We start from the raw sequence: 56,426 nt of genomic DNA, 5'->3' as shown, positions 1-56,426 counted from the left end.
CCACGATCACTCTGCCACCCCGCTGCGACCGGGCGGCTGCCGAGGTGCTGCTGCCCGAACTGGTGGCGGCGCTGGGCACCGGCCCGCTGCAGATCGATGGCACGGCCTGCACCCATGTGGGCCAGGCGATGTTCCAGGTTCTGGTCAGCGCGCGGCGCAGCGGCGATGGCGCGGTGATCGAACCCTCGCCCGCCCTGCGCGAAGCCGCCCGCCAGATCGGGCTGGAAACCGAACTCTTTGACGGAGCGCACGCATGAACGCGGAAGAAATCCAGGCGATCTTCTTTGCCGAGTGCGAGGAATCGCTGGCCGCGGCCGAACAGGGCCTGGCCGCGTGCAAGGAAGGCACGCAGGACGCCGATACCGTCAATGCCGTGTTTCGCGGCGTCCACTCGATCAAGGGTGGCGCCGGCGCCTTTGGCTTCATCGCGTTGCAGGCCTATACCCACACGTTCGAGACGCTGCTGTCCGACGTGCGCGATGGCACCGTGGCGATCACCGAGCCGCTGATCGATCTGCTGCTGCGCGCGCTCGATACGCTGAGCGACCATGTCATGGCCGCGCGCGGCCAGGGCGACACGCCCGACGATGCCGCGCTCCAGGCTGAAATGACCGCCGCGATGGCCGCCAATGCCGGCGCCGCGCCGGCAGCGGCGCATGAACCGGCGCCCGCGCCAGAAGCGGCACCGGCCAGCAGCAGCAGCGACGACGCCGCGTTCGATGACATGGGCCTCGATTTCGATTCGATGCTCGACAGCATTGCCGGCGCCATGGCAGCCAGCGACAAGGCAGAGGGCGCGGCCGGTTGGATCGTCAAGATCCGCCCCCATGCCGGCGCCATGCGCAACGGCAGCGAGCCGATGCTGATGCTGCGCGAGGTGCTGGAGCTGGGCGGCGCCTGCGTCGATTGCGAGGTTGGCGCAGTGCCGCACCTCGACGTGCTCGATCCCGGCATGGGCTATCTGGGCTGGACGTTCCGCATGCCCGGCAGCGTTGACGAAGCGAGCGTGCGGGACATTTTCGATTTCGTGGGCGACGATTGCGAAATCGCCATCGGCAGCGAAGCCGTGATGCCGGCGGTGCGCCTGCCGGCAGCCCCCGCGCCTGCCGTGCCCGCCGCCGCCGCGCCGCCGCCGGTTTCGGTGCCGGCCCCCGCGCCAGCGCCACAGCCGGCCGCCGCGCAACCCGCGCCGCCCGCAGCCGCAGACCCTGCCGCCCCGCCAAGCGCGCCGCCGGCACCGGTTGCACCGCCGGCCGCGCCGGCAGCCGTGGCTGCAGCGGCCACGCCGCCAGCCCCGCCCGCGCCCGGCCAATCGATCCGTATCGAGCTGTCCAAGCTCGACAAGCTGATCGATGCCGTGGGCGAGCTGGTCATCGCCCAGGCGATGATGGCCCAGCGCCTGTCGAGCGAAGGCCTGGCCGCGAGCGAGGAAATCGCCGTGCTCGATGGCCTGACGCGCGATATCCAGGAAAGCGCCATGGCGATCCGTGCCCAGCCGATCGGCTCGGTGTTCAGCCGCGTGCCGCGCATCATGCGCGAACTGTCGGCCAGCACCGGCAAGCACGTGCGCCTGGAAGTTTCGGGCGAGAGCACCGAACTGGACAAGACCGTGATCGAGCGGCTGGGTGAACCGCTGACTCACCTGATCCGCAACGCGGTGGACCATGGCATCGAAAAGCCCGAGGAGCGGCTCGCCGCCGGCAAGAGCGCCGAAGGCACGCTGACCCTTTCGGCCGAGCACCGCTCGGGCCGCATCCTGATCCGCATTGGCGACGATGGGCGCGGCATCAACCGCGAACGCGTGCTGGCCAAGGCCATCGAAAAGGGCCTGGTTGCGCCCGATGCCCAGCTCTCGAAGGAAGAGATCGACCTGCTGATCTTTGCGCCGGGCTTTTCCACCGCGCAGACCGTGTCCAATATTTCCGGGCGCGGTGTGGGCATGGATGTGGTGCGCCAGAACGTGAAGGACCTGGGCGGGCGCATCACCATCGAATCCGAACAGGGCGTGGGCACCACGTTCACGCTTACCCTGCCGCTCACCCTCGCCATTTCCGACGGCATGGTGGTCAATGTCGGTGACCAGACGCTGGTCGTCCCGCTGGCCAACGTCGTCGAATCGCTGCGTCCGGCGGTGGAAGACGTCAAAGGCCTGGGCTCCAACCGCGCGATGATGAACGTGCGCGGCCGCTTTATCCCGGTGGTGCCGCTGCACGTGGCGGTGGGCGCCTATGGCGCGGTGGAAGCGCCGCAGGATGGTGTGCTGATCGTGGTGGAAACCGAAGGTGCCGGTCGCGCCGCGCTGCTGGTGGATTCGATCGTCGATCAGCGCCAGGTGGTGATCAAGAGCCTGGATACCCACTACCGCTCGGTAGAGGGCGTGGCCGGCGCCACCATCCTGGGCGATGGGCGCGTGGCGTTGATTGTCGATGTCGACGGCCTGGTCGCGCGCAGCATGGCCGAACATGGCCAGATGGACCTGTCGCACCCGCACGGGCTGGCGGAAGCCGCATGAGCGTTCACGCCGCCTTCGACGTCAGCCTGCCCGGCGTCAGCCCGGGGGTTTATGACGCCGCCGATTTCCAGGCGGTGAGCGAGATCGCCCATCGCGAGGCAGGGATCGTGCTGCCGCCGGGCAAGGCCATGCTGGTCTATTCGCGCCTGGCGCCGCTGGTGCGCGATTCGGGCTGCCAGACATTCGGCGCCTATGTTTTGCGCATTCGCGAGGATGCGGCCGAACGCACCAAGGCGATCTGCGCACTGACCACCAACCACACGTTCTTCTATCGCGAGGCGCACCATTTCGAGCATTTCGCCCAGGTCGTGCGGCCCCACCTGATCGAACAGCTCGATCGCGGCGGCAAAGTGCGCATCTGGTCGGCCGGCTGTTCCAGTGGCGAGGAAATCTGGTCGCTGGTGATGACGCTGCTTGGCCCGGATCGCAGCGAAGGGCTCAAGCTGGCGCGGCGCGACATCCGCATCCTGGCCAGCGACATTGCCACCCACGCGATCACCAAGGCCCAGGCCGCGCGCTATCGCCAGGAAGACCTCAAGCCCGTGCCCGAGGCGCTGCGCCGTGCCTGGACCGTGCCCGATGGCCAGGAAGCCACGATCGCGCCCGAGGCGCAGGCGCTGTTGCGCTTCCGCCACCTCAACCTCTTGGGCGATTGGCCGATGGCCGGCGCCTTTGACGTGATCTTTTGCCGCAACGTGATGATCTATTTCGACAATCCAACCAAGGAACGGCTCGTGGCGCGCTTTGCCGAAAAGCTCGTGCGCGGCGGCCACCTCTATATCGGCCACAGCGAGCGGGTCACCGGCCCGGCTCTGGAAGAACTGGCGAACATGGGACCAACGATCTATTCGAGGAGGGCGGCATGACGATCCGCGTGGTGATTGTCGAGGATTCGCCCACGATGCGGGCCATCCTCATGAACCGGCTGTCGAAAGAGCCGGATATCGAAGTGGTGGCCGCCGCCGCCAATGCCGCCGAAGGGCGCCAGATGATCCGCGAGCTGGACCCCGACGTGGTCACGCTCGACGTGGAAATGCCGGGCATGAATGGCCTGGATTTCCTGGAAAAGATCATGCAGCTGCGCCCGACGCCGGTGATCATCGTGTCGGGCGCCACCCAGCAGGGCAACGATACCACGGCCCGCGCGCTCGCGCTGGGGGCGGTCGATTGCTACGCCAAGAGCGAGATGGGTCAAGGCATGACGCTGGAAGACAGCGGCCGCCTGGCGAACATGATCCGCAGCGCGTCCAAAGTGCGCTTTGCCCCGCGCGGCGCGCCGGCCCCGGCCGTGCCGACCAGCCGCATCGCCAGCCAGGCGCGGCTGTCGATCGCCGATCGCCCGCGCCTCATCGCCATCGGCTCGTCCACCGGCGGGGTAGAAGCCCTGCAGATCCTGCTGTCGGATTTCCCGGCCGATTGCCCGCCCACACTGATCGTGCAGCACATCAACGAACGCTTTGCCCCGGCCGTGGCGCGCACGCTCGACCAGAATTGCCCGCCGCGCATCCAGTTGGCCGAGCCCGACATGCCGCTGCGCGAGGGCAACGTCTATCTGGCACCGGGCGATGATCGCCACCTGGGCATCGGCGGCACCACCAGCCTGCACGCCAAGCTGCGCCGCGGCGAGGCGGTGTCGGGCCACCTGCCTTCGGTTGACGTGCTGTTTTCGTCTGTCGCCGAAGTGGTCGGCGCCCAGGCCGTGGGCATCCTGTTGACGGGCATGGGCTCTGACGGGGCCAAGGGCCTGCTCGCCATGGCCCAGAAGGGCGCGCGCACGATTGCCCAGGACGAGGCGACCTGCACCGTTTTTGGCATGCCGCGCGCCGCCATCTCGCTGGGCGCGGCCAAGGTGGTGGCGCCGATCGGGCACATCGCCCGCCACGCCTTCAGCAAGGCGGCCTGAGCCATGTTTCACAAACCCATCCTACCCAACCCCAGCGGCCTGGAACGGATCACCGTGATGCAGGGCCAGGCCCTGGCCAGCGCCGACAAGAGCCTGGAATATTCGACCGTGCTGGGCAGTTGCGTGGCCACCTGCCTGTTCGATCCCGAAGCCCGCGTGGGCGGCATGAACCACTTCCTGCTGGCAGAGCCGCCCGCCGGCTATGACACTGCAGTGGACGAACACTACGGCCTCTATCTGATGGAACTGCTGGTCAACGAGATGCTGGCCAAGGGCGCGCGCAAGTCAAAGCTCAAGGCGCACCTTTATGGCGGGGCCAACGTCAACCGCAACATGATGAAGATCGGCTCGGTCAATGCCGAGTTCGCGCGCAAGTTCCTCGCCAACGAAGGCATCGCGCTGCTGCGCGAAGACCTTGGCGGGACCCAGGCGCGGCGCGTCGATTTCCGCCCGGCATCGGGCCAGGTCCGCCTCCGTACGGTGGAAGACCGGCTTGCGCCACCTGTGCAACCCACTGCGCGTCCGGCCAAATCGCTGGGCGATGTCGAACTGTTCTGAATGGAAAAGCGAGTCCAGGCATGACCACTACCACCCGGATCCTGACCGTAGACGACAGCCCGTCGATGCGGGCCCTGCTCAACCACGCACTCACCTCGCAAGGCTTCGATGTCTCGCAGGCCGAGGACGGCATCGCCGCGCTCGACTGGCTGGCCCTCAACGAAGTCGATGTGGTGATCACCGATATCAACATGCCAAGGCTGGATGGCTTTGGCCTGATCGAGCGCCTGCGCGAGGGCAGCCGCCACCGCGATCGCCCGATCCTGGTGCTAACCACCGAAAGCTCGGAAGAAAAGAAAGCCCGCGCCCGCGCCGCCGGGGCGACCGGCTGGATCGTCAAGCCGTTCGACCCGGCCAAGCTGGTCGCGGCCGTGCGCCGCGTGTCGCACTAGGCCATGGCCATCGCAGTCCTGAAGGGAGACAAGCAATGATCCGCGAACTGATCACCTTCGAAGTGGAAGGCCAGGTGTTTGGCCTGGATATCATGGCCATCCGCGAAATCCGCGCCTGGACGCCAACCACGCGGCTGCCGCGCGTGCCGCACTATGTGGCCGGCGTCGTCAACCTGCGCGGCACCGTGCTGCCGGTGGTGGACCTGGCCGCGCGGCTGGGCTGGCGCGCCACCGAGCCGACCCCGCGCCATGCCATCATCGTTACCCAGTTGGGCAGCCAGATCGGCGGCTGGATCGTCGATTCGGTCAGCGACATCGTGACCGTGCCCGATGAAGCGATGCAGCCCCCGCCGCCGGCCTCGGGCAGCGATACGGTGGTGCCGTTCCTCGATGGCCTGGCCGCGATCGAAGACAAGATGGTCATGGTGCTGAACCTGGCGGCGCTGGCCGACAGCGATTCGATGGCCGAAGCGGCCTGAACCACGACCACCTGACGCGACGCTGCGGAGAGCCTTTGCGATGCCTATCGACACGACCGACCTTTGGCCCGAGCCAGACCCCGCCCCCCGGGCGGCCGGCACCGTGGCCCGCGCCGAGGCCACGCAAACGGTCGAGAATGAAGGCTTCGTGCCTTTCGATGCCCCGCCCCCGCCCATGTCGGCTCCCGCTGCCAGCCCGGGCCACGCCGCGCCGGACGCGGCCAGCCTGCGCGACGCGACGCATCAGCGCATCGCCGTGGTGCTGGAAGAACTGGCGCTGGAAGTGGAAGACCTCGGCGGGCGCCTGTGCACCGACATGGACGTGGCCGCGCGGCACATGGACGTGCTCCAGGCGATCGACCTGATCGCACAGAAGCAGCGCTCGCTGGCCAGGCTGCTGGAGGCCGATTGCCCGATCACCGCGATCGAGCAGATCGGGCTGGACGTGCTGCGCGACCGCATGCGCATGTTTCATTAGCACGGCTGCGGAGCAAAAATTGCGCCCATGCATTACGGCGGTGCTGGACTTGGGCCATGGCCCTCGTCCATGGAGCATGGCATGTGGCAGCTTTATCAGTTTCCCCTTTGCCCGTTCAGCCGCAAGGTTCGGCTGCTCATGGCGGAAAAGGGCATCCCTTATGAATTGGTTCGCGAAAATCCCTGGGACTATCGCGAGGAATTCCAGAAGCTGAATCCCGCCGTGCGCACCCCGGTGCTGCGCGACGAAGGACGCGGCATCACCCTGGTCGATAGCCGGGCGATCTGCGAATATCTGGAAGAAACCAACGACAAGAACCCGATGATCAACGGCACGGCCACCAACCGCGCCGAGATCCGCCGGCTGGTGGCGCTGTTCGACGAGAACTTCTTTGCCGACGTGACCATGCCCCTGCTCGAAGAGCGGATGAAGAAGCGGCTGGTCTATCGCCAGTCACCCGATTCGCGCATGCTGCGCGAGGCGCTGCGCCTGGCGCACGATCATCTCTATTACATCGATCACCTGATCGACAATCGCCCTTGGCTGGCCGGATCGACCATGAGTCTGGCTGACCTGGCCGCCGCGGCGCAGCTTTCCGTGGCCGATTACCTCGGCGGGATCGACTGGAACGGCCACGAACAGGCGCGCGACTGGTATGCCGTGTTCAAGAGCCGGCCCAGCTTTCGCCCGCTGCTGTCCGAACGGATGGACGTGATCCAGCCGCCGGCCCACTATGCCGATGTGAACGCCTAGGGTCTGTGGAGGGCTTCGACAGGCTCAGCCCGAACGGGGAGAGGAAAAGCAGCTTTCCCCCAAAGCCCCGTTCGCCCTAAGCCTGTCGAAGGGCCTGGCCAAACCCGTCGATTAACCCAGGCTCTTGACGCCAAACCGCCCCGCCTTGCGATAGCGCAGCATCCAGCGATCGAGGAACAGGCCCAGCGGCCGCGCGCGCAGGCCAAGCTCGGCGAGGCCCGGCAGGGTGCCGCTCGCCACGCTACCGGCCTTGAGCAGCGCCAGTTGATCGCGCGACAGCGGGGTGCCCGGCAGGCTGGCAAACAGGCCGGCCATGGCATCACCCACCGGCACCAGCACGGGGTTGCGCCCCTGCGCCTTGGCGATGCGCTGGTTGATCTCCATCATCGTCAGCACTTCCGGCCCGGCCAGTTCGAACGTCTTGCCGGCCTGGGCGGGGAAATCGCCCAGGATCGTGGCGATGGCGCAGGCCGCATCATCGACGAAAATCGGCTGCAGGCGGCCTTCGGGGCCGAACACCGGCACCACCGGGAACTGGCTGATCACCTTGCCAAACAGGTTGAGGAACGCGTCATCCGCCCCGAACATCACCGAGGGGCGCACCACCACTGCGCCGGGGAACGCCGCCGCCACGGCCGCTTCGCCTTCGGCCTTGGTGCGGGCATAGGCGACAGGCGAGCCGGCATCGGCGCCGATGGCCGAGACATGCACGAACGCCTGCGCGCCGGCATCCTTGGCCAGCGCCGCCACGCGGCCCGCGCCGCGGCCCTGCACGGCATCGAGATCACCCTTGAACGCGCCGACCAGGTTGACCACCGCATCGGCGCCCAGGAACGCGGCCGCCAGCGAGCGTTCGTTCTGCACGTTCACGCGCAGGAACTGCACCTGGCCCAGATTGCCCAGCGCCTTGATCGCATAGCCGCGTTCGACATGCCGGCTGCACACGCGCAGACGCGCGCCACGCTCCAGCAATTCCTGCGCAAGATGGCTGCCGAAAAAGCCGCTGCCACCCACCAGCACCACCAGCTTGTCTTCCAGATCGCGCACGTTGCCCATAGCCTTGCCTGTTCCACCTTGGTCGGTTTGCGAGAAGAAGCGGCGCGCCGGCCGCTCCACACCATGTTTCATCGCGCCTTGGCACAGCCAGGGCCAGCCGTTCAATGCCCCGGATCAACCACAGTGCCCGGCCAAGCGGAAAATTGCCGGCTGTGGAAAAAAAGATGCCATGAAAATGACAAAACCCGTGTTGACACCCCCCGGCCTCACCCGTATTGGCCCCTCCACCGACGGCGAGTGCCCAACAGCACGCACCGAAGAGAAAGTGCCCAGGTGGCGGAATTGGTAGACGCACCGTCTTCAGGTGGCGGCGCTCGAAAGGGCGTGGAGGTTCGAGTCCTCTCCTGGGCACCATCTCTCATTCCACGGACGTCCGTAGATGTCCGTGAAGTGGCTGAAATCAGCCAAATTTTGTGTTATGATCGTCCATTCAAATACGGGCGAATTCGGCACCAACCGGGAACAATGCGGGTATATCCGAGGGTATCGATATTCGTCCCTGGCTAGGACGATACCCTCATGGGAACCTTGTTTGTCACCACCATCGCCAGCGCCAAACCGCACGAGCGCGACTATAAGCTGTCGGACGGCGGTGGTCTCTATCTTCTGGTCCGTCCCACCGGCGCGAAGCTGTGGCGTTTCAATTATCGCTATCTTGAAAAGCATCGCACGCTTGCGTTTGGAGCCTGGCCCGAGGTCAGCCTCGCAGATGCGCGCGGGCGCCGCGACGACGCACGGCGCTTGCTTGCTGCAGGCACCGATCCTTCGCACCAACAGAAAGTTGATGCTGCCCGCGCTCGCGTCGCCGAGAACGACACTTTCAAGCTCGTTGCCGAGGAGTGGGTAGCCAAGAACATGCGCGAGGGCATGGCCGAGATAACGCTGAGCAAACTGCGTTGGCTCCTCGACAAGGCTTATCCCCGCATCGGAAATCGCCCAGTTGCCAAGATCAATGCGCAGGAGGTTCTAGCCGTACTGCGCGCGGTTGAGGCAACAGGTCGCCACGAAAGCGCTCGGCGCATGCGGAGCGTACTCAGCCGAGTCTTCCGCTACGCTATCGCGACAACGAGGGCAGAGCGGGACCCGGCAAGCGATTTGCGCGGCGCGTTGACAGTTCCCAAAGCCAAGCACCTTGCTGCAATTACCACCGAGGATCGGGCCGGAGATCTCATGCGCGCGATCGAAGGCTATTGCGGCCATGCCATCACGCTGTTCGCTTTGAAGCTGTCAGCACATCTCTTTGTGCGCCCCGGTGAACTTCGCCAAGCGGAATGGGCAGAGTTCGATTTCGATCGCAGCGTGTGGAACATTCCGGCCGAGAAGATGAAGATGCGCCGCCAGCACCGCGTCCCTCTATCATCACAGGTTTTAGGACTGTTTGAGGGCCTGTGGGACCTGACGGGTCAGGGCCGTTATTGCTTTCCATCGTTCCGCACCTCCACGCGGCCCATGTCGGAAAACACGGTCAATGCCGCTTTAAGGGCCCTTGGCTTTGGACAAGAGGAAATGACCGCGCATGGCTTTCGGGCGATGGCGGCCACCCTTCTCAACGAGACCGGACGTTTCAACCCGGACGCGATCGAGCGGCAATTGGCGCATATGGAAAACAACGGGGTCCGCCGCGCCTATACGCGGGGAGAATACTGGAATGAGCGGGTGGCGTTGATGCAGTTCTGGTCGGACGAGCTGGACCGCTTGCGTGATGGCGCGAGAGTGCTCAAGCCTAACTTCGGCGGCCAAAAGTCGTTTGTCTCCGGATAGGCTTTTCGCCGTTAGCTTAGTGCTGAGACTTACCTAAGGTTAGCTGTGGCGCGATGGACATGCCCTGAGCCATGAACGGTCACGGGATACCTGATAGTCCCCTGTTTACTGCCCTGATTTGGCTTGCTGCCGCGGAGCGACAGTAACCCGGTTATCAGCGGCGATGACGCTAATTTGCGCCCGCCTTGCCGGCCTCAAGTGCTGCCGCACGCACCATATGCGCCCAACTCCCGATATACGCAGCGCGAACCTTGTACTCGTCACCTGCCTCCTGAGTCATCCAGGCAACGCCGCCCAGCGTCTCGGCCAACTCGTGCGTAGTGCAGATGCCCTTGCGTTCGAGCAACCCACCCAGCGCCACCAATACCGTGCCAACCGCGAACAATGCATCTTCGTCCATGCGTCGCTCCTATCCTGCCACAAGTCCAAGCATGACGTATCTCACGATAAATGCTAGGCAGAGTGCACAAGTTTCAGCGGTGACACGAACTGCCGCCACACCAGTCGTTCGGCAGCCAGAACCGGAGCGTCGGAAGCCGCGTGTCGTTCACTGCGGTCGGACGGCGCTCGAATGCCCGGGCCTGGGACAAAGACGTCGCTTGCCACCAATACTGGCAATGTCTGGCTTCGCCAAATGTGACCATTCACGAGGCCACGGCAACCTGATTTTCAATGCCCGGGTCTGGGGATGAACCGGTTAGTCGACTTTGGATTTCCGACTAGCGTAATTTACTGATCATTCAAAACGCCAAAAAACGAAGGAAAACAGCATAATACAATTGACAAAATCAATACTTATTCTTAGATTTTATAGTAGGATCCACAATGAATCCAGTCATCGCCTATCTGGGCGCGTGCAATCACGAACATAGAAAATACAGACCTGGCATCGAGGCGCAAAGATTTCTGCCCGCTAGTGTTGTGGAATCCTCCCCATTGCGTTTTTGCGCCGAGACTTGTTCTTAGGCTTGGCCCTCACATTCTGCACGACGTTCCACGCGCGCATTTCATGCAAGGCGGGGGCAAGATCGGCAATTCTGCCGGTATTGTCCTTCCCAAAGAATCGCTCGCGGACTTGCGCTCTCCATTCACGACCGTCAGTTGGCCGAGCATGGCGGGCGGATAGGTGTGTGCGATGTATCAGGGTTAGAACACGCGGGGGCGTAACCAATGGGTCGATGACGAGACCGCTGGCTGCTGCCTATGCATATCGACGCCTATCTGACGGCTAAGTTTACAAATTAGGCGTGACACGCTCACGTAATCCCTCGATTGTTGCTCGTGATGAGGAAAAGACGTGCTTCACTCATAGTAATCGTTTGATGCGATGCCAAATTTTGTCGCATCTCAAGGGACGATCCCCTTTCGCTCCCTATTCATGAGGCCAAATCATAAGCTCTATGCGATAAGGCCCTATACCGCATGGTGCCAATGAAGCGTAATCTGCCTGCTATAAATTCAGGGAGAACGCGATGACGACCCTCTCCGTCAATGGCGTCAAGCGCGAGGTGAAAGCCTCGCCCGATACGCCCTTGCTTTATGTGTTGCGCGGCGAGCTGGACGTGATGACGCCCAAATTCGGCTGCGGCCTGGCGCAATGCGGGGCCTGTTCGGTGTTGGCCGATGGCGAGGAAATCCGCGCCTGCATTACTCCCATTTCCGCGCTGGAAGGCAAGGATGTGACCACTGTGGACGGCCTGCCCGCGCGCTGGGCCAAGCAGAAGGGGCTGGCGTCCGATCCTGAACGCCTGCACCCCGTGCAACAGGCATGGGTGGATGAACAAGTGCCCCAATGCGGCATTTGTCAGTTCGGCATGATGATCAAGGTCACCGAACTGCTGGAGCATAATCCCAAGCCGAGCGATGCCGACATAAAGGAAGCTCTGACTACCTCTGGCCCTTCGCCGCATTTGTGCCGCTGCGCTTCCTATGCCGCTATTGTGGATGGCGCCCACCGTGCGGCGGTGCTTATGGCGCAAGGAGGGTGAAGTGATGCAGACCCCCGACCAGATCGACACGATCTCGGGTGCTGGCCTTTCGATCCACGGCGCCCGCCTATCGCGGCGCAGCTTTCTGGGCGCGGGCGGAGCACTGGTGGTGGCGCTGGGCCTTTCGGCCGATTTGGCGGGGGCGCAAGTGTTTGCAGCAGGCACTTCGCTCGATGCTGCCCAGCCTGCCAGTTGGATCGAGATTCATCCCGACAGCACCATCACCATGCGTACGGGCAAATGCGATTTCGGGCAAAGCTCGATCTTCACCGCCTATCGTCAGATCGTGGCCGAGGAATTGGGCGTGCCCTTGGAGGCGATCACCACGGTGATTGCAGGCGATACTGACCGCACCCCCGATGGCGGCGGCACGTTTGGCCTGTTGCGCAATGCCTCCACCAATATGCGCAAGGCCGCCGCCTATACGCGCGAGGCGGTGTTGGCGCTGGCGGCCCAGCGCTGGGGCGTGGCGCCCAGCGCGCTGACCCTGCGCGATGGCGTGGTGAGCGGGGCAGGCCATAGCGAGACGCTGGGCGCGCTGGTGGCGAGGCAGGATCTGCATCTGACCATTCCGGTGGAAGGCAGGCTGACTGATTTTCGCGGGCTGGTGGTTACCGGCAATCCCCCGCTCAAAGCCGTGGCGGATTACACCATCATCGGGCAGGCGGTGAAGAACCCCATCCTGCGCCCCAAGGTTTCGGGCCAGTTGCCATGGGTGGGCGATATCAAACTGCCCGGCATGCTGCATGCCCGCACCATCCATCCAGCCACTTTGGGCTCCACGCTGATCGCGGCGGGCAAGCTGGATGCGGCGCAATTCCCCAAGGCCAAAATCGTGCAGCTCGGCAATCTGCTGGCGGTAGTCTCGCCCGATGAATGGGAAGTGGTGCAGGCCGCGCAAGCCGTGGCCGCCGAGACAAAATGGAGCGAATGGAAGGGCCTGCCCACTTCCGACAAGCTGTTCGACCATTTGCAGCATAAGGTGGACTGGAGCGCAATTCCCCCCACGCAAGGCGCGAAAAAAGGCGATGTGGCCAGTGTGAAAGGGGCCAAGACCCATCGTGCCAGCTATTTCATGCCCTATTTCAAACATGCGCCGATCGGCCCTTCAGTCTCGCTGGGCGATGTGAAACCCGATGGTTCGGTCACCGTGCATACCCATAGCCAGAACCCGCAATTCCTGCGCATGGCCCTGGCCAAGATGCTGGACATCGGCGAGGATAAGGTGGTTGTGCGCACTTATGCCGGGCCGGGCCATTTTGGCCGCTCGAATGGCGGCAATGCCGGATCGGAAGACGAGGCCGTGTTGCTCAGCCGCGCGCTGCGCGTGCCGGTGCGGGTGCAATGGATGCGCCATGACGATATGGGCTGGTCCACGCAAAGCTCCACCGCCTATGCCGATATCAGCATCGCGCTGGATGCGCAGGGGCGGATCGCTTCCTATCAGGCCACCCATTCCGGCCCGCCGATGCAGGACGACCGACCCATCGGTGCCATTCTGGCCGGTCTGCCGGTGATCGATCCGCCCACGGCCAGCAATCCCTCACCCATCCACACTGCCCGCATGGGCATTGCCGACCGCTGGGTCTATGGCGCGGTGGAGCATGTGGCCGAAACGGGGCGCGGCACGATCCAGTTGGGCGAGAAGGAATCGCCGATCAAGGTTGGCTTGCGCGACCATTCGATGCGCACGCCGGTGCAGTTTCAGCAAAACTTTCCCCGCGAAGTGGCGATAAGTGAGGCGGCCATGCTGGCGGGCAGAGACGCGCTGCAATTCCGCATCGACCATACGGATGATCCGCGCGTGAAGGCGGTGCTGGAGCGACTGAAGGTGGAAGCGGCATGGGATACGCGCCCTTCGCCTGCGCCCCGTGCCAAAGGGACCAAGCTGCTAGGCGGGCGCGGCGTGTCCTTCATGCTGCGCGACAATGGCTATTGGGCCTGCGCCGCGACCATCAGCGTTGCCCCTGCCACGGGCGAGGTGAAGGTGGAGCGCATGGTACTGGTTTCGGATCCGGGAATTGTGGTCAATCCGCTGCAATTGAAGCGGCAGGCGCAGGCGGGCTGTCTGATGGGCGTCAGTCAGGCTTTGCATGAGGAAGTGAGCTTTGACGAAGGCGCGGTGACCAGCCTGGACTGGGCCACCTATCCGATCCTGACCGCGCAGGAGATGCCCGATCTCAAAATCGTGCTGGCCCCTTATGCCGGAGCACAGATCTATGGTCAGGGTTCGGAAAGCGCCAATGCATTGGCCGCGCCCGCTATTGCGGGGGCATTTCTGGACGCTACGGGCAAGCCTGCCCGCCGCCTGCCCCTTCGGCCCGACTATGTGAAGGCGATGCTGGCCTAAGAACATTCAGCCCAGTTTCTTCTGCTTGAGGAACGCGGACATGACGTCGGCCACTTCGATGTTGTTGAGGTCTGAGAAGGGGAAATGGGTATTCCCGCGGATGCCCATTTCCGGCAGGTGGATCACGGTTACCTCCCCGCCCCGCTTGTTCACGGCATCGCGCCACAGGCGCGCCATTTCCAGCCGCGCCCGCCAGCCATCGGCGCCGGGGTTGGGGGCGGGCTTGGCCGGAATGAAATCGCCATAGACGATCAGGATCGGAATGCGCGTGAGTTGCATGAACTCGGACAAAGGCGCGCTGATCGGTTCGATCGGGCCAGAGGAACTGGCGATGGGCGCGGGCAATTCGCCTTCGGGAAAGGGGAAATTGCTGCCCGGTTCAAAGGAGACGATGCCGCGGACACCCGGCGCATGCATGCCCGTCTGCCAGCCCAGGCCGCCGCTGTGCGAATGGGTGACCAGCACCCCCGCGCCGATCTTGCCAAACAGGGCCACGATGGCGTCAGAGGTGAGCTTGAGATCAAACGGGCCGGTGCTGGGCACCATCTGGCGGAAATATTGGTTGAGCGCCTCCGGATCACGCGAGAATTGCACGCCGGGGTTGTAATCCGGCCAGACGCCCACGCGGAAGGTGTTAAACCATTTCTGGTCATCGGGCGTGGTGCCAATCGGGCTGGCCACAGTGGTGCGGCCCGCGCGGCCACGGCGGGGCTGGTCAATCAGATAGACGCTATGCTGGCGGCGCAGAAAGATGTTCTGGAAGCCCTCGCGCCCGTCTGGTGTGGTTTCCCATGTTTTGGAAAACTGGCCGATGCCGTGCCAGAACACCAGCGGCAGCGGTTTGGCGTCAACCGGAATTTGATAGGCGATATAGGCATGGTCGCCATGCAGGGTCTGGCCGGCGGGGCCTTGGGCATATTGGTCCACCAAACCTTCTGCCTTGACCACCGATCCGCCCACGGCAAAGCTGCCCTGATCCTCGATCATCAAGGGCGCGCGCTTGGGCTTGCCCGCTTTGGTGCCCGTTTTAGCGATCGCCCCCGTGTTCAGGCCCGCAGCGCTCAGAGCCGCAGCCGAACCTGCCAGAAGATTGCGCCGTGAAAGTGCCAAGTTTGCCATGATCTGCATCCTCGCCTGTGTTGCGGCGCAGGATAGGGCATTAGGCGATCATGAATTAGCGGGGCATTTCCGCATAAGCCCATGACATAGAATCATCAGTCCCGATAGCGCAAGGCATCGAGCAACAGGCGGAATGCGACCGTTGGCTGTCGGCTGCTGGGGTAATAGAGATAGTAGCCATCGAAAGGCTCGCACCAGTCCTCCAGAACACGAGCCAGCGAACCATCGGCCAATTGGCGCATCACATGGTCCTCAATGCAAAAAGCCAGCCCATGGCCCGCCACGGCCGCATCGACCATCATGTCCACATCATTCAGGACCAAATGCCCATCGACCTTGACCCTGATTTCTCGGCCGTCCTTTTCAAACTCCCACGCATAGAGCCCGCCTGCGCTGGCAAGGCGCAGATTGATGCAGGCATGAGCATGAAGATCATGCGGAACTTGCGGGACGCCCCGCTGCGCCAGATACGCGGGCGAGGCAAAGGCGGCCATTCGCAGGCGCGGCCCGATGCGCACGGCGATCATGTCCTTGTCGAGGCTCTCGCCCAGCCGGACGCCCGCATCGAAACGGCCCGCCACGATGTCGGTAAAGCCCGCATCGACATTGATCTCGACCTGAATATCGGGGTGTTCCAAGGTTAGCCGATTGACAGCGGGCCACAGAATGGTGCGCGCCGCATGGGCAGAGCAACTGATGCGCACGGTTCCGGCGGGCCTTTCGCGCATAGCGGTCAGTGAGGTCAGCTTGGCTTCAATATCCTCGAACGCAGGCCGCAATGTATCGAGCAAGCGCTCCCCCGCCTCGGTGGGGGCCACGCTGCGGGTGGTGCGGGTGAGCAGGCGCAGACCGAGCTTTTCCTCTAGCCGGCGGACGGAATGGCTGAGCGCGGATTGCGAAACGCCTAGCTTGGCGGCGGCGCGGGTAAAACTGGCCTCCTGCGCCACGGCCAGAAACTTGGCGAGATTACCCAGATCATCGCCCTGCATAGCCATCCCCTTGCCTCTCTCTGTTATGACTTCAAGTCATAGGCTCAAGCGCTTTACCCTGTCTAGTCGGTAGATGGAGGCGAGCGTATCAGGGGCGCCAAGATTGCTGCAAAGGAAACCCGCTGTGCAAACCCGTCAACTTGGGCACCTCGCCGTCTCGGAAATCGGCTTTGGCACCATGAGTTTTGCCTCCACCTATGGGCAGGCGCCCTCGCATGACGAAGCGATCCGCGTAATCCGTGGGGCCTATGATCTGGGCGTGACCTTCTTTGACACGGCCGAAGCCTATGGCCCCTGGACCAACGAGGTGCTGGTGGGCGAAGCGCTGGCGCCGATGCGCGACAAGGTGGTGGTGGCGACCAAGTTCGGCTTTGACATTGATCCGGTGACGGGTGTGCGTGGGCCGGGTCTTAACAGCCGCCCCGATCATATCGTGGCCGTGGTGGACGCGATGCTCAGGCGGTTGAACATGGAGCAGATCGACCTGCTGTATCAGCATCGCGTTGATCCGGCGGTGCCGATTGAAGAGGTAGCTGGCGCGGTCAAAGCGTTGATCGAGGCGGGCAAGGTCAAGCATTTCGGCATGAGCGAGGCCAGCGCCGCCACCATCCGCCGCGCCCATGCGGTGCAGCCCGTGACCGCCATCCAAAGCGAATATTCGCTTTGGACTCGCGATCCTGAGCCCGACGTGCTGCCGCTGTGCGCGGAACTCGGCATCGGCTTTGTGCCGTGGAGCCCGCTTGGCGCGGGCTATCTCACGGGCACGATCAATGTCGCCACCACGATTGAGAGCAATGACTTCCGCGCCGGATCGCCCCGCTTTGCCCCCGAGGCGCGGGCAGCCAATCAGGCGCTGGTCGATCTGCTGAACCGCATCGCCGCCGACAAGCAGGCAACGCCGACGCAAATCGCGCTGGCCTGGTTGCTCGCCCGGGCGCCCTTCATCGTGCCAATTTTCGGCACGCGGCGCCTCGACCGGGTCGAGGAAAACCTTGGCGCGGCGCAGGTCGTGCTAACCGATGCGGACATGGTCGGGATCGAAACCGCCATAGCCGTCATCGCCATCCAGGGTGCGCGTCTGCCCGCCGCTGTTCTTCAATTGTCCTATCGCTGATCCAAACGAGGTTCTTCGCATGAAAACGCGCCAATTGGGCCAAAGCGGCCTTTCCGTTTCCGCTCTTGGCTTCGGCTGCATGGGGCTGGATTTCAGCTACGCCCACAAGCTCAGCCGCCAAGAGGGTATCACGCTGATCCGGCAGGCGGTGGATCGCGGCGTCACCTTCTTCGACACCGCCGAAATCTATGGTCCCTTCACCAATGAGGACATGGTTGGCGAAGCCCTGCGCCCGGTGCGCGATCAGGTGGTAATCGCCACCAAGTTCGGCTTCGACATTGATCCTGTCACCGGGGCCAACCGGGGCGTTTCGAGCCGGCCCGAAGCCATCCGCGGCCATGTCGAGCGGTCGCTCAAGCGTCTGGGCATTGAAACGGTCGACCTAATCTACCAGCATCGCGTGGACCCGACTGTTCCGATCGAGGATGTGGCCGGCGTCGTCCGCGAGCTGATTGCCGAGGGCAAGGCCAAGGGCTTTGGCCTGTCGGAGCCGGGGGTGAATACCCTGCGCCGCGCCCATGCGGTCCAGCCCGTGTCGGCGGTGCAGAACGAATATTCGCTGTGGTGGCGCGCGCCGGAAACCAATGGCATCCTTGCCGCTTGCGACGAGCTCGGCATCGGCTTTGTGCCCTACAGTCCGCTGGGCAAGGGCTTTCTGACCGGCGCGATGAGCGCCGACACCAAGCTTGAACAGGGCGATTTCCGCGCCGCCGTCCCGCGCTTCCAGCCAGAGGCGCTGGCGGTGAACGCGGCCTTCGTTGATTTGCTGAAGCGCATCGCTGTGCGCAAGCAGGCCACGCCTGCGCAAATCGCGCTGGCCTGGTTGCTGGCGCAGCGCCCCTATATCGTGCCGATCCCGGGCACCACCAAGCTGCACCGGCTGGAAGAAAACATCGGGGCGGCGGATGTCGACCTCAGCCACGACGATCTGGCCGAGATCCAGACCGCGCTCGCCGGTCTGCACGCGGCAGGTGATCGCTATGCCCCTGCCAACATGGCGATGGCCGGCATCGAAGCACCAGAAAAGGGGTACTGACGATGAAGGAAGTGGTTGTTGTGGTGGGCGCCGGATCCATCGGCCAGGCCATCGCCCGCAGGGTCAGCGTCGGCAAAATCGTCCTGCTCGCCGATCTGCGCTTCGAGGCGGCCGAGGACGCCGCCAAGGTGCTTGCCAACGCGGGCTACGAGGTGCGGACGGCCAAGGTTGATGTGTCGTCGCGGCTATCGGTTGAGGCACTGGTTCACACGGCCTCGCAATTGGGCAACGTGACTGGCCTGATTCAAGCCGCCGGTGTCTCGCCATCACAGGCGCCGATTGAAACCATCCTCAAGGTCGACCTCTATGGCACCGCGCTTTTGCTAGAGGTTTTCGGTGCCATCATCGGCAAAGGCGGGGCCGGTGTTGTCATCTCGTCGCAATCGGGCCATCGCATGGGGCCGTTGACGCTTGAGCAAAACCGCCAACTGGCCACCACACCGGTCGAGGAACTGCTGGATCTGCCTTTCCTTCAGCCCGGCGCGGTGACCGACACGCTCCATGCCTATCAGCTGTCCAAGCGCGGCAATGGGCTAAGGGTGCAGGCCGAAGCGGTAAAGTGGGGACGGCGCGGGGCGCGCATCAATGCTATCAGCCCCGGCATCGTCATCACCCCGCTGGCCAACGATGAACTTAATGGTCCACGCGGCGCGGGCTATCGCAAGATGATCGAGAGTTCGATCGCTGGCCGCGCCTCAACCCCGGACGAGATCGCCAACCTCGCGGCTTTGATGATGGGCAGTGACGGAGCCTTCATCACCGGCAGCGACTTCCTGGTCGATGGTGGCACCACGGCGGTCCACTGGTTCGGTTGACGAGGAACCAGTGAGGCATGAAGGCGCAACAGATCCGGGTAGCGCGATGATACCCGGCCAACATCAGGTTGCGGGCAGCAGTAATCGACATGGCGCGGAATGGCAGATATTGGCGTAACCTGCTGCTCCCCATGCTGCACCGGAACGACTTGACTTGATCGCGAAGCGCCGATTGAGGCATCGCCCTTTTCTTCGCCAATCGCCTCTAAAGGAGACTTTCAACGCCTACGGCGGTGCCGCTCAAACTTGTCGTCCATTCATGATCATGCTGGCGGAAGATGACGTCCCAACCGCACGCTGCCTCCCCATGGTAGCGGCAACCCATGCCCCGCAAAGATTTGCTTGATTCGGCAAGACCTCCGCGAGACATGGCAGCGGAGTGTCTTCCAAGGATTGATTGCAACCATGGCAACCATCAAAGACGTGGCGCAGCGCTCGGGAATCTCGATCAAGACCGTCTCGCGGGTGATCAACGGAGCATCCAGCGTGCGCGCCAACGTGCGGGCCAAGGTGGAGCAGGCCATTCGCGACCTCAACTACCGGCCTGCGCTCGCCGCCCGGCAACTGGCGAGCGGACGAAGCTTCATCGTGGCGATGATCGCGCCGCGGCTGACCTTCAGCTACTTTGCGGGACTGATGGTAGCTAGCGCCAGTGCCTGCCGCGCGGCTGGCCACCATCTGGTGCTTGAGGTGGTCGACGCGGCGGAGTTATCGCAGCACGGGCAATGGCAGCTGCAACTTTCGTGCGAGCCTGACGCAGTCATCGTCGTGCCACCCTTTTCCGATGACCCGCGCATGATCGAGGCCCTGTGCGCACTCGGCAAACCGCTGGTACGGATCGCGGGCAAGAATGACGGGATCGGCCATAGCGTGGAGGTCCACGACCACGCCATCGCCCAGGAAATGGCGGCCTATCTGGTGGGCAAAGGACATACCAGGCTGGCGATGATCGCCCCGCCGCACAGCCAGATGGCTGCCGAAGAACGCCTGGAAGGCTTTCGCGATGGCCTGGCCGAACACGGGATCGAACTGGCCGCGTCGTGCATCGTGCGCGGAACGATGCGCTTCGAGAGCGGGGTTGCCGCGTTCAAGGAACTCATGGCGCTGCCGCAGCGTCCCACCGCAATCTTTGCAGCGAACGACGTGATGGCTCTGGGCGCCATGTCCACCGCGCTGCGCCTCGGCTTTCGGGTCCCGCAGGATATCGCCATTGCCGGCTTCGACAACGCCGTGGAAGGCCAGATGTGCTTTCCGACGCTGACCAGTATTCACCAGCCGATCGAGGAGATCGCCGAAGCTGCCGTGAACCTCGCGCTCGGCCGCGGCCATGGCGCGGGATCGTTCCACCATCGCCTGGTCATCCGCGAGTCGGCATAGTTCCAACGGTTGTATTTTTATCACGAAACGTTGGAATTATGCCGACCTATATCGCCATGCCTCGATTTACTTTCACATATTTCATATTTAATTCAAGTGTTTGTTTCAAACATACCAGGGGACTTAGCGCAAATGCTACCGCTTGTACTTTATTGACTTGCGCTGTCACTCCGTTATCGAACGAAGCGATAAACGTTCGAAACGGGGGAGTTTCTGATGCCGAAGACCTTGTGCGCCTTGCTCGCGGGCGCTGCCGCGATCGCCTGCTACACGCCTGCCCTGGCTCAGGACGGCGCTGCCCAAGCCACCGACACTGCTGCCGCGCCTGAGCCTGGCGAGATCGTGGTCACCGCCCAGAAGCGCGCCGAACGCCTTCTGGATGTGCCGGTCGCCGTATCCGCCGTCACCGCCGACAGCCTGTCGCGCGCGCAGATCAATGACACCGCATCGCTTTCCCGTGCAGTCCCGTCGCTGACGTTCCAGCAGGGCCAGGGCTCGCAATCCAACGGCTTCCGCATCCGCGGTGTCGGCTCGCAGTTGTTCAGCCTCGGCGTCGAAGCCTCGGTCTCGACTGTGGTCGACGGCGTGGTGGCGGCCCGCGCCACCCAGGGGTTTGCCGATTTTGCCGACATCGAGCGCATCGAAGTGCTGCGCGGCCCGCAGGGCACGCTGTTCGGCAAGAATGCCACCGCCGGCGTGGTCAGCGTCATCACCGCCAAGCCCAGCCGCACGCCGACCGCCTCGGTCGAGGCCACCATTGCCGAAAAGAACGAGTACCGCGTCAAGGGCACCGTTTCTGGCCCGATCTCCGACACGCTCGCCGCGCGCCTGACGGGGTACTACAACGACGTTGGCGGCTACATTCACAATGTGGCGACCGGGCGTGACGTCAACGGCAGCAAGTCTTGGGGCGTGCGCGGCAAGTTGCTGTGGGACGCGACTGACACCCTCAACTTCCTGGCCAGCGCCGACTATCGCAAGAGCAATGCGCTGTGCTGCCAATCGGTCGCCGTGCAGACGCGAACACCGCAGATCATCGCGCTATCGCCTGGCATCACCGCCTCGCCGAGCAATCGGCAGATCATCGATGACAGCGACTCGTTTAACAACGAAAGCGCCTATACCTTCTCGCTGGAAGGCAACCTTGACCTGGGGTCCGCGACGCTGACTTCGATCACCGCCTACCAACACTACGAAAATATCGCCAACAACGTCGTCGATCGGATCAACAATCCCCTGCCGGTCTATGTTGCCGGCACGATCGGCCAATTCAACCAGAATGGCGGACCAATCCGCCTGGGCAGCGTTTCGCAGGAACTGCGCATCGCTTCGAACGGCAACCGCGATTTCACCTATGTCGCCGGGGTCTTCTATGCCGGCACCAGCGTCGATCGCGACTTCCTGCGTCAGCAGGCGCTGTGTTCGTCGGGCACGCTTGGCGCCGTATGCGCAGCGCCGGTCTATCGTTCGGTCTTCTCCCATGCCCACAACCGTTCCGACAGCGTCGCCGCGTTCGGCCAAGTCGAGTATCGCGTGACCGGCGGGCTCAAGCTGCTGGGCGGTTTGCGCGTGCAGCATGAAAAGACTGCGGTGTCCGGCGTGCGTTACGGCCCTGCCCCGCAATATCCGACCGACGTTGCGATCCCCGGCTTCGGCTCGGTTTCAGGCTATCGCTCGGCGACCGACACTGCTGTAACCGGCAAGGCGGGCGCCAAGTACGAGTTCAGCCGCAATGCGCAGACCTATGCCAGCTACACCCGCGGCTACAAGGGCTATGGCTTCAACACTGAGCCGGCCACGAACTTTGCCACCCAGGCCGCAGTCCGCCCCGAACACGTCAATGCCTATGAGATCGGCTTCAAGGGACGCACGGCAGACAACCTGCTTAGCGTCAACCTGGCTGCCTTCCTGTCGAACTACACCGACCTGCAGGTCCTCGCCAACGTCGGCACGCCCGACGCGCCCGCCTTTGCCCAGACCAACGCGGGCAAGTCGACCACCAAAGGCTTCGAAATCGAGGGCACCCTGCGCCCGGTCGAGGTGCTGTCGGTCAACTTTGGGGTGACCTATGCTCACTCGCGCGTCACTGCTGATGGCCTGAGCTGCGCGCTGCAGAACCAGGTCAACCTCTACACCGGGCCCAATCCGCCCGCCAACACCTGCTTCGGCGCTGGCACCGGGCAACAGAACATCGTGAACGGCCGCCTGCCCTATGCGCCCGAATGGCGCGTGATGGTCTCGCCGCGTGTCGAGGCCGGTATTCCGGGCACCGGGCTGGACGGTTTCGGGCAGGTGACAGTCAGCTATCAGAGCAGCCAGATCTTCGACATCTCGCAAGATCCGCTGCTGGCCCAGAAAGCCTATACGCTGGTCGACGCCAACGTCGGGGTGCAGGACCAGGCACACCGTTACACGTTGACGCTGTTTGTGCGCAACCTCTTCAACCAGAACTATTATTCGTCGATGGCACACACCAGCCTGATGGCCAGTGCCACCAATCCCAACGACCTCACTGCCTTCGTCAACAAGGACGCCAACCGTTACCTTGGCGCTACGTTCGGCGCCAAGTTCTGATCCACCCTGCCGGGCAGCCGCACCACGCTGCCCGGCCTTTTCGACGGAAACCACGATATGGGCAAGCTGCACAAGGCTATATTGGGGACCGCGGCGACGTTTGCCGCGATGGCCCTGTCGGCACCGGCTGTGCTGGCAAGCGCACCGGCGGTGACGCCTGCGCCGGCATCGGCCACCCCGACACAGCACCCGCGCAACATCATCTTCGTGCTGGTCGACGACCTGCGTTTCGACGGCATGGGTTTCCTCAACCCCGCGGTGCACACACCCAACATTGACCGACTTGCGCGCGAAGGCGCCTATTTTCCCAACGGGGTGACCACCTCCTCGCTGTGCAGCCCCAGCCGCGCGACGATCCTGACCGGGATGACCGCGCGCAACCACGGCGTGGTCGACAACAACAATTCCAGCGAAGACGGGCTGACCTACTTTCCCGGTTATCTCCACCAGGCCGGTTATCAGACGGCGTTCATAGGCAAGTGGCACATGGGCAACGACACCGATGCGCCGCGCCCCGGCTTTGACAAGTGGATCAGTTTCAAGGGCCAGGGGCATTATTATCCCACAGGCGACCTGCCACCGGCCGCCGTCGCGGCGGGCCAAGTGAACATGCTCAACATCGATGGCAAGGAAGTGCCACAAAAGGGCTACATCACCGACGAGCTGACGGACTATGCCATGAACTGGCTGGAACGGGAGCGCGACCCAAAGAAGCCTTTCTTCCTCTATCTGAGCCACAAGGCGGTCCATTCCGATCCGCTGCCGCCGCCGCGCTATGCGCACCAGTATGACGCCACCCGCTTCGAACTGCCCGCCAGCGCCGCCAACACGCCGGAAAACTACAAAGGCAAGCCACGCTGGGTCTATGACCAGCGCAACACCTGGCATGGCATCGATTTCTTCTACAATTCCGACATGAAGATGACGGAATACCTAAAGTATTACTTTGCCACCCTCTCGGCCGTCGACGACAGCTTGGGCCGCATCCTTGCCTATCTGCGCAAGCATCATCTCGAAAAGGATACGCTGGTGGTCTTCACCAGCGACAACGGCTTCCAGATCGGCGACCATGGCCTGATCGACAAGCGCACGGCCTACGAGGCATCGGTGCGCGTGCCGCTGGTGATGTGGGAACCGGGCACGGTCCCGTCCGGTACCGTCAACCGCGGGCGCGTGCGCGGGCTGGATTTCGCGCCGACGTTCCTCAATGCCGCCGGGATCAGCCAGATGCCCGCGCAGTTCGAGGGCCAGAATGCCTGGCCGCTGATAACAGGTGCGATCAAGCCGGCCGAGTGGAAGCCGACCGACTTCATCTACGAATACTATTGGGAATGGACTTTCCCTGAGACACCCACGACCTTTGCGATCACCCGTGGCAACCTGAAGTATATCCAGTACCACGGCGTCTACGACCGCGAGGAACTATATGATGTTGCCGCCGATCCAACCGAGATGCACAACCTGATCGACGACCCCAAGCATCTTGGCGACAAGATCACGCTGCGCGCCGCCCTTTATGCGGACCTGGCCAACAAGCAGGGTAAGCACGCGATCCCGTTCACCGCGCGGCAGTCAATCGGCGCAGTGCGGCGCAATCGCAATGGCACCGGCGCTGCCCCCTTCCCCGAGGAATGGCTGGTCGAGCCCAACCAGCGCGACCGGCTCGACGATATCCTGCCCGACAGCCAGGCCAAGCAGGACGCACATGCCGCCGGTCACCCGTTCGTCAATTCGCCGACGGTTGACCAGCAGCTCAAGGACATTCCCGAAAAGTGATGCTTGCCGTCCCCGCTACTTCCGGCGTTACAATACGCCGGGGGTAGCCGGGATGCATCAGGCCGGGCGGCGAACCACGCAGCGAAAGCCGATGTGGCTGGTAGGGCTGTCAATGGCTTGCGGATGGCGCGCAGCCGGGCGGTAACGCTGGCAATAGTTGGGCGCGCACAAGTGCGAGCCCCCTTTTAGTACCTTGCGCGGCACCTTCACCAGCGGTGTCGCCGGATCAAAGCTCTTGGCGCGAAAACCGCCGCGTGGGTTGCTGATGGCGCAGCAAGGCGCCTTGCCGGCCTTGCGCCGTTCATCGGGCTGGCCCCACCAGTCTTCGCACCATTCCCAGACATTGCCGATCATGTCGTAGAGACCGTACCCGTTCGCCGGAAAGCTGCGCACCGGGCTTGTCCGCACCCAGCCGTCTTCGGCCGTGTTGGAAAACGGAAACAGACCCTGCCAGGTATTGGCCATGTGCTGTCCCCCAGGGACAAGCTCGTCACCCCAGGCAAATTCCTTGTCCACCAGCCCGCCGCGCGCGGCAAATTCGAACTCGGCCTCGGTAGGCAGAGCCTTGCCCGCCCATTTCGCATAGGCCATCGCGTCGTCGTAGGCGACGTGGACCACGGGATGGTCCATCAGGCCATCGATCGTGCTGTCGGGACCCGTCGGGTGGCGCCAGTTCGCGCCCGGAACCCACGCCCACCATTGCGACGGCTCGGCCGTGTCGACGGGCGCCGCGGTCATCGTGAACACCGCTGATCCCGGCACCGCAAGGGCGGGGGGCATGTCGGGATAGACCTGCGGCTCGGGGGCAGTCTCGGCGCAGGTACGATACCCGGTTTCCGCCACGAAGCGGGCAAAGTCGGCATTCGTCACCGGTGTGGCGTCGATCCAGAACGGATCGACACGCACCCGGCGCGGCGGCGCTTCCTCGGGGTAATAGGCCGCCGACCCCATCATGAAAGTGCCGCCGGGAATGGCGACCATCCCCGCAAGCGGAGGCCACGCAATCGTGTTCGAGGCGGTTCCCATGCATTTGACGTCTAGTGACAGCGCGAGACCAAGGCAACCGAAAGGCCAGCGATATGCATAGAGCGACGTGGGCTGGTGCCTGCGCCCGGCGCGGGCAAGGTCCTCCGAATTGCCGGTGATGGGCGTGGGCTCGTTTGGAAGATGTCGACAAAGATCGATGTCGCCCATGGATCGGGGCTAACGTGGTTGGCTTTTGGAGGTGCGCTTGTGCTCCTTGCCGGAGCCCAGGCGATACGAAAGTGCGCTTCAACCAACGTTGAACATCTACCACCGCAATATCGGCAAATGGGCTCGATCCGCAGATCTCGCCATCTCCTGGTCCGCTGCCCACGCCCTAAAAGGCTACATTTACAGGCTCATTCGAGATCATAGGTAGCGGGCATTCGTTCATCGGCGACTCAATCCGCGAACTCTCCGGGAAATTCGGGGCGTTTCGGGGGGACACTCTTGGCTTGACGATGCCAACACCGAATAGTTGGGCAGATGAGGCTCCAGAATCGGCTTCTTGCCCTGGCTGCCAAGACCGCGCATCACTGTAGCCCACCGGCAGCAGGAGACCCGTATGAGCCAAGTTCCCAGTCTGCTCGGATGGGGGCTGGCGATTGCCTTGCCGATTGCTGCATCTGCGCAGCCGGCTCCGACGCACGCAGGTTCCAGCCTGACGCCACCTGCAAACCATCAGGCACAGATTGAAGCGCGAACGCCTTTCGCTCCGCGTATCGTGACGGGCAGCGATGGCCATCACCACCTCGCCTATGAACTGCGCGTCACGAGCTTTCAGTCCGATAACAATCCCCTGAAGCTTACCCGACTGGCGATCTTCAGCGGCACCAGCCAGGTGCCAATGGCGACCATCGAGGGCGCGGCGCTCCAAGAGCTCCTCAATCGAGCTCAAGCTAACGGGAAGACAGACGACGGCGTTCCGATTGGATCGGGCCTCACAGTGCCGCTCTTCCTGTGGCTGCCCCTGCCCGCCGGCGTCAGACCTGACAGCCTGCGTCACCAGCTTACGTTCCTGACCGCGAAGGGTGAAATCGAACAGGCGGACAATGTGAGAGCGACCATCGACAAAGAAGCGCCGCTCAGGATTGCGCCACCGCTGCGTGGCGGGCGGTGGCTGGCGGTAGAGGGACCGGGCAACCCCCATTCCCACCACTGGGGCAGTCCGGTCGCTATCGACGGCAAACTCACCATACCCCAGCGCTTCGCGATCGATTGGTTCGGGTTGGATGAAGGCAACCATTCGTTACGGCACCACTATGAGGCGCTTACCTCCAGCATCGATGAAGATTGGGTCGGCTATGGCAAGGATGTTGTGGCTGTAGCTGACGGGGTCGTTGCCGATGCACATGACGGGATCGCTAACGGCAAGCCCCTGCGCCCGTTGGAAACGCCCGAGGATCTAACGGCGCGAACCCTCTATGGCAATTTCGTTGTACTGGCGATCGCGCCCGGCGCCTATGCGCATTACGCCCATCTCCAGCAAGGAAGCGTCACTGTGCGTCCGGGACAACATGTCGCGCGGGGGCAGGTCCTCGGACGCGTCGGCCAGACCGGCAGCGCGGGAGCGCCCCATCTCCATTTCCACGTCAGCGATCGACCTAGCTTCGAAGGGTCCGAGGGGCTGCCCTTCCTCATCGACGGCTTCACCCTTTACGGAACGGAAAAGATCGAGGAAAGCTTCGATCCGGAGATACCTCACCCGCTTCCATGGAAACCTATCTTGCGCAAGGAAGAGCTACCGCTCGATGGCGACCTTGTAGGGTTTCCCTGAGGCTAGGCACAAAGCGCCACCATAGCTGCCGTTCTCCGCTTCGATCAGCACTGGATGGTCACGTGATGACATGGTCCGGTTGCCGCCCAAATGATCCTGACAGACGCGCTATTTGCCGAATGATCTCTGTAAATTGGAGCGACCGTTGCGATAAACTATTGGTTGCAGACAATGCTCAATTCCCCGTAGGCTTCTCTCGAGAAATCGCGTGGTTAACGAGGGGCTGCTATGATCAAATTCGTTATTGCCGCCGCTGCTGCTTTGGCACAGCCGGCCGATACGACATATGAGGGCAAGTGGTTCGTAAGTGACGATACTGACAACAATACCGGGGAGCGTAAGGTCTACGCATTCCGAGTGTACCTAAAGCCAAGTGATCCTGACTACGTCACTCTTACTATGCGTTGCACAAACGGGAAGCCGACGTTCTTCGTAGATTGGGACGGCTTCGCCTTCCCAGATGAGACCGTGTTAACGATAGGTCCGGTCAACGACCCCGACGCCGAACCGAACGAAAAGAGCTACGTGTTCGAGAAGTCCACCGAGATCTCTGAATCCGGCCTTCGAGCCTCACCGGAGATTTCCGCAAGCATCATCGCTGCTCTCGGAAAGGCCAAATACGCCACCGTGACGGCGCATCTTGCATCCGGCAGTCGCACAGTGGGGGTAGAGATAGATGGGACACAGCGGGCGTGGGACCGTGTTTCGCGGCATTGCCCAGTCCAGATCATGCCGCGTCCGCCGCTATGAGCTTGCTCACCTAGAGGCTGTTATGGACTTACATGTCTGAATGGATTCAAAGGCTTGTATGGATGTACGCCGCAAGCCTTACCCGTCAGACGTTTGCGATGAAGAATGGTCGTTGCTGGCGCCCTATCTGACGCTTTTGCCCGAGGACGCCGGGCAGCGCGAACACAGCCTGCGCGAGGTTTTCAACGGCTTGCGCTACATTGTGAAGACTGGCGCGCCTTGGCGATGGATGCCCAACGACCTGCCGCCGTGGCCGGCCGTTTACCAGCAGACGCAGCGCTGGCTGGCGGCGGGATGCTTCGAGGCGCTGATTGACGATCTTCGCGTGGTGCTGCGCCTGGCGGCGGGGCGCAAGGCCGAGCCAAGCGCTGCGATCATCGACAGCAGGACCTTGCGCTCGACGCCCGAAAGCGGCGAACGCGGTGGTTATGACGGAGCCAAGCGCAAGAAGGGCTCCAAGGTGCATATTGCGGTCGATACGCTGGGCAACCTGCTGGCCTTGCATGTCACATCTGCCAACGCTCAGGATCGCGGTGAGGTCGAAACCATGGCCCGAACCATTCAGGCCGTCACCAACGACAGCGTGGAAATAGCCTGGGTCGATCAGGGATACACCGGTCAATCCACCGCTCAGGCCGCGGCCCGGCACGGCATTGATCTCAAGATCGTCAAACTGCCCGAAGCCAAACGTGGCTTCGTTCTGCTGCCGCGCCGCTGGGTTGTCGAACGATCCTTCGCATGGGCCACGCGCTTCCGCAGGCTCGTCAAGGATTACGAGCGCTATGCCGAGACACTCGCGGGCCTCCATCTTGTCGCCTTCGCCACGATCATGAGTAAACAGGCCATCTTGTTGATGACCGGTTCATAACAGCCTCTAGCTTGATTCAGTATTTCTAACGCACGGCTAAGGCGCGCATTCTTGGGGGCGTCATGAAACGATTTCTGCGGATTGGTTATCAGATCACGCCGCGGTTCCTGACGTTCGAGTAGCATGGCTGGGGCATCGGAACCGGTCGTACATTCACGTGGCAATCGGCGCTGCGAAAAGAAGAGGCCTAGGACGACATTCGCGACTATCGGGTTCGGAACATCGCAGCGTCGTTTCCGGACGCGCATACGCCGGTTGCATCTTTATTTCTCCCCGGCGAGATCAGCATTGGCAGGTTGGCGACACCCGTCTGAAACTCTAAGAACTTTTCTGGACCCGGAACCGGAGCGTGATTAGCGAGGCCGATCGAACAGGAGCGATGCAGCATTGCCAGTAGAGCCGTCCATCACCGGTGCGGTCGCGTCATCGGCGGGCGACGATTTTCACGAGCTTTGGGCCTTGCGCCAAGCACTGCGCCTTCTTGATCCATCCAATTCCGTCGTTGAAATCAAGGTCGAGGGTGTTCCCGACGACGCTGTCCATCAGCAAATGGGTGGCCATGCGCAAGCGGTCGACCTTACCACGATCTTCGAAGCGGAGGCTGGCCGGTATCATGTCTACGAACAATTGAAATATAGCGCCGCCAACCCCGACACGCCTTGGACTTGGGCTAGGCTGCTTGCTCCGCGGGTGAAGACCAAGCCGCTTTCCAGCATTCTCGGCAAGATGGCCGGAGTGATCAAGGCCGCACCTGCAGGCAGCCGAGCATCCCTGGTCAGCAACCAATCCGCTGGGCAAATTGCCGCGGACATAGCCCGCGTCATACCGCTTCTCGAAGAGGAAGCCTCCGTACAGGATGATGTCCTGGACTTGATCCGCCAGCAAAGTGGCTTGCAGGATGCGGAGATCTTAACCTTCCTCCGGGCCTTCGAAGTCACCAATTGCGGCGCAGACTCGCGCCTTGCCATCGAGACGGAACTCATCCGCTCGCTTGCTGCCATGACAGACAGCGATGCCAGGGACGATCTTGCGCTGCTGCAGCAGCGCATGGCGCAACTGATGTTGCCGGAAAGCCGCCGTTTGGCACCGCTCAAGCGCGAGACCGTCCTGACATGGCTTGGCGCAGGGACAGAAGGCAGCTTGTTTCCCGCACCATCGCGCCTCGAGCGACCATCGCCCTGCCTTGACCGCGCCATCGCTCATGAGCTTGCCACGACTTTGATGGTTGCGGATCGGCCGGTTCTCCTGCACGGCGCTGGGGGCTGCGGCAAGACCAGCGTGGTCTCAATGCTCGCCGACAAGCTGCCCGCTGGATCGGTTGTCATTACCTATGACTGCTATGGTGGCGGCCTTTTCCTCGCTTCCGACGATCGCCGCCACGCTCCCGAGCAGGCGTTCGTGCAAGTCGCCAACGACATGGCGGCCCGCCTATGCCTCCCCTTCGCACTTCGGCGGGATACATCAGGCATTGCCAGTGCCTTCTCTGCGCGACTGGCCGCCGCCGCGCGGGTAATCGAAAGCCGGGCTCCGAACGCAGTCCTCGTGATATGCCTGGACGCGGTAGACAACGCCCGCCTTGCCGCATCCCACTGGAAGGAGAGATGTTTTCTCGACGAGATGCTCGCGCTCAGTCGCATGCCTGCCAACGTGCGGATGCTATATACCTGCCGGACAGCCAACCGCACGGCCTTGGGCAAAGCCAATGTAACATCAATGGAGTTGCCTCCGTTCGATGAAAAAGAATGCGCTGCCTTCCAAGGCCTCGTGCATCCTTCGTGGCCTACGCACCTTGCCGCGACATTCTTCGACCTGACGGGCGGCACCCCGCGCCGTCTCGCCTATGCTTTTTCGGGTCTCGGCGAGCAAGACCACGCCATCGCGATCGACCGCCTCATGCCCAAGGCACAAGGTATCGATCCCCTGTTTCGGGCCCGCGTAACCGAGGCCGGGCTACGGGCAAGCGCTGTCGATAGCCCATGGGACCTGCTCTGCGCGTTGGCGAACCTGCCGCGCCCGACACCTCCCGCGCTGCTGGCTGCCGTAATCGGCCTGTCCGAAGCGCAAGTCATAGACTTGGCGATGGAAATTGGCGGCATCGCACAGCACCGCGACGGGTTGACCTTCCATGACGAAGATTTCGAGTATTTCGCCAAGGAGGAGACAAAGGATCGATCTGAGGCGCTGGTAGCCAGGGCCGCCGAAATCCTTTTGGAACGGCACAAGGCCGAAGCCTACGCAGCGCGTGCCATCGGCGAGATGCTGATGCGCGCCGGGCAGCTAAAGGAACTTTATGCCCTGGTATTGAGCCCGCCCCAGTTTCCTCCTCTTGCACGGTTGGATGAACGCATCGTCCTGGCACGTCGACTGGCGCTTGCCATCAAGTGCTGCAAGGCCGACGGCGACGAAGCCAATGCGGTTCGCTTGCTGCTGAAGGCGGCAACGGCAATGAAGAGCGAACGCGCTGTCAACGAACTGCTCGCCCAGAATCTCGACCTGGCTTGTCGATTCGCTCCAGACGAGGTGTCGAGGCTTGTGCTCGTCGGCCGCGAGCACAAGCGGTTTCGAGCCTCCGCAAGGATACACTTGGCCACAGCCTCGGTGAAGCGACAGGAGACCTCGGCCCGTAACCACTTGCGCTGGTGGCAAGAGGAACTGGCGCAAGGCCGAGCCTCCAAATCCAAAATTCACCTGTCTTCGCGCGAGATCGTCGCCGAGTACGCAGCCTTGTCTGCATTGCACGGCGATGACCGAGCGATCGACCACGCCCTGCGCTGGCGAGGCGTCACTGGGCTTAGCCTGCTAGAAGAGATTCTCGATACCGCTTACGAGAGCCACTGCGAACGCTTGCTCGCGGTTCTCGCAACACGCCGTTGGTCGGTTCCGGCACGAGTTCGCCTCCTTGTCGCGGCGGCCCGTGCCGGTGCGTTGCCCGGCGACCCAGTGATGGCCGCGAGCATGGAAGCAATTTCCAAAGCCCCGTCCTGGCTTTGGCGGGATAGGGCTGCATCCACCGACCATCCCTCATTTTCTCGGACCCGCGAGGGATGCATCGAGCTTTGTGAATGGCTTTCTTGCGATCCAGGCCAGGCCGGACTGATAGAACGCCTGCTGGATCGGATCACCACAGAGACCGTGCTTGCGGACAGCGCTGACCTTCACCGCTTCATGAGCGCGATCGATGTCCATGTTCGTGTCCAGGCCCTTCGCGAGCGCCTATCTGGCCGGATCGCCTCGGTCGACGATTTGCTACCCCCACCTCGCGCGATCCCCGCACCACCTACGCCCAAGCGAGGACAGAACTGGCGGCCTTCCGACCGGGAGGAAACGCCGGATGAACGATGGAACAAGTACCGAAGCGAGACGGCATCACTGCTGAAGACGGTACTGCCGATTGCAAGGGCAGCGCTAGGTTCGATCAAGAGCGATGATCCCGGGCATTGGCCGCGGCTAGGCAAGCTGATTCAGCACAATCACTTGGTTGAACGCAGCCCAGTTGGCGGCGATGGCGTTGTAAGACTGGTACGCTCCCACGTGATGGCACGCGCCGTGGCTGGCAAGTGCGCAAGCCGGGCAGAGCGGGACATCATCGACAAGGCAATGTCCAACTGGGGCATAAGCGGCTACGAAGCGGAATTGGCGAATACCAAGGCGCTGGCGGCTATTCCCGGCACGCGTGATGTCGCCCTGGAACTGGTCGAGCGAATCGCAGGCAGGGCTTCAACCGAAACGGCATCCGGCACCGAGCGTGCCAAACTCCTGATGCGCTGTTCCCGGATCGCATTGCGTCTCGATGCCGAGTTAGCCCGCACCCTCCATGACCAAGCGTTTGCCATCACTGAGATGGTGGACATGGATGCGCTCGCACAACTCGAACTTGCCGCCACGGTCGCCGAGGCGGGACTTGCCGGAACCCGCGAGGAAAAGGCCGCCCTGGCAGGGCGCATCGCGGATGCCGCATCAGCGATCCATGCCTCGCTCGGATTGTACGGGAGCTTCCCGTGGGGGGACGTGCTGCGCGCCGTTGCCGCTGCTGACGTGAGCATGGTCTTTCTCGTCATCGGGCGATGGCATGACGTCGGCCTTCTCTCGATCGGAACCTCTCTTGAGTGGCTGGGGCACCCGCCGGCCGTCAGAACCTTGCCCCTCGAGGTGCGCTTGGGTCTTGCGATGCTTGGCGAAAAAGGGCTGCCCGACCCGGACGATCTAGCCGATCCGGTCTCGACAATTCCGCGCTCGATCCGTGAACTCTATGCGCAGCGAACACTCCTCGGTGGGGACTGGGAGGAGGTCCGGGTGATGCAATCCACCCTCGGCGGCTCCGACGACGCTGGACCGCAGGAAAGTCTCCTAGCCGAAGTTGCCCATCAGGCTTGGGCACTACGGGAAGAGGAGGAGGAAGAAGACGATCACCACGAATTCGTCGAACCTGCCGAACGCGAATTGGCCGATCAAGCGTCGATCGCTGAGGCCGTGGCAGCACTGGTCGGCAATGGTCGCCATTGGATCAGCCACGAGATCGATCTTTTGCTCGACAGGGTACATCGACGTTCCTTGCGGACGGCGGCACTACGCAACGTACTGGCGTGCTCCGGCACTGTGAACGGCGTTGGCGGAATCCTGGCAAGGCGCCTTGCCCTTTGGTCGGACTACGCTCCTGTCAGGGCATGGGCGCAAACCGATCTCGCCAGCCATTTGCGCACGAATCTCGGTGATATGCTGTCCGACGACTTCCATGAGGGCGCGGTGGGCTGCGATCTGCTCACGGCCACCGGTCTTTCCCCCTCGGCTCAAATCGATATCGTTCTCGATTATATCGTGACGTCCACGCAGCCAATGCGTGCGGAGCGCATCTACGAACTTTGCGGCCTGGTCGCCACCCGCTCGAATGAGAAGCTCCGGTCCGGCATTCTCGGAGAACTGCTCGCCGATATCGAGGCGAGGGCAGACAGCCACGGCCCCGTGCGCATTTCGGGCGCGACCTCGCCTTGTGAGCCCGAACTCTCGTTCTCGGACCTGCTTTATTCGCAGTTGGGCGACATCGAGCAAAGTCATCGCTGGCAGGCGTCCCATGCCGCCTTGCAGTTCCTGGCCATAGCGCCGGACAGCTGCGTGGACACGCTCTTCACATTGATGGCGAGCGATGAGGCTCCTGCGACCGCTGCGCCGGAACTGCCATTCTACCATCATGCTGCGCGCGAACAGTTGCTATGCGTGGCGCTGAGGGCGACAAAAACGCTCGGGCCGCTAATCGGGCGGCAAGCAGGGAAGATCGGGGAATTTCTGGCCGGAACGACCCACGTTGTAAATCGCGAGCTCGCGAAGAGAGTGTTGCTGAGCTTGGCCGACGGCGGGGCATTGCTGTTGTCCATCGACAAGCGGGCAGCACTGGAGCGCGTCAATGTCAGCGACCGGCGACCCGTGGTAGACCAGCACTGGCCTAGCCGTGAGGATTGGGAGCAACTCAGGTCTCGCCCCTTCCCCTTCGACGACACGGATACGATCCCGTACTGGTACTCTCGCCCACTACGGAACTTCCCGATCTCCATGACCGCCTTCCTCGATCGGGTACAAGCTTTTGTCCATGACCGCTGGGGCTTCGGCGGGGATGGAATGGCATGGCTTTCGGAACCCAGGATCGAACGCATCCGCAATCGCAGGGATACCGACCATCGCCACGGCGGCCGCCCGAACCTGGAGCGGCTTCCAAGGTATCTCGAGTGGCATGGAATGATGTGCGCCTTGGGCGAAATGGTCGACGAACTCCCACTTGTCCAGCAACGTTACGCGGCTGACAGGTTCGAGTGCTGGCTGGCAGGCAATTTGCCCACCCATGCACCATGCTGGCTGTCGGACTTTCGGACATCGCCGCCGCTCGAGCCGCGGTTCTGGTCGTCCGTCCCAGGCCAAGGCGAGATAGCTGGCGCCGAGGGGGAAGGTGTGCCGGTAGCCGTGTTCGAACGAGAGTTGCGCGCCAAGGATGGCGCGATCGTCGTCTCAGGAAAATACGACTACGGTGATGGCGTTCAATCCTTCGACGTTTCCGTCCGAAGCTCGCTGATCAGCCCGGAGACCGCCATGTCATTGGCGCGGGCGTTGCAGACGATCGATGACCCGATGGATTTCGTGTTGCCTGGCGCCGAGGCCAGTGACGACATCGACGAGGAAGGGTTCAACCTCGCTGGATGGCTGAAGGATATCCACGAACTACCTGGCGGGGATCGCAGAGATGTCTTGCGCGGCCGGACTATCGGACGCGTCTTGGAGCCCGCGAAATGGGTCCAGGAGGATTTGGGCCTGATCTACCGTCAGGAGGCGTCGGCCTGGGTTGAACGCAATGGCCAGGGTTCCCTCGTATTCCAGAGTTGGGGCGAGGACGATGATGCTGGCGGCAGTTCGGGTTGGCGTGGGTCGATATCCCCGGAACTTCTCGGTCGCTTGCTGCGGCAGGAAAACAGGTCCCTCATCGTCGACATCGAGATCAGGCCCTACGACAGGGATGCGGAGGAAGACTATGTGTCGAGGCGCAAGGCAAGGCGCCTGCGCCTTTTCGTGATCGATCAGGACGGTAAGGTACATTCGCTACAGGACCGCCGCCGTGACCTCGGGCGCTTCTGGGTCAGGAAGGAAGGGTTGGCAAAAAGCGTGAATACCCTTGGTCGCTGGTATCTGCACAGGATTGCCGAACTGGTCGAGCAGGCATCAACCGGCGACGATCCCGCGATCGCGAAGCTTTGTAGTCGGTACAAAATGCACCGACAACGACGCCGATATTGAACCTAGTGCCAGATTAAAGATTAACTGCCGCTAATATGCGGCAGGGGTGGTTATGTTTTATGCGCCCCCCTTACACGGGCACATGCAAGATACTGGCTTCTCCTTTTTAGCTTTGAGCGAAGCGGTGCTGGCGCGGAAGATGTCGTTCTTGGGTTCTAGGGCGCGACAGTATAGGATGAGGTGATCGAGTAGCGCGGTGGTCAGGTCACGCCAGACACGAGCGGATTGTAAAGCCGAGTCTGACCGCTTTGCAAGGTGCTCATGATAGGTGGATGGTGCGATACGCAGAACCTGGCAGATCGGCTCCAAGGCATCCAAATGAGGAAGCTGTCGGTCCGAACATGGGAGCGTAAAATTGGACGCAGAACGACCGGGAAGGGGAGGGTGCTGCCTTCCGGCGCTTCGGCGTCAGAGCGGCAGCTTTCCGGCCTTAGCAATGCGTAACCTGCCGTTCCGGTCAGTCCGCCTTCCCGGACAAATTTCGCCAGTTTTGAACGAAGGTCGGCTCAAGCTGATTGGCCATCCTGGGCCGAATTAGCAGTCATTCCACCGCACGCGATTAGGGCGGGCTGCCGTCCGAAGCGAAAACCGGCGCCGCACATTCGCTATGAGGTGGGGATGTCCTGAAGCGCGGTGGACTCGACGCCCATTCACACCCCGCTCCGATCTGCCATCGCCATCACGGCCATGAGGTCATCGACAAGGCGATCTTCCGCCGCAATCCTGGCAGTCGTTGTGCCGGAGGCGAGCGCCGCTCGCTGCTCATCGCTGATTTCGGCCACGACGGCCGTCAGCAAAGCCCGCAGCAGGACGGGATGGATTCTCATAGCCCATGACCTTCGCGTCCAGCGGCAATCAGCTGCTTAAGGCTCTCGAAGGGGATGAGCGTCATGCCCCCGACCTTGACGATCTCGATGCTACCTTCGGCAATGAGCTCGTAGAGCTTCGAACGGCCGATGCCGGTGAGGCGGCACGCCTCGGGAATCCGGACTGTCAGCGGATCGGTTCTGTAGGGCTCGGGCTTGGCCTGCCCGGAGGGAATGCTCATGGCTTGTTCTCCTGGCTGTTGGATGGAGCGGCGCTGGCCTTCGGCCTGGACTTTCGCGCCGCCAGTTCGCCCGCCGTCCGGACGAACTGGTCGTAGCGGCGCTGGCCCAGGCGCTGCGTCTCGACATCGAAGACAGGATGGTGCGCGGTTAGCGTCAGCTGGTACCGCACGAACAGGCCCAGCGCTTCGATCAGGTAATCGAGCCGTTGCTCGAGCCGCTCGACGGCGCGCACCTGCCGGGAAAGCACCTTGCCGAATTGCGCGCCTGTCTGTTCATCGTCGGCTCGCTCGAACCAAGCACCGAGCGCCTCGCTCAGGATCGCCGTCTTCGACGTCCCTGGCTCTGCTGCCATAGCGTCGAGCCGTGCCGAGAGATGGTCGGGCAAGTAGAACTGGTGGCGGGTCTTGCGGGTCTGCATGCCGGCGATGATGCGCGGTGCATCGGCTTGGCAACAGGCCCTCTCCGGTATCCTGAGGGTGCTGTGGCAGCTCAGCCGATCTGCGGTCCCGAACGCTGCCGCCCGAAGTTCCAGTCGATGCCGCCGCCGCGCTCGATGGTCCCGCTGACCTGACGGCCCAGCTGCTTCTCCAGAACCGGGCGCCACGGCACCAGCGTGAACTCGCGTGACTTGGCGATCACGGCGAACTTCTCGCCGCCCACGTTGACGGCGCGCTGGTAGGTGCCTTCGACATAGCTTCTGCGCAGCGGTGTGAACTGCAGTCCAAGCTCCTGCGAGAGCTGAGCACCGACATGGTTCAGTTCGCGCTGCCGAAGCATCGCCAGCATGTTGGCCCGGTAGCGGATCGTCTCCCCCTCCTGCACCGCCAGACCCTGTTCCATCAGCCATTGCCGCCGCTGCTGCAGCGACTGACCGATCGTGGCGCCGACGCGGCCCTGCAGCCGCTCGGGGCTGGCTGCGACGCATTGGCGGTCGAGCCAGGTCTCGCCATCGTGATGGATCAGCTGTTCGAGCGGCCGATCGGTCAGCACTGCGATGGTAACTGGCCGCCGCGCAGCTTGCCGTTCTTCATGGTGGAGCGCTCCACTGAGGTAATCGGGGCCGACCGTCCATGTGCCGTTGGCCTCGCGCCGTATTGCCGCGCCGTCGCGGCGCAGCGCTTCGAGACGGCGCACGTGAGCCTGGGCAAAGCGATCGGTTGCGGACGGGTCATGCGCCAGGTGAAGGTCCACGCTATACCGCCCGCCGTTTGCGCCGGCGACGTCCGCGATGACCCTGTCGGCCGTCCGCACCGCCACCGGTGTCGGCGATACCCGGACCAGCCGATCCTTCATTGCCCCATCCGCAAAGTCCTGCCCGAGATCGACGAAATGCGTGCGCCCATCGGTCGCCTCGACGATCAGGTAATAACGATCGCCATGCTCGTCGGCGAGGCCGCGATCGAGCACCCGCCCAACGAGGACTTGGCGCTCTGTTGCGGCATAGACCGCATAGTCCTGCGGCAGCACCTCGGGATGGCTGCGCAGCCGCTCGTGCATGGTGGCAATGATGTCGCCACGCTTGCCCATGGCGCGCAGTGTCACCTCCAGGTCGTCATTGAGGCGGTAGCGACCCTTGCCTTCTTTCTCCGCCAGGCCCATCGCGTGCAACGTCCCAAGACGCGCCGCACGCAAGGCCTGCTCGGTCGGATCCGCATGCCAGGCCGAAGCCAGCCCCTGCTCGTCAACATCACGCAGCAGGCGGCGGTCGATGCGGGTGAAGCGCTCCTGCGTCACCTCGCGCGCGTTGGCGGTGACGATCTCCTGCTCGATGCGAGGCCCCAAATCGCGGCTGACGATTTCCGCAGCGCGCCCGGCGATGCCCTGGCTGATGTAGTCGCGGGCAATGACGAGGTTCTTGCCCTGATCGTCCACGCCGCGCACGACGATATGGGTGTGGGGATGGCCGGTGTTGAAGTGATCGACAGCTACCCATTCGAGGCGGGTGCCAAGATCCTTTTCCATCTGCTCCATCAGCCGCCGCGTCACTGGCTTCAGGTCCGCATATTGCTCGCCGTCCTCAGGGGCGACGATGAAGCGGAACTGGTGGCGGTCATTGGCGCCCCGCTCGAGGAAGGCCTTGCCGTCGGCATGGTCGCTGTCACGGCCATACAGAGTGCCGCGTTCGCCTTCGCGGGTGGTGCCGTCGCGTTGCAGGTAGGCCAGGTGTGCGCTTGCCGCTTTCATCCCCTTGCCGGCCAACTTCACGTAGCGGGCCTTCACCACCACCCGGCGGGCACTCGCGCCGCCGTGACGCGGCGCACCCGCAAGCATCCGTCCGGCAGCGACGCCCCGCCCGGTGCGGGCGCCGGTGAAGCGGGGCTTGGCCTGGCCCTTCGCCAGGCGTGAACCACCGGCCTGGTTGACCGCCCGGCGCAGGTCGTGGCGCATGGGCCGCTCCTTGCCGATATGACCCAGCCACACCTCGAACCCGTCGTCCATTGCCGCTTCCTCGGTGCTGGAAATTCCTGTCGGAATCCGCAATCAGGGGTGGCGCGCGCGAGGCTGCAAGGGCCTCCACCTCTGTCTCTCGGTAAATGCCTGCCTGGAAAGGCTTTCTTGGCCCGGTATCTCGCAACCCGAGGCAATCGCTTGGCGGCGCCCCTGCCTATCTCCAAAGAAAAAGACGTGCAGACAACAGCTTAACCCCAATCGCGAGATAGGGGCCTTTATCTTGCCATAGCCCTTTTTCCTGCCATTCTACCCACACCAATCGCGCCACCACCTTCCTGGCCCTTCATGATGTTCGCAATACGTTCTATGCAACCTCGTCAAATGAGTCGCGATGAAGGATAGGTCCATGGGCATACGGATCGCAGCCAAGGCCGGGCATCGCCTGCAAGTGTCCGGCGACGTCGAGACGGTGCTGGACATTCCCGCGCACGGGGTTGCCAAGGGATTTTCGCTGGCCTTTTCGGAGGGCACGCTGGTGCTTGGACGCTGGATTCCGGGCGGGAATGCCTGCCGGTTTGGCATCGCCAACGAAGGCACCGCGATGACCAGGATCACCCGCCATGGGCTTGGCGAAGCGGTCGATCTGGACGGCAAATTCGACTGGATCAGGTTGGCGTTCGGCGCGCAAACGCTGCAGCCGGACGTCAGCGCGGAGGGCGACGGCGTGTTGCAACTGACGCTCGATATCGACGTGCGCACGGGCGTTTAGGGCTTGGTTCTGCGGTGGTTGTCGCTGGGCAATCACGGAGCCGCAGGGGCGCCACCGCTCCGTGCTAGACGTGGATCAGCCTGCTTCGCGGACCTCCAAGGTGAGGAGTGCCAGCCTCTCCTGGCAGACTTCCTGCACCAGTTGGCCGAGCTTCTCGACCCGCTCGGCGAGCCACAGCAAATCCTCTTTCGCGATATGATAATGCTTGGAGTAACGCGCCTTCACATAGGCGTCTTTCAGCTTCTCGAACAACGCCCGCTCTCGCCGGGTATCGCGAGGCCAAGCATCCACCAGGCGTATGTCCAAGCCTTCCGCCTGCGTGCGCAGAAAGGCGAGATTGTGGTTGTGTGGCGTGTAAAATGTCCGAACCAACAGAACACAATGGTAAAGGCGTTCTGCTGCTTGATGCAGATCGAATGCGGCATCTCGCAGATACCCTTTGTCTGCATAGAAGTGCGCACCTTCAAACCGCTTCATCGCTGAAGGAAACCACTCGTCAAAATATTCCTGCGCCATGGCCAGCGCCTGCTCGGGCGTCTTGGGCTTGGGCTCGGGCAAGGGCCGGTCGTCGGCCTCGAAGAGCAGGACGCCATCGCGGGCGATGTCCATGAAGAAGTACCGTCCATGGGCCAGGCCGTCGCCCACTTCCTGCCATGTGTGGACCACGAAATTGGCCGGGGTGCGCAGCGTCCCGGCGATTTTCGCCTCGATCAAGCGCTGGTCGGCGGCGGTCCAGTAGGCCGCGCGGTCGGTCAGTTCCTTCTGGTTGACGATCACCAGCAGGTCGAAGTCGGAGACGTAGCCCTTGGCGGTATGCGGCTCGTCCACCCAGCCGCCGCGCGCATGGCTGCCATAGAGGATGACCTTGAGAATGCGGCCCCGGCGACGGCGCGCGGTGGCGTTCTCATGGGCGGCGGCAAACTCCTCGAACAGGATCTGGACCACGCGGTCCAGGTCGCGCTGCTTGCTCGCAGGCAGGTGGTCGAGGTCGGTCTTCATCGGCATAGAATCGCCGGAAAACGGAGCTTTGCCAAGCAGAAAACGCGAGCAGGTGCCGGCAGTCAGCCAATTCTGGCAGCCCCTTCCGGCGGCGCAAGCGACCAACAACGGCTGGCGGAAAAGCGAAGCACAACAGCTCCAGCTTTCGGGGCCAGGCTGGAAGAAGTGGGAGCGACGGCACCGCATCGACGCCGTCGCTCCATGCAATATGTCGGACTACCGCGCACGAAGCATCGCATCGCGGGCCTCCATCCGATCTTCGACAACCCGGCACGCAGTCATGCCGTGCACGTTGCCGTTTCCGTCCACCAGCATCACAGCGGTGAACCATTGCCCATCGAGCCGTCCCCAGATCGCAATCCGGTCGAGCTCACAATCCGCATCATCGCGGGTTTCATAGGCGCCGAGCCAGCGCTCCTCGCACCGCGCATCCCACCGAAAATCGATCTCCTCGGCCGCCAAGAAATGACGCGCCAGCCAGTCGACCGCGCCGCACCCGAATTCCCGCTCCAAGCCGACGACCAGGGCCGCGACGACCCGATCGTTTCTGCCGGCAACCACTGCTGCGATAGGTTGATAGAACCCCATGATGACCTCCTGTGCTGTCGTTCCCAGGATCGGGAACGGCTTTGCAGAGGCGGCTGGGGCAGCGGCTGTCAGGGCCGCCGCGCGCAGCGCGGCGCCGCGCAGCGGATGTGGGGGGAACCGATTTGCGCAGCAAATTGGGGGGCACCCGCGGGCCTTGATAGCCGCTGCGCCAGCCGTCACACTGGGCCTCTCGAGACGCACCCCATCCCCCTCCCCTGGCCACGCACGCTTGCGTCACGGCCAAGGCGAGAGAGCGACGAAGAGAGAGGCCTGGGATGGCGTATCGGGACTTTCGGAAGATGGCGTAGTCGGCATCCTGCGCACGGCGAAGAGCCCTGCCCCGGGCTGCGCTGCCACCGCGAGCTGCCCCTTGCCCCGCACGTCCGGCGCGACGCTGGCGAGATAGCCGATGGTCTCGCGCGGCAGGCCCTGGTGGCCGGCCAGATAGGCGGCATAGCGCGCCGGTCCCGCATTGTAGGCGGCGAAAAGCCCAGGATAGCCGAAGCGCTCGTACATCAGGCGCAGAAAGCAGCTGCCGGCGAGGATGTTGTCGCGCGGGTCATCGGGATCGGGGCCCAGGCCGAGCCGCGCGCGCATGTCGGACCAGGTGGCAGGCATCAGTTGCATGAGCCCGATGGCTCCGGCCCGCGAGCGGATCGGCCGCCCGCCCTGGACGGTCCGTCCCCGGCTTTCCGCCTGCATCACCCGCTCGATCCAGGCCACCGGCACCCCGCACCGGCGCGACGCCTCGCGCGTGTAGGGTCGCCAGGTGGCCACTGCTGAGACGGTCTCCTGCGCTGCGGGCTGGGCGGCAGCCTGGCCGGCAACCAGGCCTGGCGTCGCCCATGCCAGGACGGCCAGGGCGCATCTCAGCGACGCCACAGCAGCTGCGCCTTGCCGATGATGTCAGCGCCCGCGCTCACCCCGAAATAGCGCCCGTCGAACGAATCCGCGCGGTCCATCAGCAGGAAGACCTGCTGCCCCCGCAGCCGGCGACAGCCCTGCCAGGCCGGCATGGCCCGCCCCAAGGTATCGACCTGCTGTCGGCGGGCGAGGGGCCTGCCATTGACGAAGACCTGGTCCCTGTCGGCGCAGACTGTGTCGCCCGCCTCGGCTGCGACACGCTTCACCAGCGGGACGGTGCGGGGGAGATAGCGCCGGGCTGCCGCGAGCGCGCGGAACGGCGCGGGCACACGCGCCACGACCATGTCGCCAGTCGCGACAGGGGCACCGGGACTGACCCAGTAGAGCCCGATCGGTGCGCTCGCGCTGGCGTTCCAGACGAGGCGCGGCACGGGAGGGAAGAGGACGCTGGCGAGGACAAGGCCAATCCCAAAGCCCAGGGCCAGCGCGCGGCGGCATTGCCGCCGGCGCGCTTGCTTGCGCGTGCGCAGCGCCTCGCCCCAGGCGAGCAGCGGCGCATCCGGCACCGCGGTGCGACGCCCGCTCACTGGGCAAGTCCTCGCGAACTCTGCGCGCGCGACCAGGCATCGAGATCGTCGATGTGGTACTGGACATAGCGGCAATGGCGGCGAAACACCGGGCCCGTGCCGTTGCGACGCAGGCGCCGCAACAGCAACGCGGAAATCTTGAGGTAGGCCGCTGCCTGCTCGGTGTTGAGGAACGGCGAGCCGCGCTTGGCGCGCGCGGCCCGGGCAATCTGGTCGTCTTCGGTCATGATTGGCATCCTTCGATCGGCGCGAGCCGGGACAGCCGGTTCGCGACATCGAGGATGGCGGGGCCGACACCGCGCCGGGAGTGTCGGAAAGGGGGGCGGCGTTTTCGACACGGGGTGATGCCAAATCCCCGCGCCGGCTCCGGCGCGGGGATCGCTGGGTTCAGCGCGACCAGATGAGCTTGAACGCGCCGCCTTCGCCCTGGGTCAGCGTCGCGTAGATCGGCGCGGGAAGCGAGGGATCGTCGAGCTTGAGGCTGAGATATTCCGCCCCCGTCTCGCGCGCGGCCTTGGTCCAGCCTGCCCCGAATTCGACGCCGCCGGCGCTGACGCGGTGGTCGGGGGCCTTGTCGTGCTCGCGCTCGACCGGCCGGATGGTGGCCTTGGCGCGCAGGGTGAGCGTGCGGATTTCGCCGTTGTAGACGCCATCCTCGTTGCGGGTGAAGCTGCCGATCTGTGCCATGGTATGTCTCCTTTTTCGCGGGTTCGAGTGCCGCCCGATGCGGCCTCGATGGCGGTCGATCGGCGGCGTCGCGCCGTCGTGCACCGGGACGGCCGCAGCGCCAGCGCAGGACGGCGAAGCTCCGGTTTCTTGGCCCGCGAGGAGCCCGTCAGGGCGGGGAAGAAACCGGGGCGAAGCCGTTGCACGGATCAGGCGCGCACGCTGCCAGACCAGCCTTCGGGAGAGGCCAGGGGCGGCATGACCCCAGCGCAAAAGCACAGACTCGATGGCGCGATCCGGCGCCGATTCTGCAGGGATGAGAGCCTGGCGAGGCGATCCGCGTGGTCCCACCGACGCTCGGCCTGTCTGGGTCCTAGCGCGCGACAAGCGCCCGGCGCAGTACGGGGACGGTGGCGCAAGCGGGGCTGCCATCCCTGCCGGTACCACAGACGGTGGTGACGAGAATCCCGCCGCAGGCTGCCCGCGCGAGCAGGTCGGGATCGATATCGTGGAGGTCGACTTTCATCCGGCGCGACCAGGGCGAAGCCGGGTCACCGGCTGCTTGCCCGATGCGCACGTAGACGAAGCGGCGAACGGGACCTTCGGGTCGGACCTGATCGCCGAAGAACCGGGGGCCAGGCCCGACGCGCACGACAAAATCGAACGCCAGCGCTTCCCCGTCGCGGGCCCTGGCCGGATCGAGCGGATGGCCATCTTTGGCTTGCAGGCTGTACGCCACGCCGGGGACGGGCCGGTCGATGATGATCCGCATCGCGATGGCGATCGTGACCGCGCGCTTCATGGTCGATCTCCCGTGCCTGCGCGCGCCCCGTCACAAAGCACCACGAGCACCGCCAGCCCGGCATACCGCGCCCCGCCCACCCGATCCAGCACCCATGCGGATACGGCACCGCCGCGCGGCCGAGCCCAGCGGGCGAGGCCGCGCGGCGCGCATTTCACGAAGATGAAGGGCGGGCGGGATGCCCCCGCCCGCCCCCCCTCACGCCGCCTGGGACAACGGCACCTCTCCCGGTTCCTCCGGCTGCGCAGCACATCCTCCGGCGACCATGCGCCGCGCGGCGGCGACTCTGGCGTGGGCAGCCACCGTCGCGACGCCGCCGCGCTCGGTGTAGGCAGCGGGCGGGAACTGCATCCAGCGCGGGACCCAGCGTTCGACCTTGTCCCGGCCCTGCGCGCCGTCGAGATGGTCGGCGACGATCCGCTTCAAGGTCTGGGTCTTCTCGCCCGCGTTGGCATCGGCCACCGCCTCGCCGGCCACGTCCGCCACGATCCGGCCCAGCACGGCACGGTCGCGCAGCAGGGTGAAGAAGGCGTCATCGGCCTGCCACCAGTCGGCCATGGCGATGCCCAGCTCGCCGCCCAGGGCCTCGACCGCCGTCGAACCGGCCGCGAGGGTTTCGCCGATCACGATGGTCACGACCCGCATCACGGCCTCGTCGGGCAAAGCGACCAGACGCAGGAACAGCCCGGCCAGGCCATAGTCGTCGCCATTGCCGCCAGTGAGAGTGGGGTCTTCGGTAGCAAAACCGAGCAGGTCGAGCACCACGCGCCGCTCGGCCTGGAAGACCGCCTCGGCGCGACAGCGTGCCACGCTATCGCGCACGTCCTGGTTGCGCGTCGCCTGCGGTTCGGGCCGCACGGCCCACAGCGGCGAGCCGACAATGGCGTGGGCGACCAGGAGGCGCAGGGCAAGACCGGGGTGGCCGGTCAGCGCCGCGCGCACCGCCGCATGGCGATGCAAGTCGACATAGGTCTGGAGCGAGGACGTCAGTTCGGGACGGTGCGGCTTGGGCGGCGGCGTGGTGTCGCCACGCACGATCCGGCGGGCTTCGGCGCGGGTGACATAGCCCTCGTGAAACGTGACTTCGCCCGTCGCGCGCACATCGATATAGACGCGCCCGCCCTTGCGCTTGGCGGCCTTTTCATGCTCCCAGGCGTGGAAATGCTCGGCTGGCGGAATCACGACGACGTCAGCCCAGCCTGCCGCGAGATAGGCGTCGCGCGCCGCCGCGATCGCCGCATTCTGCGCGGTCCAGAACGCTTCCGGGTCGGCGAAGTAGCGATCCTCGCCGAACAGATCGGCAATCGTCGCGCCACCAAAGCCAGCGATGTCGAACAGCGCGAAGCGCACCGGGATCGACTGGCCGCCAAACAGCCAGGCCTTGACCTGGTGGCCAATGGGCACGTGGGCGTGGGCGTCGTCGAACAGCGCCAGCCAGGCCCGTTGCTGGCTCTTGCTGGCGAGGGTCAGATGGCGGACGGTGACGCGGTCGATCCGCTCGGCACGATAGAGGTCGCGGATGCGCGGGAGCAGGTTGCCGAGCGCGAGAATCCGGCGGATGGAGAGTTCGGGCAGGCCAAAGGTCAGGGCGATCTCGTCGAGCCCCCGCCCTTCCCGCACCAGGCGGGTGAAGCTTTCCCATTGGCGGACTTCGTCGGCGTCGAGCCGCGCCATGTTCTCGATCATCGAAGCTTCGATGGCGGCGGCATCGTCGCCTTGCTCCATGATCGCGCAAGGCAGGAGCAGGGCGTCGGGATCGACATCACCGGCCTCGCGCCGTTCATCCGCGACGATGCAACTGGCGTGAAAGCGGCGACGGCCCGCGACGATGCCGTAGCGGCCTTGTGCGTCGGGCGGGCGGACCAGCAGCGTCTGGATGACGCCGCGCGCGCGGATGGTCGGCAGGAGGTCGGAGACGTCGGGCACCTTGCGGCCAAAGCGCATGTTGGTCTTGTCGACGTAGAGCTTGTCGAGCGGGATATGGTCGAGTTTCATGGGGCATCACCTTTTTTGCAAAGGTGTCGGTCGCGCGGGTTTCAGGTTCATGGCGAGACCGGCACGGGGATGGCGGCGCGGCGCGCCGCCGGGGGTCATCCGCCGTCAGGACGGCGGACAATCGGGCGTTGCCGGTGTCGCGCCCGAAGGCGGGGCGGCACGGCACAGCGTCGCCTGCGCGGCAAGGATCGAGCCGGAACGGCGCGACCATGCCGCCCAGACGGACAGCGGATGGGCCGTTGCGAACGCGATGTCGCGTTCGATGGTCAGGCCGAAAGGCAGCCGGACGGCAGCGATTTCCGCGAGGCTGAACGCGCCCAGTTCCGGGCAACCGAAACCGAGATCAGCAAGGCCGAACAGCGTGTCGCCATCCTCGGCCAGTTCGGTGGCCAGCCACGTCGCCGCGCCCAGCGGGTTGAACAGCTTGAGCACGGGCCGGAAATCCGGTTCGGCACGGCCATCCCGCAAGGCAGCCTCATGGCCCAAGGCGTTGGCGCGCAGAGCCGCGCGCAGGTCATCGGGCAGCAGGATCATGCCGCGATCCTTTCGTCTTCCTGTGCGCGCGCGGCGGCGTGATGGCGGGAGAGCAGCCAGTCGGCGGCCTTCGAGGCGGCGCTGGCAGCGCGGAAGATGGCGCGGTTGTCCTCGCGCAGCACGTCGAGCCACGCGCCGAGGTAATCGGCATGGCGGACGGTCGGGACGATGCCGAGCGCCGCGCAGAGGAACGCCGCGCCCATTTCCGCGACGAGTTCCTCGCGGGCATAGTCCTTGCTGCCGAACGGCTTGGTAAGGTCGCGATTGAGCCGCTTGGCATGGCCGGTCGCGTGGCACAGTTCGTGAAATGCGGTGCGGTGCCAGTTGACCGGATCGAAGAAGGCGGCCTGCGGCGGCACGACGACGAGGTCGGCACCGGGGGCATAGAAGGCCTTGTCCCCACCGATGCGGAATTCGACACCCGCAGCAGCGATCACCGACCGGGCAAGCGGCGCGATCTCGTTCGCGGGCAACGCTGGGGGATCGTCGCCCAGGCCGGCGGGCAAACCATCGCACTGGGCGACGTTGAACACGGTAAACCGCTTGAGGAAGGGGACGGCGCGGGCCTCGTCCCCATCGCGCGCCGCGCGCTCGGCCTCGGCCTTGGGGGTGTAGCGGTCGGCATAGACCACGCTGACGCCCCGCTCGCCCTTGCGCACGCACCCCCCTGCCTCGCGCGCCTGCCGAAACGTCAGCCAGCCTTGCGAAGGCCAACCCTGTTCGATGACCGCGCACCACAGGATCAGGATGTTGACACCCGAGTAGGGCCGGGACGTTGCCGCATTGCGCGGTAGCCCGGGCGCTAGCCCCAAGTCCGTCCCTGCGACCTTGCCCCAGGGCTGGACCCACGGGAAACGCCCGGCTTCCAGTTCAGCGACGATGCGCGCGGTCACCGCGTCATAGAGGCTGGCGCGGGCGTCGCTGGTCTCGCTGCCAATTGCGCGGACAGCGCTGCGGTTCGATGATCTCGGCATGACCGATCCTTTCCAACCACCCTGAAAAAGGCACGAAGCCTCCCCGCGAAGGCGGGGGTGGGCGGCGAACGCGACCAAGAGGCCCGGCTCCAGCGGACGGGGACACCGCGAGGGCGGAACGCATGTGGAGCACCCCGCGACAAGCGCAGCGCGCGGGGTTGTCCCTGGCCGCGCCGGGCCTAGCCGGGAGCGCCGGCCATCCCCGCCACGCCGGGAGAGGCAAACGGAACAACGCCGCCGCGCCGATCGCGCGGCGTCCCTACTCCTGCGCCAGCGATCGCCACCGTCCGGCCGAGACCCGGGAGGGGCTCGGGGGCGAGCGCGGTGAGCCCTGGAGCGCGGTCGCGGCCCTGCCGCGAGGCGCCCTCGCCCTTTTGTGGTTTTGCCACCAGAAAGGATGCAAGCGCCCCTGCCCCCAGCCATCGCAAAGCTGCGGGCTTGCCCACCGGCAGCACAGACCCGCCAGATTGCCCCAGGACAGGGCATGCTAGCTGACCCAGGCCCCTTATAGGGTTCCGACCGGCCAGGATTGCAAAATCGCGACCGGACCAGCCACACAGAGCGCGGCGCCCGCCGCGACCAGGCGGCGGGCGAGTGACTTGCGATGCTCGCCACCCCCGGGCCAGTCGCCCGGCCCCAGGACCCGTTCGGCGATCTCACGCAGGCTCATGCCGGCGGCGCGCGCGTCGGCGGCGAGCAGCGACAGGTGCTGGCGATGCAAGCGCGTTGGCGGCCGTTCCGCGGAGTACGGAAGATAGATGCGCCGCAGGGCGGCAATCCGCCTGGCCAGCATCTCGTCGGCGACGATGTCGAAACAGAGCTGCACGGGTCGCGTGGGCAAGTGACCATCGACCAGATCGATGCGGGCGATATCGCCCTGGCAGTCAAAGGCGATATGCTCGCCCTCTGTGTCTGCAATGCGACGCGCCTGGCGCGCCCGGCCGTCGAAAAGGAACGACGTGCTTGCCGTCCCTGACACGATCCGGGCGCGCAGGACGCACGGGTCCGCGACGATAGACCATACCGGCGTGACGTGGATGCAATCCTCCCCCGGATCCTCGACAAAAGTGCAGCCCCCACCGGCACGCCGTGGCCAGCTTAGACAAGACGACCGGCCGGACGCTCTCATCGATCGGAGCACTGGCCGGCGCGCTCGCACTGGCCCAGGCGGCGCGATAGGCCGGATCGCGTCGCAAGACTTCCCAGGCAAGCCCGGCCCGCCCCCGGCGTGACAGGGCCGCGACGCGTTGCGCCCAGGCGCCGCCGATCATGGCCGGGTGACACACATCGTGCGTAGCCCAACGAGAGGGCAGACGCGGCGCACGGAGCACGGCGAACCGGCAGCAACGCCGGCATCCTTCGCCATGATCTGGCGCGCAGCCCACTGCATAGCCCCCCCTTTGCCGAGATGGCGGTTCTGATACCCCGCCGGCCCAAAACCGATCCGCGACGCCACTGGCATCACCCGGCAAGGTCCGCGCTGCTCGCGGTCATGGCGCGCAAAGGCGGCGCGCGTCACCCCCCGAAGATCGGGGGGCATGTTCCCACGGGCGACACGCGAGGAGCCCAAGCGACCGACGCATCGGCTCATCTCATCCCGAGCTTGCCACTCTTGGGCGCGTGACCATGGCCGGCAGGCGCCGCTGGCCTTGCGCGGCATCGAATGTGGGTTGGAAAAGGGAGGTTCCGCGATCCATCAGACGATGGGAGTGGGATAGGCGCTTCGCGATAACGGACTGGTTTGATTGCCAAAGCGGCAGCACGCTGCTGGCGCGCGGACCGGATGGAAGGAGGTGCAACACGGGTGCGAACGAGAGATGCGACGACGCCTGGAGGCCGCATCGCGACGATCCTGCAGAGCATGGATCGTCTCCGTCCTGCGCCGGCTGGTCCGAGGCTGCCGCCATGACGGAAGCGGTAGACACGCTCGCGCTCCGACTCTCCCCTCGACACCGCGAATGCCTTTGGCATGTCTTCCAACTCCGGACGTCGAAGGAAATCGCCATTGTCCTGGGCATCGGCGTCGGCACGGTGGATTCCTACATTGCCGAGGCCGTGGCGATCCTCGGCGCGCCGAACCGTCGCCGTGCTGCGGAAATGCTCTACGGCGACAGGGATGGAGCGCCCCCCGGGAAATTGGAGGGGGAAACGCCGGGGGTAGCGGCCGGCTCGGGCGATGACCCATTGCCCAGTCAGGGGATGCAGGTCGGCGAATGGCAAGTCCTGCTGCCCTTTCGTTACAAGGGAGCACACCGCAATGAACTCGGACCCATCCACCGCCTCTTCTGGCTCATCCTCATGGTCCTCGCCGCCGCAGCAAGCTTCGGCATGCTGGCCGTCGGACTCGAAGTCCTCTCCCGGCTGCTTGCGCGCGCCTGAAGCCCGCCATGGCACACCTGCGCCAAGCATTGCGGCCCTTGCCGACGACCTCCACGGCTACGAGACGCTGCTCCAGGCGCTGTTCGCGAAAGGCGGCGAATTGTCGACCTCCGCGATCCGCGCACAGGTCGCTGGCAATCTGTCCCCCATCGCCGGTCACCAGGTGCTCGGCGCGATCAGCCATGCGCAACTGCTGACTTCGAATGCTCTGGGGCATATCGCCGAGGCCCACCGGATGCTCGAAACGCTCGGCCGCAAACTGGGGATCGACGTGCACGCCTTTGGCGACGTCCTCAAGCCGCCCGCAAGCGCCCGCAGGGCGATGCCATGCGAGATGGACGGATGAGCGACCATGACCCCGGCCACGCGGCTCGGCGATGACCGAGATCACCGCTTTTCTCGTGCTGATCACGACCGTCACCATTCATGCCGGTTGGCGCGGCGGCGCGCCCGAGCGCTGTGCGGCGGCGGCCATGGCGCTGGCTACCATTGCGACCAGCCTGACGAACTTGAAGGCGCCGCTGCCGTTCCGAACCGTGCAATGGCAGCTGGTCTGGATCGACACAGCGCTCTTTGTGGTGCTGCTGGTCATCGCGCTCACCGCAAACCGCTTCTGGCCGCTGTGGATCGCGGCGATCCAATGCCTGGCGCTCGGCGCCCATGCATCGCGGGCCTTCGCACCCGATATCCTGCCACTCGCCTATTGGCTGATCATCGGCAAGCTGTCCTATCCGATGCTGCTCCTGCTCGTCATCGGGACCGAGCGCCACCATCGCCGCAGCCGCCGCAGCCGCCGCAGCGCCGACGATCCGCCTGGCACGGCGCCAGGCGCAGGGGACGGCGTGTCGTCTCCCGATCCCACCGCGCCAGCGCCATCAGGTGCGGATCGCCAGATGGGTCCAGACCACGAAGCCAAACGGCCGGAGCGGCGATGACGGCGCAAACCCGCAACAGCGTCCTTGCCGCCGAGCCGCATGGACGCAGCAGACCAGCAGCGCTCGCGCGGCCGAAGGGGACGCTGCCAAGACCTTCCCGCGACGAGGCGAGGACGTGGTGGACCTGAGCGAGGCGCCGAGCGAGCCCATGCGGGCCGAGGCCTGTCGCATCCTGGCCAGGATGCGCGCTGCGACCGGCGCCTGCTTTGGCGGCCCGTTCGCCGCGACCCCACGCCTCGACATCCTCACCGAGCTCTATCTCGCCGCGTGCGAAGACCGGCCGCTCCACGCCTGGAGCCTGTGTCTCGCCCTGCAAGTCCCGCCGTCCACCGCGCACCGCAAGATCGGCGAGCTGGAACGGCTTGGCCTGGTCACCAGCCGCCGCGGCGCGGGCGCGGTCAGCGATGGGGATAGCGGCCGGGACTGGGGCCGGGACAGCGGCAGCGACGCGCCCCGACGCGATAACCGCTACTTGCGCGTCAGCCTGACGCCGGAAGGCCATGCGAGAACACGCCGACTGCTCGACCTGCTGCTGCAGATCTGGGGCGGAGCTGGCCAAGAGGGCGGCGCGCGGGCGCCGTGAAAGGCGGCAGGAATGCCGGCGTTTTCGCGCCTGGAAAGGAGGAGCATGATGTCACCCGAAGCGGCCACGGCGGACCATGTCTATCGCCTCATCCGGCACGAGATTGTCGAAGGCGCTTTCCTGCCCGGACATGTGCTCAAGCTCGGCCAGCTCACGGAGGCCTTCGGCACGAGCGCGACACCGGTGCGCGACGCCCTGAACCGGCTGGTGGGCGAGCGGCTCGTCGATCTTCTGCCGGGCGGCGGCTTTCGGGTGCGACCTCTCGGCCCGGCGCGGCTTGTCAGCCTCTACGCTTGGCATGGCGCGCTGGCCCAGCTTGCACTGGGCACCCGCTGGCCCAAGTCGGTGAAAGAGCACCTCGGCGCCCTGCGGCGTGACGTGGACAAGTCTGGTCAGTTCGCGAGCGTCGCCGGCGCATTCTTCGCCATTCTCGCAGCGGCGACCCGAAACGAAGAGCTCGAGGCAGCCCTTACGGCAGCGTCGCATGTGCTCGCTCGCGCGCGGGCTCTTGAGCATCTCCTGATCCCCGGTGCCGTCGACGAACTGGCGCAACTCATCGCGACGATCGAAGCCAACGATAGCGCGGCAGCCCGCCACGCCATGGCGGGCTATCATCGCGCGCGCATCCGACGGAGCCGCCAAATCCACAAGATGATGCAAGCATAGGCAGTTCCGTCCAAATACATGTGCCAACGCCCCAACACCTTTGTGGTTCAGCCATCAATTTCCTGACCTGCTACAGCCCAGAGACTCTCATTCTGGGACCATATAAGTTCGCTCCTGCAGGGAGCGTGTTCTACCTTTTCATTGCTGCAATAGGGCAGCAATAAGGAGTAGACGAAATGGAACGTACCAGCGAAGAGCGTCGTGACGACATCGTCGAACTCGGCGCCGTGAGCGTCGAAACCAAGGGCATCGCCGGCGGCGCGGTGGACCTGCCCGCCGGTCAGGGCCATGCCGGCATCCTCGACGACTGACCGACCGCTTGGCGCATCCCTGGCCGGATGCGCCAAGTTCCTGCCCAGGGTAGAGGGCGCGGCGGGCATGGCCGGCAGCGCCGCGCATGCAGGGAGCCGGAATGCCCCATGGCCCGCTCGGATATTTCTTGGTGCGAAGTCGGCGCACGGATCGTCATCATCGACATTGCGCGCGACATCTATCTGCAATTGCCACAGCATCTGGCCGAGGCCTTTCACGCTCTCCGGCGCGACGGCGCGCGGGGAGACGGAGCCGCCAAGCAGTTCGAGGCCCTTGCCAGGATCGGGCTATGCGATGCGGATTTCCGCCGGCCGGTCGAGCCGGCGAGCATCACCGTGCCCGATCGCGATCTGCCGCAACTGGCCATGGACGCCTGGCCCCATTCTGCCTTGGCGAAAGCGACCGCGCTCGCCCGGATCGTTGCCGCGCGCCTGGCTGTCCGTGCCCTGCCCTTGCGGGTGCTGGTGACGTGGATTCGCCGCGTCCAGGCACAGCCGTCCACACCCTCGCCGCCGGACGCTGCGGCCGCCGCGACCGCCTTGTTCGTCCAGGCGCGGCAGTTGGCGCCCGGCCGAGGGACCTGCCTGCCCGACTCGATCGCGCTTCTGCACGTCCTGCGCGCGCGCAAGATCGCATGCCACATGGTGCTCGGTGTTCGGCTCGATCCGTTCGAGGCCCATTGCTGGATCCAGAGCGCCGATGCCATCCTGGGTGACACGCACGAGCGCGTCGCCTGCTTCACCCCGATCCTGCAGCTATGAGCCTCGCACGCTACCTGGGCGTGGTCATGCTGGGCCAAGACCGGCCAACCCCGGCCCGCACGGCGGCGCCAACAGTCGCAGCGCAACTCGGTCTGGCGCCATGTGTCGAAGCGACCACGCACGTCCTGTTCACAGCAGGTCCAAGCGAAACCATCGCTGGCATGCCGGCGGCAACCATGTTGGTGGGACCGGCCTTTCCCCGCGCGCCAGGCGGCTCGCCGTTCGTCGGGACTATCGACCGCGAGGCCGCGCCGGCCCATTTCCTCGAAGCGATCGAAGCGCGTTGGGGGGCGTTCGTGGCCTGGACCCACACCGCAGAAACCGGAGAGGTCTTCGTCTATCGCGATCCATCGGCGCGCTGTCCCTGCTACTACATGCGTTGGGGCGACGAACTCGTCATGGCCTCCCACCTGCCGTTTATCGAAGCGCTTACCGGCCGCCTCCGCGCCATCAACTGGGCGGTCATTGCCGACGAACTGCTCTACCCGGAGCTGGTGGGACGCGCGACCGCGCTGCGCGAAATCGCCGAAGTCCTGCCGGGCGAAATCCTGCATATCGCCCGTGACGGCATCACCCATCATCCGCTGTGGCGCCCGGCCAAGTTCATCGATCCAGCGGCCTTGCCCCCTTTCGACGAGGCGCAGGACCAGGTCACGCATGCGGTGAACCAGGCTTGCCACCACTGGTCGCGACACGTCGGGTCGCTCCTGCTGACCTTGAGCGGCGGCCTCGATTCGTCGGTGCTCGCCGCGACACTGCCGGGCTTGCGCCATGCCATCACCCTGGTCAGCGGCCCTGGTGGAGGCGACGAGCGCGCCTTTGCCGGCGCGGTGTGCCGGCATCTTGGCCTCGAAGCCCATCAGCTCCATCTCTCTGCAGCCGATGTTACCCTCGCGATGTCGAGCGCGGCGCACCGCCCCCGCCCGGCGGCACGAGCCTTCACCCAGAGCTTGCTCAGGCATACGACGGCGATCGCCGACAGCCTTGGCGCCAGAGCGATCGTCTATGGCAGTGGCGGCGACAATGTCTTCTGCTTCCTGCGGTCGGCGACGCCGGCCAGCGACAGGCTGGCAGCGCAAGGGCTCGGCTCAGGATATCGGCGCACGGTGATCGACGTCGCGGCGGTCACCGAATGCTCGCCTTTCCTGATCGTCCGGCGATCGCTGCACAAGCATGTTCGTCGCCGCCGCGCCTGGGCCTGGCCGCGCGACGAGCGCCTGCTTGCGCCTGCGCTGCTCACGCCCGCTACGTCCCAGCCGGCGCATCCCTGGATCGACGATTTCGCGAACCTGCCCGTCGGTAAGCGCGAGCATGTCGCGGCGATCATGCGCGGCCTCGCCCTGGTCGACTATCTCGATGGAGCAGACAGCCTGCCCATGGTCTATCCACTGCTGTCGCAACCGGTCATCGAAGCCTGCCTGCGCCAGCCGACCTGGCTCTGGTATCAGGACGGCGTCAATCGCGCGATCATCCGCCGCGCTTACGCAGACAAGCTCCCCGCAATGATCGTCCAGCGCGCGGCAAAGGGCGGGTTTACCAGCCTGGTGCGCCGGCTTTACCTGGACAATCTTGCCCTCATCCGGGCGATGCTGCTCGACGGCGACCTCTGCGCGCAAGGGATCGTCGAGCGCCGGGCGCTCGAGACCGCCCTCGCCAGGACGCCGGTCGCAACCGATCAGACCTATGTGCGGATCATGCGGTTCGTCGACATCGAGGCCTGGCTGGCTGCGCGGCGCCGCTGAGCAGCGCCGGCCTCATGGCGACGCGCTCTCGCGCGGTTTGAACCAGCGCTCGAACCAGGCGAGATTCCGCTCATAGACGGCAAGCCGATGGGCGGGCTGGAGCTTGACGTGCGCTTCGCCGGGAAAGACGTACATCTCTGCCGGCCAGCCGGCGTTCTTCACCGCTGCATACGTCGGCAGCGCCAAGCGGAACTCCTCCTCCCCCGCCTGGATCAGCAGAGGCACCGGTGGCAGCGTGCCCAGATTGGGTGCCAGCGATCCCTGCTTCCAGAAATCGGGCTGATCCGCGTTGAACCGGGGATAGCCGCTCTTGGCGTACCAGTCCTCGAACCCGGGGCCGAGACTGGCCATCATCGTGGGGTCCTCGCAGCACGTGCTGAGCGCAGCAGCCTTGAACAGCCGCGAATGGATCAGGGCGAACGTCGCGGTGGAGGCACCGTCGCTTTGTCCGGTGATGCCGATGCGGGCAGGATCGGCGATCCCCTGCGCGATCAAGCGCTCGATGATGATCTCTAGATGGGGTAACGGTCCGGCGTCGGTTGCGCATCCCTGATGCAGGGTTGGTGGCCTCCCGGTACGATGGTTGAACGGCGTCAGCGGTTGGGCTG

53 protein-coding genes and 1 tRNA gene (1 of these 54 running past the window's edge) are annotated in these 56,426 nt (G+C 64.5%); 32 read left to right on the top strand and 22 right to left on the bottom strand.

Annotation, left to right across the window (positions count from 1 at the left end):
* The 9 genes from ABIC78_RS13165 to ABIC78_RS13125 all read left to right on the top strand — a co-directional run.
* Window positions 1–257: the 3' portion of an STAS domain-containing protein gene (locus ABIC78_RS13165; RefSeq protein ID WP_022678594.1), read on the top strand. 4 nt of this gene lie to the left of the window's left edge; 257 of the gene's 261 nt are visible here — the last part of the coding sequence; its start codon lies off the left edge, out of view; its stop codon occupies window positions 255–257.
* Window positions 254–2,512 (top strand): chemotaxis protein CheA, encoded by a 2,259-nt coding sequence (locus ABIC78_RS13160; protein WP_354490153.1) that lies wholly within the window; start codon window positions 254–256, stop codon window positions 2,510–2,512. The genes ABIC78_RS13165 and ABIC78_RS13160 overlap by 4 nt, the downstream gene beginning before the upstream one ends.
* Window positions 2,509–3,378 (top strand): CheR family methyltransferase, encoded by an 870-nt coding sequence (locus ABIC78_RS13155; RefSeq protein ID WP_171794966.1) that lies wholly within the window; start codon window positions 2,509–2,511, stop codon window positions 3,376–3,378. Before ABIC78_RS13160 ends, ABIC78_RS13155 begins: the two co-directional genes overlap by 4 nt.
* The gene (gene cheB / locus ABIC78_RS13150; RefSeq protein WP_062788791.1) at window positions 3,375–4,415 is read left to right on the top strand and encodes a chemotaxis-specific protein-glutamate methyltransferase CheB; all 1,041 of its coding nucleotides are present in this window, start codon (window positions 3,375–3,377) and stop codon (window positions 4,413–4,415) included. Before ABIC78_RS13155 ends, cheB begins: the two co-directional genes overlap by 4 nt.
* A gap of 3 nt (window positions 4,416–4,418) precedes the next feature.
* Window positions 4,419–4,973: a chemotaxis protein CheD gene (locus ABIC78_RS13145; protein ID WP_022677528.1), complete on the top strand. Its 555-nt coding sequence runs from the start codon at window positions 4,419–4,421 to the stop codon at window positions 4,971–4,973.
* Window positions 4,974–4,993: 20 nt separating this feature from the next.
* Window positions 4,994–5,365 carry a response regulator gene (locus ABIC78_RS13140; protein ID WP_022677527.1) on the top strand — a complete coding sequence of 124 codons (372 nt, stop codon included), beginning with the start codon at window positions 4,994–4,996 and terminating at the stop codon, window positions 5,363–5,365.
* Window positions 5,366–5,400: 35 nt separating this feature from the next.
* The gene (locus ABIC78_RS13135; protein WP_054132887.1) at window positions 5,401–5,844 is read left to right on the top strand and encodes a chemotaxis protein CheW; all 444 of its coding nucleotides are present in this window, start codon (window positions 5,401–5,403) and stop codon (window positions 5,842–5,844) included.
* Between the two features lie 40 nt (window positions 5,845–5,884).
* Window positions 5,885–6,322 carry a hypothetical protein gene (locus ABIC78_RS13130; RefSeq protein WP_354490149.1) on the top strand — a complete coding sequence of 146 codons (438 nt, stop codon included), beginning with the start codon at window positions 5,885–5,887 and terminating at the stop codon, window positions 6,320–6,322.
* A gap of 81 nt (window positions 6,323–6,403) precedes the next feature.
* A complete protein-coding gene (locus tag ABIC78_RS13125) occupies window positions 6,404–7,075 on the top strand; it encodes a glutathione S-transferase family protein (protein WP_028658198.1) in 672 nt (223 codons plus the stop codon).
* A gap of 111 nt (window positions 7,076–7,186) precedes the next feature.
* On the opposite strand, the gene ABIC78_RS13120 is transcribed toward ABIC78_RS13125, so the two are convergent.
* Window positions 7,187–8,131: a complex I NDUFA9 subunit family protein gene (locus ABIC78_RS13120; protein ID WP_354490340.1), complete on the bottom strand. Its 945-nt coding sequence runs from the start codon at window positions 8,129–8,131 to the stop codon at window positions 7,187–7,189.
* Window positions 8,132–8,398: 267 nt separating this feature from the next.
* Here ABIC78_RS13120 and ABIC78_RS13115 point away from each other — a divergent pair.
* Window positions 8,399–8,485: transfer RNA gene (locus tag ABIC78_RS13115), tRNA-Leu, on the top strand.
* 165 nt (window positions 8,486–8,650) lie between these two features.
* Complete coding sequence (locus ABIC78_RS13110) at window positions 8,651–9,892, top strand: tyrosine-type recombinase/integrase (protein WP_354490147.1); 1,242 nt, start codon at window positions 8,651–8,653, stop codon at window positions 9,890–9,892.
* Between the two features lie 169 nt (window positions 9,893–10,061).
* On the opposite strand, the gene ABIC78_RS13105 is transcribed toward ABIC78_RS13110, so the two are convergent.
* A complete protein-coding gene (locus ABIC78_RS13105; protein ID WP_354490145.1) occupies window positions 10,062–10,292 on the bottom strand; it encodes a hypothetical protein in 231 nt (76 codons plus the stop codon).
* Window positions 10,293–11,364: 1,072 nt separating this feature from the next.
* Between ABIC78_RS13105 and ABIC78_RS13100 the strand changes: the two genes are divergently transcribed.
* Window positions 11,365–11,880 (top strand): (2Fe-2S)-binding protein, encoded by a 516-nt coding sequence (locus ABIC78_RS13100; RefSeq protein ID WP_169050105.1) that lies wholly within the window; start codon window positions 11,365–11,367, stop codon window positions 11,878–11,880.
* A gap of 4 nt (window positions 11,881–11,884) precedes the next feature.
* Window positions 11,885–14,230, top strand: a complete 2,346-nt coding sequence (locus ABIC78_RS13095) for a molybdopterin cofactor-binding domain-containing protein (protein ID WP_354490338.1) — start codon at window positions 11,885–11,887, stop codon at window positions 14,228–14,230.
* A 6-nt stretch (window positions 14,231–14,236) separates the two neighbouring features.
* Here ABIC78_RS13095 and ABIC78_RS13090 read toward each other — a convergent pair whose 3' ends face one another.
* Entirely contained in the window at window positions 14,237–15,217 is a 981-nt protein-coding gene (locus tag ABIC78_RS13090; protein ID WP_354490143.1) for an alpha/beta hydrolase, read from the bottom strand.
* Between the two features lie 227 nt (window positions 15,218–15,444).
* Window positions 15,445–16,338, bottom strand: a complete 894-nt coding sequence (locus ABIC78_RS13085; RefSeq protein ID WP_354490141.1) for a LysR family transcriptional regulator — start codon at window positions 16,336–16,338, stop codon at window positions 15,445–15,447.
* 124 nt (window positions 16,339–16,462) lie between these two features.
* Here ABIC78_RS13085 and ABIC78_RS13080 point away from each other — a divergent pair, with 124 nt between their 5' ends.
* The 6 genes from ABIC78_RS13080 to ABIC78_RS13055 all read left to right on the top strand — a co-directional run bounded on the left by ABIC78_RS13080 (window position 16,463) and on the right by ABIC78_RS13055 (window position 25,030).
* Entirely contained in the window at window positions 16,463–17,452 is a 990-nt protein-coding gene (locus ABIC78_RS13080) for an aldo/keto reductase (protein WP_354490139.1), read from the top strand.
* 19 nt (window positions 17,453–17,471) lie between these two features.
* Window positions 17,472–18,488, top strand: a complete 1,017-nt coding sequence (locus tag ABIC78_RS13075; RefSeq protein WP_354490137.1) for an aldo/keto reductase — start codon at window positions 17,472–17,474, stop codon at window positions 18,486–18,488.
* A 2-nt stretch (window positions 18,489–18,490) separates the two neighbouring features.
* Window positions 18,491–19,303 (top strand): SDR family oxidoreductase, encoded by an 813-nt coding sequence (locus tag ABIC78_RS13070; protein ID WP_169050100.1) that lies wholly within the window; start codon window positions 18,491–18,493, stop codon window positions 19,301–19,303.
* Between the two features lie 405 nt (window positions 19,304–19,708).
* Complete coding sequence (locus ABIC78_RS13065) at window positions 19,709–20,680, top strand: LacI family DNA-binding transcriptional regulator (protein WP_354490135.1); 972 nt, start codon at window positions 19,709–19,711, stop codon at window positions 20,678–20,680.
* A gap of 216 nt (window positions 20,681–20,896) precedes the next feature.
* Window positions 20,897–23,254: a TonB-dependent receptor gene (locus ABIC78_RS13060; RefSeq protein ID WP_354490134.1), complete on the top strand. Its 2,358-nt coding sequence runs from the start codon at window positions 20,897–20,899 to the stop codon at window positions 23,252–23,254.
* A gap of 57 nt (window positions 23,255–23,311) precedes the next feature.
* The gene (locus ABIC78_RS13055; RefSeq protein WP_354490132.1) at window positions 23,312–25,030 is read left to right on the top strand and encodes a sulfatase family protein; all 1,719 of its coding nucleotides are present in this window, start codon (window positions 23,312–23,314) and stop codon (window positions 25,028–25,030) included.
* Window positions 25,031–25,087: 57 nt separating this feature from the next.
* Here the strand turns inward: ABIC78_RS13055 and ABIC78_RS13050 are convergent, their stop codons facing one another.
* On the bottom strand, window positions 25,088–26,011 hold the full coding sequence (locus tag ABIC78_RS13050; RefSeq protein WP_354490336.1) for a formylglycine-generating enzyme family protein: 924 nt from the start codon (window positions 26,009–26,011) through the stop codon (window positions 25,088–25,090).
* 607 nt (window positions 26,012–26,618) lie between these two features.
* Between ABIC78_RS13050 and ABIC78_RS13045 the strand changes: the two genes are divergently transcribed.
* The 4 genes from ABIC78_RS13045 (at window position 26,619) to ABIC78_RS13030 (ending at window position 36,222) form a co-directional block, all read left to right on the top strand.
* Window positions 26,619–27,830, top strand: coding sequence for a M23 family metallopeptidase (locus ABIC78_RS13045; protein WP_354490130.1), 1,212 nt, complete (start codon window positions 26,619–26,621; stop codon window positions 27,828–27,830).
* A 228-nt stretch (window positions 27,831–28,058) separates the two neighbouring features.
* A complete protein-coding gene (locus ABIC78_RS13040) occupies window positions 28,059–28,580 on the top strand; it encodes a hypothetical protein (protein WP_354490128.1) in 522 nt (173 codons plus the stop codon).
* A gap of 58 nt (window positions 28,581–28,638) precedes the next feature.
* Window positions 28,639–29,448, top strand: coding sequence for an IS5 family transposase (locus ABIC78_RS13035; protein WP_354490126.1), 810 nt, complete (start codon window positions 28,639–28,641; stop codon window positions 29,446–29,448).
* Between the two features lie 387 nt (window positions 29,449–29,835).
* Window positions 29,836–36,222: a hypothetical protein gene (locus ABIC78_RS13030; protein WP_354490124.1), complete on the top strand. Its 6,387-nt coding sequence runs from the start codon at window positions 29,836–29,838 to the stop codon at window positions 36,220–36,222.
* Window positions 36,223–36,872: 650 nt separating this feature from the next.
* Here the strand turns inward: ABIC78_RS13030 and ABIC78_RS13025 are convergent.
* From ABIC78_RS13025 to rlxS, 4 genes are all read right to left on the bottom strand, one after another.
* Entirely contained in the window at window positions 36,873–37,049 is a 177-nt protein-coding gene (locus tag ABIC78_RS13025) for a hypothetical protein (protein ID WP_354490122.1), read from the bottom strand.
* The gene (locus tag ABIC78_RS13020) at window positions 37,046–37,270 is read right to left on the bottom strand and encodes a helix-turn-helix domain-containing protein (RefSeq protein WP_354490120.1); all 225 of its coding nucleotides are present in this window, start codon (window positions 37,268–37,270) and stop codon (window positions 37,046–37,048) included. The genes ABIC78_RS13025 and ABIC78_RS13020 overlap by 4 nt, the downstream gene beginning before the upstream one ends.
* On the bottom strand, window positions 37,267–37,689 hold the full coding sequence (locus tag ABIC78_RS13015; protein WP_354490118.1) for a YlcI/YnfO family protein: 423 nt from the start codon (window positions 37,687–37,689) through the stop codon (window positions 37,267–37,269). The genes ABIC78_RS13020 and ABIC78_RS13015 overlap by 4 nt, the downstream gene beginning before the upstream one ends.
* Before the next feature lie 71 nt (window positions 37,690–37,760).
* On the bottom strand, window positions 37,761–39,710 hold the full coding sequence (gene rlxS / locus ABIC78_RS13010) for a relaxase/mobilization nuclease RlxS (RefSeq protein WP_354490116.1): 1,950 nt from the start codon (window positions 39,708–39,710) through the stop codon (window positions 37,761–37,763).
* Between the two features lie 358 nt (window positions 39,711–40,068).
* On the opposite strand from rlxS, the gene ABIC78_RS13005 reads away from it, so the two are divergent.
* The gene (locus ABIC78_RS13005; protein WP_354490114.1) at window positions 40,069–40,431 is read left to right on the top strand and encodes a hypothetical protein; all 363 of its coding nucleotides are present in this window, start codon (window positions 40,069–40,071) and stop codon (window positions 40,429–40,431) included.
* A 75-nt stretch (window positions 40,432–40,506) separates the two neighbouring features.
* Here the strand turns inward: ABIC78_RS13005 and ABIC78_RS13000 are convergent, their stop codons facing one another.
* The 12 genes from ABIC78_RS13000 to ABIC78_RS12945 form a co-directional block, all read right to left on the bottom strand.
* The gene (locus ABIC78_RS13000; protein WP_354490112.1) at window positions 40,507–41,430 is read right to left on the bottom strand and encodes a HEPN domain-containing protein; all 924 of its coding nucleotides are present in this window, start codon (window positions 41,428–41,430) and stop codon (window positions 40,507–40,509) included.
* 216 nt (window positions 41,431–41,646) lie between these two features.
* Entirely contained in the window at window positions 41,647–42,018 is a 372-nt protein-coding gene (locus tag ABIC78_RS12995; RefSeq protein WP_354490110.1) for a hypothetical protein, read from the bottom strand.
* A 234-nt stretch (window positions 42,019–42,252) separates the two neighbouring features.
* Entirely contained in the window at window positions 42,253–42,720 is a 468-nt protein-coding gene (locus ABIC78_RS12990; protein WP_502915678.1) for a lytic transglycosylase domain-containing protein, read from the bottom strand.
* Between the two features lie 167 nt (window positions 42,721–42,887).
* The gene (locus ABIC78_RS12985; protein ID WP_354490109.1) at window positions 42,888–43,469 is read right to left on the bottom strand and encodes a S26 family signal peptidase; all 582 of its coding nucleotides are present in this window, start codon (window positions 43,467–43,469) and stop codon (window positions 42,888–42,890) included.
* Complete coding sequence (locus ABIC78_RS12980; protein WP_171797315.1) at window positions 43,466–43,696, bottom strand: helix-turn-helix domain-containing protein; 231 nt, start codon at window positions 43,694–43,696, stop codon at window positions 43,466–43,468. The genes ABIC78_RS12985 and ABIC78_RS12980 overlap by 4 nt, the downstream gene beginning before the upstream one ends.
* A 160-nt stretch (window positions 43,697–43,856) precedes the next feature.
* Window positions 43,857–44,156, bottom strand: coding sequence for a DUF736 domain-containing protein (locus ABIC78_RS12975; RefSeq protein ID WP_171797316.1), 300 nt, complete (start codon window positions 44,154–44,156; stop codon window positions 43,857–43,859).
* A gap of 352 nt (window positions 44,157–44,508) precedes the next feature.
* Window positions 44,509–44,937 (bottom strand): DUF5990 family protein, encoded by a 429-nt coding sequence (locus tag ABIC78_RS12970; RefSeq protein ID WP_354490107.1) that lies wholly within the window; start codon window positions 44,935–44,937, stop codon window positions 44,509–44,511.
* A 198-nt stretch (window positions 44,938–45,135) separates the two neighbouring features.
* Entirely contained in the window at window positions 45,136–46,932 is a 1,797-nt protein-coding gene (locus ABIC78_RS12965) for a ParB/RepB/Spo0J family partition protein (protein WP_354490105.1), read from the bottom strand.
* Between the two features lie 105 nt (window positions 46,933–47,037).
* Complete coding sequence (locus ABIC78_RS12960) at window positions 47,038–47,466, bottom strand: DUF2958 domain-containing protein (protein WP_354490103.1); 429 nt, start codon at window positions 47,464–47,466, stop codon at window positions 47,038–47,040.
* Entirely contained in the window at window positions 47,463–48,440 is a 978-nt protein-coding gene (locus ABIC78_RS12955; protein WP_354490101.1) for an ArdC family protein, read from the bottom strand. The genes ABIC78_RS12960 and ABIC78_RS12955 overlap by 4 nt, the downstream gene beginning before the upstream one ends.
* Window positions 48,441–48,945: 505 nt before the next feature.
* Window positions 48,946–49,419: a DNA -binding domain-containing protein gene (locus tag ABIC78_RS12950; protein ID WP_354490099.1), complete on the bottom strand. Its 474-nt coding sequence runs from the start codon at window positions 49,417–49,419 to the stop codon at window positions 48,946–48,948.
* A complete protein-coding gene (locus ABIC78_RS12945) occupies window positions 49,325–49,711 on the bottom strand; it encodes a transcriptional regulator domain-containing protein (protein ID WP_354490097.1) in 387 nt (128 codons plus the stop codon). Before ABIC78_RS12945 ends, ABIC78_RS12950 begins: the two co-directional genes overlap by 95 nt.
* Before the next feature lie 634 nt (window positions 49,712–50,345).
* Between ABIC78_RS12945 and ABIC78_RS12940 the strand changes: the two genes are divergently transcribed.
* The 8 genes from ABIC78_RS12940 to ABIC78_RS12905 all read left to right on the top strand — a co-directional run bounded on the left by ABIC78_RS12940 (window position 50,346) and on the right by ABIC78_RS12905 (window position 55,818).
* Window positions 50,346–50,819, top strand: a complete 474-nt coding sequence (locus ABIC78_RS12940) for a sigma factor-like helix-turn-helix DNA-binding protein (protein ID WP_354490095.1) — start codon at window positions 50,346–50,348, stop codon at window positions 50,817–50,819.
* The gene (locus tag ABIC78_RS12935; protein ID WP_171797322.1) at window positions 50,806–51,165 is read left to right on the top strand and encodes a hypothetical protein; all 360 of its coding nucleotides are present in this window, start codon (window positions 50,806–50,808) and stop codon (window positions 51,163–51,165) included. The genes ABIC78_RS12940 and ABIC78_RS12935 overlap by 14 nt, the downstream gene beginning before the upstream one ends.
* 31 nt (window positions 51,166–51,196) lie before the next feature.
* Window positions 51,197–51,754 (top strand): hypothetical protein, encoded by a 558-nt coding sequence (locus ABIC78_RS12930; RefSeq protein WP_354490093.1) that lies wholly within the window; start codon window positions 51,197–51,199, stop codon window positions 51,752–51,754.
* A 115-nt stretch (window positions 51,755–51,869) separates the two neighbouring features.
* A complete protein-coding gene (locus tag ABIC78_RS12925) occupies window positions 51,870–52,337 on the top strand; it encodes a winged helix-turn-helix domain-containing protein (protein ID WP_354490091.1) in 468 nt (155 codons plus the stop codon).
* Between the two features lie 45 nt (window positions 52,338–52,382).
* Window positions 52,383–53,003, top strand: coding sequence for a GntR family transcriptional regulator (locus tag ABIC78_RS12920; RefSeq protein WP_354490089.1), 621 nt, complete (start codon window positions 52,383–52,385; stop codon window positions 53,001–53,003).
* Window positions 53,004–53,179: 176 nt separating this feature from the next.
* Window positions 53,180–53,314 (top strand): benenodin family lasso peptide, encoded by a 135-nt coding sequence (locus tag ABIC78_RS12915; RefSeq protein WP_171797324.1) that lies wholly within the window; start codon window positions 53,180–53,182, stop codon window positions 53,312–53,314.
* Window positions 53,315–53,422: 108 nt separating this feature from the next.
* Window positions 53,423–54,076, top strand: a complete 654-nt coding sequence (locus ABIC78_RS12910; RefSeq protein WP_354490087.1) for a lasso peptide biosynthesis B2 protein — start codon at window positions 53,423–53,425, stop codon at window positions 54,074–54,076.
* Window positions 54,073–55,818 (top strand): asparagine synthase-related protein, encoded by a 1,746-nt coding sequence (locus ABIC78_RS12905; protein ID WP_354490086.1) that lies wholly within the window; start codon window positions 54,073–54,075, stop codon window positions 55,816–55,818. Before ABIC78_RS12910 ends, ABIC78_RS12905 begins: the two co-directional genes overlap by 4 nt.
* A 12-nt stretch (window positions 55,819–55,830) precedes the next feature.
* Here the strand turns inward: ABIC78_RS12905 and ABIC78_RS12900 are convergent.
* A partial coding sequence (locus ABIC78_RS12900; RefSeq protein WP_354490085.1) for a prolyl oligopeptidase family serine peptidase occupies window positions 55,831–56,426 on the bottom strand: 596 nt, incomplete at its 5' end.

It is taken from the genome of Novosphingobium sp. 1529 (assembly GCF_040544855.1).
In the GTDB taxonomy this organism is placed as follows: domain Bacteria; phylum Pseudomonadota; class Alphaproteobacteria; order Sphingomonadales; family Sphingomonadaceae; genus Novosphingobium; species Novosphingobium capsulatum.
The sequence above is the reverse complement of the archived record's forward strand: the minus strand, read 5'-3'. Positions and strand labels throughout refer to the sequence as shown.

What these genes read in the sequence shown, in the direction of transcription:
- ABIC78_RS13070 (WP_169050100.1), top strand. Translation starts at nt 18,491, where the DNA reads ATGAAGGAAGTGGTTGTTGTGGTGGGCGCCGGATCCATCGGCCAGGCC.
- ABIC78_RS13045 (WP_354490130.1), top strand. Translation starts at nt 26,619, where the DNA reads ATGAGCCAAGTTCCCAGTCTGCTCGGATGGGGGCTGGCGATTGCCTTG.
- ABIC78_RS12940 (WP_354490095.1), top strand. Translation starts at nt 50,346, where the DNA reads ATGACGGAAGCGGTAGACACGCTCGCGCTCCGACTCTCCCCTCGACAC.
- ABIC78_RS13020 (WP_354490120.1), bottom strand. Translation starts at nt 37,270, where the DNA reads ATGAGCATTCCCTCCGGGCAGGCCAAGCCCGAGCCCTACAGAACCGAT.
- ABIC78_RS13135 (WP_054132887.1), top strand. Translation starts at nt 5,401, where the DNA reads ATGATCCGCGAACTGATCACCTTCGAAGTGGAAGGCCAGGTGTTTGGC.
- ABIC78_RS13120 (WP_354490340.1), bottom strand. Translation starts at nt 8,131, where the DNA reads ATGGGCAACGTGCGCGATCTGGAAGACAAGCTGGTGGTGCTGGTGGGT.
- ABIC78_RS12975 (WP_171797316.1), bottom strand. Translation starts at nt 44,156, where the DNA reads ATGGCACAGATCGGCAGCTTCACCCGCAACGAGGATGGCGTCTACAAC.
- ABIC78_RS13000 (WP_354490112.1), bottom strand. Translation starts at nt 41,430, where the DNA reads ATGAAGACCGACCTCGACCACCTGCCTGCGAGCAAGCAGCGCGACCTG.
- ABIC78_RS13130 (WP_354490149.1), top strand. Translation starts at nt 5,885, where the DNA reads ATGCCTATCGACACGACCGACCTTTGGCCCGAGCCAGACCCCGCCCCC.
- ABIC78_RS12960 (WP_354490103.1), bottom strand. Translation starts at nt 47,466, where the DNA reads ATGATCCTGCTGCCCGATGACCTGCGCGCGGCTCTGCGCGCCAACGCC.
- ABIC78_RS13040 (WP_354490128.1), top strand. Translation starts at nt 28,059, where the DNA reads ATGATCAAATTCGTTATTGCCGCCGCTGCTGCTTTGGCACAGCCGGCC.
- ABIC78_RS13050 (WP_354490336.1), bottom strand. Translation starts at nt 26,011, where the DNA reads ATGGTCGCCATTCCCGGCGGCACTTTCATGATGGGGTCGGCGGCCTAT.
- ABIC78_RS12945 (WP_354490097.1), bottom strand. Translation starts at nt 49,711, where the DNA reads ATGATCGGCGGCGCCTGGGCGCAACGCGTCGCGGCCCTGTCACGCCGG.
- ABIC78_RS13160 (WP_354490153.1), top strand. Translation starts at nt 254, where the DNA reads ATGAACGCGGAAGAAATCCAGGCGATCTTCTTTGCCGAGTGCGAGGAA.
- ABIC78_RS13110 (WP_354490147.1), top strand. Translation starts at nt 8,651, where the DNA reads ATGGGAACCTTGTTTGTCACCACCATCGCCAGCGCCAAACCGCACGAG.
- ABIC78_RS13005 (WP_354490114.1), top strand. Translation starts at nt 40,069, where the DNA reads ATGGGCATACGGATCGCAGCCAAGGCCGGGCATCGCCTGCAAGTGTCC.
- ABIC78_RS13075 (WP_354490137.1), top strand. Translation starts at nt 17,472, where the DNA reads ATGAAAACGCGCCAATTGGGCCAAAGCGGCCTTTCCGTTTCCGCTCTT.
- ABIC78_RS13055 (WP_354490132.1), top strand. Translation starts at nt 23,312, where the DNA reads ATGGGCAAGCTGCACAAGGCTATATTGGGGACCGCGGCGACGTTTGCC.
- ABIC78_RS13065 (WP_354490135.1), top strand. Translation starts at nt 19,709, where the DNA reads ATGGCAACCATCAAAGACGTGGCGCAGCGCTCGGGAATCTCGATCAAG.
- ABIC78_RS13090 (WP_354490143.1), bottom strand. Translation starts at nt 15,217, where the DNA reads ATGATCGAGGATCAGGGCAGCTTTGCCGTGGGCGGATCGGTGGTCAAG.
- ABIC78_RS13105 (WP_354490145.1), bottom strand. Translation starts at nt 10,292, where the DNA reads ATGGACGAAGATGCATTGTTCGCGGTTGGCACGGTATTGGTGGCGCTG.
- ABIC78_RS12955 (WP_354490101.1), bottom strand. Translation starts at nt 48,440, where the DNA reads ATGCCGAGATCATCGAACCGCAGCGCTGTCCGCGCAATTGGCAGCGAG.
- cheB (WP_062788791.1), top strand. Translation starts at nt 3,375, where the DNA reads ATGACGATCCGCGTGGTGATTGTCGAGGATTCGCCCACGATGCGGGCC.
- ABIC78_RS12990 (WP_502915678.1), bottom strand. Translation starts at nt 42,720, where the DNA reads ATGCAGGCGGAAAGCCGGGGACGGACCGTCCAGGGCGGGCGGCCGATC.
- ABIC78_RS12995 (WP_354490110.1), bottom strand. Translation starts at nt 42,018, where the DNA reads ATGGGGTTCTATCAACCTATCGCAGCAGTGGTTGCCGGCAGAAACGAT.
- ABIC78_RS13155 (WP_171794966.1), top strand. Translation starts at nt 2,509, where the DNA reads ATGAGCGTTCACGCCGCCTTCGACGTCAGCCTGCCCGGCGTCAGCCCG.
- ABIC78_RS13035 (WP_354490126.1), top strand. Translation starts at nt 28,639, where the DNA reads ATGGATGTACGCCGCAAGCCTTACCCGTCAGACGTTTGCGATGAAGAA.
- ABIC78_RS12905 (WP_354490086.1), top strand. Translation starts at nt 54,073, where the DNA reads ATGAGCCTCGCACGCTACCTGGGCGTGGTCATGCTGGGCCAAGACCGG.
- rlxS (WP_354490116.1), bottom strand. Translation starts at nt 39,710, where the DNA reads ATGGACGACGGGTTCGAGGTGTGGCTGGGTCATATCGGCAAGGAGCGG.
- ABIC78_RS13100 (WP_169050105.1), top strand. Translation starts at nt 11,365, where the DNA reads ATGACGACCCTCTCCGTCAATGGCGTCAAGCGCGAGGTGAAAGCCTCG.
- ABIC78_RS12910 (WP_354490087.1), top strand. Translation starts at nt 53,423, where the DNA reads ATGGCCCGCTCGGATATTTCTTGGTGCGAAGTCGGCGCACGGATCGTC.
- ABIC78_RS13125 (WP_028658198.1), top strand. Translation starts at nt 6,404, where the DNA reads ATGTGGCAGCTTTATCAGTTTCCCCTTTGCCCGTTCAGCCGCAAGGTT.
- ABIC78_RS13140 (WP_022677527.1), top strand. Translation starts at nt 4,994, where the DNA reads ATGACCACTACCACCCGGATCCTGACCGTAGACGACAGCCCGTCGATG.
- ABIC78_RS13085 (WP_354490141.1), bottom strand. Translation starts at nt 16,338, where the DNA reads ATGCAGGGCGATGATCTGGGTAATCTCGCCAAGTTTCTGGCCGTGGCG.
- ABIC78_RS13015 (WP_354490118.1), bottom strand. Translation starts at nt 37,689, where the DNA reads ATGCAGACCCGCAAGACCCGCCACCAGTTCTACTTGCCCGACCATCTC.
- ABIC78_RS12915 (WP_171797324.1), top strand. Translation starts at nt 53,180, where the DNA reads ATGGAACGTACCAGCGAAGAGCGTCGTGACGACATCGTCGAACTCGGC.
- ABIC78_RS13060 (WP_354490134.1), top strand. Translation starts at nt 20,897, where the DNA reads ATGCCGAAGACCTTGTGCGCCTTGCTCGCGGGCGCTGCCGCGATCGCC.
- ABIC78_RS13145 (WP_022677528.1), top strand. Translation starts at nt 4,419, where the DNA reads ATGTTTCACAAACCCATCCTACCCAACCCCAGCGGCCTGGAACGGATC.
- ABIC78_RS12920 (WP_354490089.1), top strand. Translation starts at nt 52,383, where the DNA reads ATGATGTCACCCGAAGCGGCCACGGCGGACCATGTCTATCGCCTCATC.
- ABIC78_RS12930 (WP_354490093.1), top strand. Translation starts at nt 51,197, where the DNA reads ATGACCGAGATCACCGCTTTTCTCGTGCTGATCACGACCGTCACCATT.
- ABIC78_RS12965 (WP_354490105.1), bottom strand. Translation starts at nt 46,932, where the DNA reads ATGAAACTCGACCATATCCCGCTCGACAAGCTCTACGTCGACAAGACC.
- ABIC78_RS12970 (WP_354490107.1), bottom strand. Translation starts at nt 44,937, where the DNA reads ATGAAGCGCGCGGTCACGATCGCCATCGCGATGCGGATCATCATCGAC.
- ABIC78_RS12980 (WP_171797315.1), bottom strand. Translation starts at nt 43,696, where the DNA reads ATGACCGAAGACGACCAGATTGCCCGGGCCGCGCGCGCCAAGCGCGGC.
- ABIC78_RS13025 (WP_354490122.1), bottom strand. Translation starts at nt 37,049, where the DNA reads ATGAGAATCCATCCCGTCCTGCTGCGGGCTTTGCTGACGGCCGTCGTG.
- ABIC78_RS13095 (WP_354490338.1), top strand. Translation starts at nt 11,885, where the DNA reads ATGCAGACCCCCGACCAGATCGACACGATCTCGGGTGCTGGCCTTTCG.